At 50.4% G+C, this 57,671-nt stretch carries 41 protein-coding genes (2 of these 41 cut by a window edge); 39 read left to right on the top strand and 2 right to left on the bottom strand.

The genetic code is table 11. From position 1 onward, the window contains the following. The 7 genes from ACSR9A_RS28440 to ACSR9A_RS28410 all read left to right on the top strand — a co-directional run. Positions 1–2,248, top strand: the 3' portion of a protein-coding gene (locus tag ACSR9A_RS28440; protein WP_473761568.1) for an NHL repeat-containing protein. Its footprint begins 1,664 nt before the window's first position; 2,248 of the gene's 3,912 nt are visible here — the last part of the coding sequence; its start codon lies beyond the left edge, outside the window; the stop codon is at positions 2,246–2,248. 141 nt (positions 2,249–2,389) lie between these two features. Next, entirely contained in the window at positions 2,390–2,950 is a 561-nt protein-coding gene (locus tag ACSR9A_RS28435; protein WP_473761567.1) for a hypothetical protein, read from the top strand. Between the two features lie 34 nt (positions 2,951–2,984). Continuing rightward, entirely contained in the window at positions 2,985–4,241 is a 1,257-nt protein-coding gene (locus tag ACSR9A_RS28430) for a hypothetical protein (RefSeq protein WP_473761566.1), read from the top strand. A 33-nt stretch (positions 4,242–4,274) separates the two neighbouring features. Beyond that, positions 4,275–4,994, top strand: a complete 720-nt coding sequence (locus ACSR9A_RS28425) for a hypothetical protein (RefSeq protein WP_473761565.1) — start codon at positions 4,275–4,277, stop codon at positions 4,992–4,994. 25 nt (positions 4,995–5,019) lie between these two features. Further along, entirely contained in the window at positions 5,020–7,539 is a 2,520-nt protein-coding gene (locus tag ACSR9A_RS28420) for a pentapeptide repeat-containing protein (protein WP_473761564.1), read from the top strand. 26 nt (positions 7,540–7,565) lie between these two features. Continuing rightward, entirely contained in the window at positions 7,566–10,109 is a 2,544-nt protein-coding gene (locus ACSR9A_RS28415) for an NHL repeat-containing protein (protein WP_473761562.1), read from the top strand. Between the two features lie 23 nt (positions 10,110–10,132). Further along, positions 10,133–15,871 (top strand): type I polyketide synthase, encoded by a 5,739-nt coding sequence (locus tag ACSR9A_RS28410; RefSeq protein WP_473761560.1) that lies wholly within the window; start codon positions 10,133–10,135, stop codon positions 15,869–15,871. Positions 15,872–16,049: 178 nt separating this feature from the next. Here ACSR9A_RS28410 and thyA read toward each other — a convergent pair whose 3' ends face one another. Both thyA and ACSR9A_RS28400 read right to left on the bottom strand, forming a co-directional pair. Continuing rightward, a complete protein-coding gene (gene thyA / locus ACSR9A_RS28405) occupies positions 16,050–16,883 on the bottom strand; it encodes a thymidylate synthase (protein WP_473761558.1) in 834 nt (277 codons plus the stop codon). Positions 16,884–17,177: 294 nt separating this feature from the next. Continuing rightward, positions 17,178–17,600 (bottom strand): VOC family protein, encoded by a 423-nt coding sequence (locus ACSR9A_RS28400; protein WP_473761556.1) that lies wholly within the window; start codon positions 17,598–17,600, stop codon positions 17,178–17,180. A gap of 398 nt (positions 17,601–17,998) precedes the next feature. Between ACSR9A_RS28400 and ACSR9A_RS28395 the strand changes: the two genes are divergently transcribed. From ACSR9A_RS28395 to ACSR9A_RS28240, 32 genes are all read left to right on the top strand, one after another. After that, the gene (locus ACSR9A_RS28395) at positions 17,999–19,669 is read left to right on the top strand and encodes a DUF6138 family protein (RefSeq protein ID WP_473761554.1); all 1,671 of its coding nucleotides are present in this window, start codon (positions 17,999–18,001) and stop codon (positions 19,667–19,669) included. An 82-nt stretch (positions 19,670–19,751) separates the two neighbouring features. Beyond that, a complete protein-coding gene (locus ACSR9A_RS28390; RefSeq protein WP_473761552.1) occupies positions 19,752–20,483 on the top strand; it encodes a hypothetical protein in 732 nt (243 codons plus the stop codon). 19 nt (positions 20,484–20,502) lie between these two features. After that, positions 20,503–21,480, top strand: a complete 978-nt coding sequence (locus ACSR9A_RS28385; RefSeq protein WP_473761550.1) for a hypothetical protein — start codon at positions 20,503–20,505, stop codon at positions 21,478–21,480. Positions 21,481–21,497: 17 nt separating this feature from the next. Then, entirely contained in the window at positions 21,498–22,103 is a 606-nt protein-coding gene (locus tag ACSR9A_RS28380; RefSeq protein ID WP_473761548.1) for a DUF6630 family protein, read from the top strand. Between the two features lie 181 nt (positions 22,104–22,284). Further along, positions 22,285–23,736: an alpha-ketoglutaric semialdehyde dehydrogenase GucD gene (gene gucD, locus ACSR9A_RS28375; RefSeq protein WP_473761547.1), complete on the top strand. Its 1,452-nt coding sequence runs from the start codon at positions 22,285–22,287 to the stop codon at positions 23,734–23,736. Between the two features lie 40 nt (positions 23,737–23,776). Beyond that, complete coding sequence (locus tag ACSR9A_RS28370; RefSeq protein WP_473761545.1) at positions 23,777–24,469, top strand: GntR family transcriptional regulator; 693 nt, start codon at positions 23,777–23,779, stop codon at positions 24,467–24,469. A 109-nt stretch (positions 24,470–24,578) separates the two neighbouring features. Next, a complete protein-coding gene (locus ACSR9A_RS28365) occupies positions 24,579–25,484 on the top strand; it encodes a dihydrodipicolinate synthase family protein (protein WP_473761543.1) in 906 nt (301 codons plus the stop codon). A 159-nt stretch (positions 25,485–25,643) separates the two neighbouring features. Next, complete coding sequence (locus ACSR9A_RS28360) at positions 25,644–26,726, top strand: glycoside hydrolase family 88/105 protein (protein WP_473761541.1); 1,083 nt, start codon at positions 25,644–25,646, stop codon at positions 26,724–26,726. A 93-nt stretch (positions 26,727–26,819) separates the two neighbouring features. Beyond that, the gene (locus ACSR9A_RS28355; RefSeq protein ID WP_473761539.1) at positions 26,820–27,989 is read left to right on the top strand and encodes a mandelate racemase/muconate lactonizing enzyme family protein; all 1,170 of its coding nucleotides are present in this window, start codon (positions 26,820–26,822) and stop codon (positions 27,987–27,989) included. Positions 27,990–28,073: 84 nt separating this feature from the next. Continuing rightward, the gene (locus ACSR9A_RS28350; protein WP_473761537.1) at positions 28,074–29,630 is read left to right on the top strand and encodes an extracellular solute-binding protein; all 1,557 of its coding nucleotides are present in this window, start codon (positions 28,074–28,076) and stop codon (positions 29,628–29,630) included. Between the two features lie 16 nt (positions 29,631–29,646). Next, complete coding sequence (locus ACSR9A_RS28345; protein ID WP_473761535.1) at positions 29,647–30,633, top strand: ABC transporter permease; 987 nt, start codon at positions 29,647–29,649, stop codon at positions 30,631–30,633. A 29-nt stretch (positions 30,634–30,662) separates the two neighbouring features. Further along, on the top strand, positions 30,663–31,556 hold the full coding sequence (locus ACSR9A_RS28340) for a carbohydrate ABC transporter permease (RefSeq protein ID WP_056028386.1): 894 nt from the start codon (positions 30,663–30,665) through the stop codon (positions 31,554–31,556). A 357-nt stretch (positions 31,557–31,913) separates the two neighbouring features. After that, complete coding sequence (locus tag ACSR9A_RS28335; protein WP_473761533.1) at positions 31,914–33,440, top strand: response regulator transcription factor; 1,527 nt, start codon at positions 31,914–31,916, stop codon at positions 33,438–33,440. Positions 33,441–33,460: 20 nt separating this feature from the next. Beyond that, complete coding sequence (locus tag ACSR9A_RS28330; RefSeq protein ID WP_473761531.1) at positions 33,461–35,263, top strand: sensor histidine kinase; 1,803 nt, start codon at positions 33,461–33,463, stop codon at positions 35,261–35,263. 109 nt (positions 35,264–35,372) lie between these two features. Beyond that, on the top strand, positions 35,373–36,749 hold the full coding sequence (locus ACSR9A_RS28325; protein WP_473761530.1) for an ABC transporter substrate-binding protein: 1,377 nt from the start codon (positions 35,373–35,375) through the stop codon (positions 36,747–36,749). 127 nt (positions 36,750–36,876) lie between these two features. Further along, a complete protein-coding gene (locus tag ACSR9A_RS28320) occupies positions 36,877–37,680 on the top strand; it encodes a carbohydrate ABC transporter permease (protein ID WP_473761582.1) in 804 nt (267 codons plus the stop codon). 5 nt (positions 37,681–37,685) lie between these two features. Beyond that, complete coding sequence (locus ACSR9A_RS28315) at positions 37,686–38,516, top strand: carbohydrate ABC transporter permease (protein WP_473761529.1); 831 nt, start codon at positions 37,686–37,688, stop codon at positions 38,514–38,516. A gap of 8 nt (positions 38,517–38,524) precedes the next feature. Continuing rightward, positions 38,525–40,840 carry a beta-L-arabinofuranosidase domain-containing protein gene (locus tag ACSR9A_RS28310; protein WP_473761527.1) on the top strand — a complete coding sequence of 772 codons (2,316 nt, stop codon included), beginning with the start codon at positions 38,525–38,527 and terminating at the stop codon, positions 40,838–40,840. Positions 40,841–40,923: 83 nt separating this feature from the next. Then, entirely contained in the window at positions 40,924–41,994 is a 1,071-nt protein-coding gene (locus ACSR9A_RS28305) for a M24 family metallopeptidase (protein ID WP_473761580.1), read from the top strand. Between the two features lie 23 nt (positions 41,995–42,017). Next, positions 42,018–43,214, top strand: a complete 1,197-nt coding sequence (locus ACSR9A_RS28300) for an NAD(P)/FAD-dependent oxidoreductase (RefSeq protein WP_473761525.1) — start codon at positions 42,018–42,020, stop codon at positions 43,212–43,214. After that, positions 43,211–44,212 (top strand): proline racemase family protein, encoded by a 1,002-nt coding sequence (locus tag ACSR9A_RS28295; protein WP_473761523.1) that lies wholly within the window; start codon positions 43,211–43,213, stop codon positions 44,210–44,212. The genes ACSR9A_RS28300 and ACSR9A_RS28295 overlap by 4 nt, the downstream gene beginning before the upstream one ends. A gap of 35 nt (positions 44,213–44,247) precedes the next feature. Further along, complete coding sequence (locus ACSR9A_RS28290; RefSeq protein ID WP_473761522.1) at positions 44,248–45,249, top strand: proline racemase family protein; 1,002 nt, start codon at positions 44,248–44,250, stop codon at positions 45,247–45,249. Between the two features lie 535 nt (positions 45,250–45,784). Beyond that, entirely contained in the window at positions 45,785–46,672 is an 888-nt protein-coding gene (locus tag ACSR9A_RS28285; protein ID WP_473761520.1) for a dihydrodipicolinate synthase family protein, read from the top strand. Positions 46,673–46,721: 49 nt separating this feature from the next. Further along, positions 46,722–48,161 (top strand): aldehyde dehydrogenase family protein, encoded by a 1,440-nt coding sequence (locus tag ACSR9A_RS28280; protein ID WP_473761518.1) that lies wholly within the window; start codon positions 46,722–46,724, stop codon positions 48,159–48,161. 204 nt (positions 48,162–48,365) lie between these two features. Then, positions 48,366–48,641, top strand: coding sequence for a (2Fe-2S)-binding protein (locus tag ACSR9A_RS28275; RefSeq protein ID WP_473761517.1), 276 nt, complete (start codon positions 48,366–48,368; stop codon positions 48,639–48,641). After that, positions 48,641–48,973, top strand: a complete 333-nt coding sequence (locus ACSR9A_RS28270; protein WP_473761515.1) for a (2Fe-2S)-binding protein — start codon at positions 48,641–48,643, stop codon at positions 48,971–48,973. Before ACSR9A_RS28275 ends, ACSR9A_RS28270 begins: the two co-directional genes overlap by 1 nt. After that, positions 48,970–50,205: an NAD(P)/FAD-dependent oxidoreductase gene (locus tag ACSR9A_RS28265; RefSeq protein ID WP_473761513.1), complete on the top strand. Its 1,236-nt coding sequence runs from the start codon at positions 48,970–48,972 to the stop codon at positions 50,203–50,205. Before ACSR9A_RS28270 ends, ACSR9A_RS28265 begins: the two co-directional genes overlap by 4 nt. Continuing rightward, positions 50,192–52,189, top strand: coding sequence for a glycoside hydrolase family 127 protein (locus ACSR9A_RS28260; RefSeq protein WP_473761511.1), 1,998 nt, complete (start codon positions 50,192–50,194; stop codon positions 52,187–52,189). The genes ACSR9A_RS28265 and ACSR9A_RS28260 overlap by 14 nt, the downstream gene beginning before the upstream one ends. A 14-nt stretch (positions 52,190–52,203) precedes the next feature. Then, positions 52,204–54,873, top strand: coding sequence for a LamG-like jellyroll fold domain-containing protein (locus ACSR9A_RS28255; protein ID WP_473761509.1), 2,670 nt, complete (start codon positions 52,204–52,206; stop codon positions 54,871–54,873). Positions 54,874–54,917: 44 nt separating this feature from the next. Further along, on the top strand, positions 54,918–56,576 hold the full coding sequence (locus ACSR9A_RS28250; protein ID WP_473761507.1) for an Ig domain-containing protein: 1,659 nt from the start codon (positions 54,918–54,920) through the stop codon (positions 56,574–56,576). Continuing rightward, on the top strand, positions 56,542–57,117 hold the full coding sequence (locus ACSR9A_RS28245; RefSeq protein ID WP_473761505.1) for a LamG domain-containing protein: 576 nt from the start codon (positions 56,542–56,544) through the stop codon (positions 57,115–57,117). Before ACSR9A_RS28250 ends, ACSR9A_RS28245 begins: the two co-directional genes overlap by 35 nt. Positions 57,118–57,417: 300 nt before the next feature. Next, positions 57,418–57,671, top strand: partial view of a hypothetical protein gene (locus ACSR9A_RS28240; RefSeq protein ID WP_473761503.1) — the 5' portion only. The gene runs 367 nt beyond the window's last position; the window shows 254 of its 621 coding nt (coding positions 1–254); the start codon lies at positions 57,418–57,420; its stop codon lies off the right edge, out of view.

Here is a 57,671-nt window from a genome sequence, read left to right as displayed (position 1 = left end):
GGCGCTTCGGGCGGCCAACATGGCGATCGACTTTGCGGAAATGGCGGTTACGACTGGAGAAGTTCTGTCCTCGCCAGCTACGCTTTCCATTGACATTTGCCGTACGATGGATCTGAATTTTAAGCTGCATCCAGATCCAGCCCATGGCGAGCCGGGAAATCTAGAAACAGCGGTTTGGCCTGCCGTGTCTGACCATTATCAGGTGACGGTGCAGTACAAAGGGGGCACGAACTTCGTGCTTAGCGGCAAGATGCCTGCTACAACATCAAACACGCCGCTGCTGCTGACCTTCGCAGATCTGCCTGTCGGCGGGAGCATCCAGATTACTGCTGGCATCTACTCAGCCAACGGCTGGCTATGCGGCAAATACCAGAGCGATTGGATGGACGCCTTCCCAAGCAGCGGCTCCTCTTCACTTTCACTCGATGAGAATATTACAGAAATTCTAGTGCCGCTTACTCAGGATACACAGTACAACTACAAAGAGAAAATCGTATACGACCAAAACTCGGGCAAGCATGTGTGGCATGCCGGTGATCTGCCGACGGCCACACTATCCAGTCTGGACTGCAGCAGCGGTGGCCATTATATTTGCAAACCGGTCGATATTACGCTGAATGACCAAGCTTACCAGATTGGCTATGTATGGAGCGCCTCGGGTCAGAGTTATATGGCTCAGAACGTCTCTGTGCTGGCTGATCCGCAGTCACGCTACAAGTCGTCCGAGGTTCAACTTACGGTGCAGCCTTATATCGCCTATGACCAATTCGGCCTTCAGCCAGATGGTAGCGGGCAGGATACTGTTAGCCTGAACAACTTCATTCTCGATACCCGGAACAGCCAAATGAATTTGCGCCAGGTTAACCTGATGGACGGCCAAAGCGGATTTGGCTTGAATGACCCGAATTTGAAGAGCTGGGGACGGTTTAACCTCTCTAATATCGACGCGATGGTTGTTCATCCGGATGGAGCGGTCATTGCCGTCAGCTGGAAAGACAGCAAGATGGAAATTCTTCAAATTCCAGACGCGCCGAGCGACGATGCGCATGCGCCTGACGCTCAGATGGTATCCGGGCTTGGGGTTCGCCAAGGGCTGCTTCAAGGGCCGAAATCTATCTCTGTAACGCCAGACGGCCGCGTGCTTATTCTGGAAACGCTTAATAAGCGGATCCAAGCTTTCGATACGAAAGGCAATCCGGTTTCCAGCTTCCTTGGTGATCAGCTGTTCACGCTTGAGGCTTCGGTCTATGCGACAGACCTGGATAATGGCATATTCTCAGATGCGCTGCAGCTTCAGTTTCAGAATAACGGCCTGACGCATATTTTTGATCTGGATGAATCGCTGATTGAAAGTCTGAATCAAAGCCAGCTCACAGACAGCATCATTAATGCCTTTGCTGTCCAAGGTGTGTTCCTGACCTACGAAAGCGATCAAATGAGCAATCATGCGGTCAGCACATACATCACCGTCATAACATCTGGCGAGGCTTGGACGATCACCGACCCGAACAAGAACGCAGTCTACAACATTAAGAAAAACGACCTGGTTCTCAACGTATTCGATGTGCTGAACAATGTAACCGTTGATGTCCGCGCGAAGGGCAGCATCTGGGTGGTAGAGGATTGGAACGGTGCGCAATCGTACTACATCTCCACCGATGCGGCGAGCAGCCAGACTCTTAATGTCAGCCGCTATTTGTCCTTCATGCTGCTTTATAATCCTGAAAACCGCACCGACATCACGTATTTGGACGTAGCGGTCGAAGCGAAAGGCTATCTCTACGTGCTTTCTTATGTAGCTGGAGGCAAGGAGCCAAGCGATTACTTTTTGGACATCTATAACCCGGACGGCACGTTCCTTGTCCGTACACCGGATTCGAAATTACAGCCGACGAGTCCGCAGTTTATCAGCGCAGCGAAGCTTGTCGTTGACGTATGGCGCAATGTCTATACGCTGAACTACGAGCCAATTATAGGCCCGAACAACATGACGGAACCATCGATCAGTCATTGGATTCCGACTCCGCCGCTGTTCGATTTGCCGCTCAGCGACCAGCCGAACTTCGATAATGCCAATGTTGCGGCGGTTCAGGCTGCTTTCTCAGCTAACGGTATTACGCTGGCGAACCCGACTACGATCAAAACGATAAATTCAAGCGGCTACTGGAAGGTATCCGATTCGACACAGACGTATGATGTCATCCGCAGCGGTGCGAATCTGGAGGTCTATTCCATTCCAGTGACTTAAGGAGCAGCCTTCGAATCAATAGCAGCCATGAAGTAATACAAGAGTATGTGATGCAGCTTAAGCGTCATACAAACCTACACCCTGTAGCTGTATGGCGCTGGAACTGCAAACCGGTCAGATAGAGGAAACGGAGGAACGAACATGGGCGATCTATTCAGCCAAACGCTGCAGCTTCTCGGGTTGACCGAAGCGGATGCAAGCAAAGATACACTGACTACAGGGAATAAGTCAGGGCCAACCTATTTATCTACTCGGCCGGAATTTGAATCCGCGCTGGCAGCCAAGAAGATTACGGTTAAAAGTTTAGAGCAGCTGCAGTCGATAATCGGAACCAACGATTCAAGCAGCAGTGAGCTTGACATTCCTGAGCCGTGGCCGGCAAGCAAATCCGGCTTGAAGACCCAGGATCTTACCGAGCTGGATGAGCGGCAGCTTTATGACGCGCTTCGCGCCTGCCTGGCTGGCCGGCAAAACGAGGTGCAGAGCTACAGCGAAATTTTAAATGCACGGTACTTTCCAATGAATCTAAGCGTGTTCACTGCTCAGAATATTGTTGTTTCCGCTGGAAGCCCGCTTATTATTTCCCCTCAAGGACATGATCCAGTGTCGGTCACATGCGATACGCTGACGCTTGAGCAAGGTGGTCAAATTATTTGCGAAGCACCGGTTATTCTCACCTGCAATACGTTCATTAAAAACTAACGGGCACCCCCGATAACCTAGGAGGAACTATACAATGCTGACTGCACAAGATATCCGCAATCAATTTATGGCGAAATTTAATTTGACCGATGAGATTATTCAAAAAGGAACGCTTACAACGAGCGGAGGCGGCACATATATTTCGGCTAATCCAAGCCATGACACCGCGATTAAGCCTTTATATGTAACGATTGAATCGATTGATGATTTCAAGTCATTTGGTGGGAACTCCGACGAGCATTATGCGAGCAATCTGCTTCAAGAGCATCATGAAGCGCTCGCTGAATGGGATGCAAGCAACAACCATAAGACTTACTCGGAGCTGTCTGTACTGGAAAAATCAGCCGTCTGCAATGCCTATCAGACTTATATCTACGGCAACTCGAAAAACGTCCAATCTTATAAAGAGGTGCTGCAAAAGCATTTCTTCCCGGCACAGCTTGCTGTCTGCGCAGGTCAAGATATTGTTGTCACACCAGGCAATCCACTTATTCTAGCTGGCGATGGCGACAATCCAATTACCTATAGCTTTAACACCATTACGATTCAGCCGGGCGGGCAAATTATTAACCAAGCAAATGCCACTTTGCTTGTCGATACGCTTATTCAGGAAGAGGGCGGCGCCATGCTTGCGGATGCACCGCCGACTAACAACTTTGTAAGCATCGGAGCTGACGGACAAAGCGGGGCTCCAGGCGGCAACGCTGGCAACGGAAATCCTGGTAGTCAGGGCAGTGCAGGCTCTGACGGTAAAAATTCCTGTGACACACAAGCAGGACAAGGCGGCACCGGTGGAACGGGCAATCCGGGCACGCAAGGCGGCAACGGCTCTCGCGGCTCTGACTCTCAAGTCGTTAAAGCTACTCTAACTGTTGTGCAAGGGCCGATCTTGCTCATGTCTTGCGGCGGGAATGGCGGTGCTGGCGGCGTAGGCGGCAATGCTGGCGCTGGCGGTGTAGGCGGTAATGGTGGCAGCTCGACCTCTCATTGCTCAGCTGGCGCGCAAGGTAAAGGAGGTCAAGGCGGTAACGGTGCTAACGGCGGTAGCGGCGGTGATTCGGGCAATGGCCAAAATATTTATTGTACGTATCAATCGCTAGGACCTAATGGCTCTATCTCCCTTGGCGTTCCGACGAAAGGGCAAGGCGGCCAAGGCGGAGCAGCAGGAAACGGCGGCAACGGTGGACAAGGTAATCCGAACGGCGGCGGCGGTACAGCGGGATCACCAGGGGCAAATGGCAAAAACGGCACGAGCGGAACGGTCTATATCAACAACGTCCCTCAGCAATAATCGCTACTTATTATAGAAGGAGGTCAGCAGATCATGAGCGCAAGCTACGATATTGTCATTCAAGGCGCAACCGGAATTAATGGAGCGAATGGCACGCAGGGCGAGAGTGCCGCCACAAGCGGCAGCAACGGCATGAACGGGACGTATAACAAAAAGGATACACCGCATTGTACCAGTGCTACGAATGGTCAGCAAGGCCAGAATGCGGTATCCTCGGGTCAAAATGGCGAGCAGGGCAGCGCAGGCGCCTCAGCCTCCGCTTTCTTTTTGAAGTGCCAATCCATTGTTTCTCAGAGCCCGATTACGATCTTTAGCGCAGGTGGTGCAGGCGGTAATGGCGGTAGTGGTGGCAACGGCGGCAATGGCAGCAATGGCGGCAACGCCGGCCAGCAGAATGCGAAATGCTCCAGCTCCATCCCCCCAGCAATGGGTGGAAATGGCGGCAACGGCAGCAATGGCGGAAGCGGGGGGAATGGCGGAAATGGCGGCAGCGGCGGCGATATTACCGTCACTTATGTGAGCGCCTCACTTAACGTGCCCTTTATCGCCCAATCAAACGGTGCTATTGGCGGGCAAGGAGGCAGTGCGGGCTTTGCAGGCGTTGGGGGCGTAGGAGGAGTGAATGGCACGGCACCGGGGCAAAACCCGTCCAATGCGGTTAATGGTGCTTCCGGAACGAACGGAGCACCTGGCGTGAACGGGAATTCAGGAATTAACGGCAGCGTCTCCATCAAGGAAGCCAGTCAAATTTAATTAACAATCGGCGGGGGGAATACGAATGTCCTCGACCATGATGACATTTATCGGAAAATGGATATTCAGCGATACAGCTGGAAGCACATATATTAGCCTGGATGGCTCTACCTCTCAACTGGTGGCCGTCCAGGCTTCCGCCGTCTCTCCTGACCAGCGCTTCAACGCTTATGGGGATATCGGCACCGGATTTTGGCTCCAGGCCAATAATGGCAAATATGTTGTCTATGCTGGAAGCAGCTATGCGGCAACAGAGGATCGGAGCGGGGCTCCTGCACGGTTTACATTAGTTTCAAGCGGCGATGCTGTCTTGCTAGTCGAGCAAGTATCGGGCACACAGTATGACGTCAATATGAGCGGAGGCACGATTAGCAGAGTAGCGGTCGACAATCCGCCAGCGACGGCTTTATTCCATCAGCAGTCAATCACACCGGGGTTGGTGCAAATTCAGCAGGCCTCGGTTATTCATTCGGCCGATTTGTCATGGGCTTATTTAGCTAAAGCTGACCTCAGCCAAATTGATTTTTCCGGCTCCAATCTTAGCGGTGCAAATTTAGACTCCTGCAACTTGTTTGAAGCGACATTCCAAGGACCAGATACGATTATTTCGAACTCGAGCTTTGCGAGCGCGTCAATGAGCTACGCCATTCTGGATAAATGTACGGCTCTGAACGTCGATTTCAGCAACGCCACTATGAAATTTGTGTCGCTTTCCGATGCGAGCCTGGCTGGCTGTGATTTTACATCTACCAACCTGTCTAGTGCTTCTGTAGACGGTGTTGACCTGACAGGAGCATGCTTGGCAGGTGCAAACCTTTATGGTACGGTGCTCATTCATTCTAACCTGACGAAAGCCGACCTGACCGGTGCCAATCTGCTGCTGGCGAATCTGGACAGCATTCAAATTCCCGGTGCTACGTTGACGAATTCGACACTAAACAACCAGGATTTGACGACAGCGATCATCGATTCCCAAACGAACTTTACGGGGGCTAGCATGCAAAAGGTTCGCCTCAACAATTGTTCTTTAAAGAACGTAACCTTCACGCATGCGGATTTGACGGGTGCGCTGCTGGATGGCAGCAATCTGATTGGCGCTGATCTCAGCTTCGCGACACTGACCAATGCTTCCCTGAAAAATGGAGTCGCCCTGTTCAGCGCTTCCTTATCCAATGCAACGCTGACTGGCGCAAACTTGACGGGTGCGCAGCTTGGAGCCAAGCAGGAAGCGTTTACGCTAAGCACCTCGCTCATCTCCGATTTGAACGGCGGCGCTGTCACATCTGCGATCAGTCAGGCTTTTCAGAATGCAGGGTATCCGCTTTCGAACGCCGCAACCATCACGGTCCGCATTCCGAGCCAGAATTGGGTCATCACCGATAACAATACGGTATATACCATTACGAACGGCGGAGCTGTGCTGAACGTATGGCTGTATGTATCAAGCAATGATGCTGCCGTTCTAGCGGGGGCCTATATGCCTAATGCCATTTTTACCGATGCGAATCTGTATGCGGTCAATATGTCAGGCGTCAATTGGTACGGAAACTCGGCAAAAGCGGATAACGCCGATCTGGAGGAAGCTGATCTCGCCAATGCCAATCTCGGCAGCATGGATTTCTCGCAGGCCCGGATGTACGGCTGCAATCTCGATTCAGCCAATCTAATTGGAACGACGATGAACGGCACGTATTTGACGCCGTCGATTAACAAGAAGCAGGCTTCGCTTGCTTTTGCCAATATTCAAGGGGCAATCTTCCAGCAGGCACAGCTGCAGAATGCAGTATTAACGAATGCAGCGGTATCGCTAAACGAAGGTCCGTTCTTTACGCTGCCTTCATCGTATGCTGTCGATCTGGACAACCAGACGATATCTGCTGCGCTGCGCAGCCAGTTCCAAACTAACCATTATCCGCTGGATCCGGCGGCAACTGTAACAGCTGTAACGCTGGGCAGCAACTGGACGATTAAAAATGCCTCAAATCCGATTTATCCAATCTATTCAATTATCAAAATAGACGCGCAGTTATACGTATCCGGCGGTCCGATTGGTGTTCATTTGTTTAATTTGCCACAGTCCATGAGCAAAGAGCTTGATTTGAAAAATCTAGCCTCTGACATTCAGAACGCTTTCAGCAGCGCGGGATATCCGCTCGTCTCCACTGCAAGCATCGACCAAGTCATCATCCCGGGCAGCAAATGGCATTTGAGCAATATCAGCACGGGTACTTCTCAATTACAGCAGGGCTATGTGGAATTTTATATTATTGCAAACGCTGATCAAACGCTGCATGTATATGGGTCGGTGCTGATGGTGATTCGTTCTGATGACACCCATACGATGGAACAGGTTCGAATCGTGCTCGCTGCGACACAGATGACTCAGGATGTTATGGACGGTACGACGACATGTCCTAATGGGCAAAAGCTGAAGCAGTATTTGAACCAGCAGCCTCCACAGCACATTACATGGGAGCAGATGATGACGGCTGCTGCGCCGCCTAAGCCGCCGGCCTGTGTGCCGGACCCGTTTCATTGGTGCTGATAAACCTATATCAAGGAGGTTATTAAATGGCAAGTCAGGTCGATCCATCACCAATGGATTATGCAGTTCTGCTTGCGGGGGCGCATCCGGAGCTGTCTTCGCCGGATCCGGCAGTTCAATCCGAGGTCAACAGCCATATCAACAGCCAAACCAATTTGCTTTATGAACTTGCAACAGCGTTCAGCAAACAAGGTCCAGCTTCTCCTAACGGAGGCTGGGCCACAATCGAGCAGATCGGAAAGCTCGGCACGGAACCCGTTTATCAATATACTCTGTCATCTGCAACTGCCGCGGCAACGGGTTCAATCATTGAAGGAACGCTTGTACTCGTCAAGCAGGACGCCAGTTTGCTAAATAAGCTATGGTCGGTTCAGCAGGGCGTCGCCGGTTCTTATCAGCCTGTTATTCCGCCAGCTGCTGGTTTTCAGTGGACGGCGGACAATTTTCAACCGCAATGCGGCATTACGGTACAGGCAGTCAGCGCAGACCCTCAATCGAATCAGTTCCAAATTGTGCTGCAAAATAGCTATCCGGCATTCTACAGTCTTTATGCGGAATTTCTCGATGCTTCCGGTGCAGTCATAGCGTCTGGCTCAGGGGAATGGACATCAAGGCTTCAGTCAGGCTCGCGCTTTGAAACTGCGACGAAGAAGTTTATTGGACTAGTGCCGCCCACACTCGGAATTGAAGGTATGCCTGCCACTGCCAAGCAGACGACGCAGTCATTTCACATTCCGCAAGCAGCAGTAACTGTCCGGCTTACCTTTGGAACATTGGGCGCGCTTGGGTGGAACAGCGTTACGAATCCGCTGCCATTTTTTTTCTCGGCCGTGCTCGGCTACGCTGTCCCTTGGATCATGAAGTCCGCTGGTGAGTATACTTCGGCGACAGCCGCATGGTATTACGAGTTGTTTAGCGACAGCGGAATTAGAATAGAATTGGAAAAGAACGCGGGGCTGCTGGCATCTGCCGCTTCAACGTCGGATGCAATCAATCTGCTCTGTGCACAGACAGGAAAGCTGCTCTTTGGCGGCTCTCTGCCTAAGCTGCTCGCCGCATTGCGTCTCAAATACAAAGACGATGTGCTTATTCAGGCAGCGCAAAGCACATATTGGCCGCTAGCGGGCATGTTGTCTTCTCTGCAGAGCGGTGTAGTAAGCGGTGTGGTAGAGACGCTGTCTGTTCCTGCAACGTTTACGCAGGCTTATAGCATAAATATGATCGCAGCTTCAACGGTTGAGGTATATCCGGACCCCGTCCACGGCGCTTGGCCGCTTTCGGCTGCTTCCTATACGATTAAGTGGGCAGGAAATGGCGATGTGCAAACTGGCAGCGGATCGATGAACGGCATATGGAGTGATCCGCTGTTGAAGTCGTCGTTTGCCAATGTACCGCATAATGCTGCCATATCCGCGACGGCGTACATTTACGATGCTTCTGGAAATGTAGTTGGCCAGGGCGAAGCAAGCGGAATGGCATCCTCCATCCTCAGCATCGTTATTCAAGAAAATGTCCCGGCGGCGGCAGCGAAGGGCTACCAGCAAGCGCTGGCGCTGGCCTTTAGCGATGAGGCAGGTTTCAATTGGCAGCCGGCAGCTGAGGCAGATTCCTCGACGATTGCAAGTCTGGACTGCAGCAATGTCGGAACCAATCTATGCCAACTGACAGGCCTATCATTTAATGCTGCTGCTTCGGCGCTTGTGTATGGCTGGCGGGCATCAGGCACGGCGTGCGCGCCATGCAGCGGCGGCGGGGCAGGGGCGCAAATGTACAGGCTTCAATCTATTTCAATTTCGTCATCGCCTGCCCGTTCGCTCAAGCCTGCATCCTGCGGTTTCTATACGATGACGACCATTGCAAATGGCCACAATTGCGATGATAATCTGTTTTTTGATACACGTACGACGCCGTATGCGCTCAGGAACATCACACTCGGAGATGCTGGCGTTTTTCAGTTTCCTACGGAAACAAGCCGAGGTTATTTGACGCTTAGTACGGTGGATGATTTGACCGCTCATCCAGCTGGATTTGCGGCTGCAGTCAGCGCAGCCGCAAACATGCTGCAGATTGTGCAGCTAAGCGCACAGCCGGTTGCGGATAGCGCGGCACCGGGACCTTATTCGGTAGGTGGAATGGGGACACGACCCGGACTGCTGCAGCAGCCCGTAGCAGTTGCAGCTGCGCCTGACGGTACCCTCATCGTACTGGAGGCAGGGAACAAGCGGCTGCAGGCCTTCGACGTGTTCGGCAACAGCCAGAATTATTTCGCAATGTCCCCAATTTTGCAGCTTCGCCAGACGTCCGGTATTTCGTACATTGATCTGGATATCGATAGGGATGGCAATATGTATGTACTGTCCTATTCCGGAAGCGGCAATCAGGCAAGTCAGTATTTGCTTGACGTGTACAGCCCGCAGGGAGCGCTGCTTTCTTCAACGGAGGGTGTAAATGCAGCGGGAATTGCCGTAGATGAATGGCGGAATATATATGCACTCGACTATAGCCTATTGCAAGGGCCGCAGGGAGATACAAGTCCTGCCATTCGGGTATGGACGCCGATAACGACTTGAGGTTGGAAAGGAAGGCTATCACGATGTCTAAGCAAAAGCATCAGCAGTTCGCGAAGGAGCAGACGCACACGAATGAGGAAGCCATTGCAATTATCGGCATGGGCTGTCGTTTTCCCGGCGGGGTGAATAGTCCAGAGGAGTTTTGGGAGCTGCTCAAAAATGGTACAGACGCGATCGTGGAGGTTCCGCCAGAGCGATGGAAGAACACGGATTTCTATCATCCCGACCGCGACAAGCCGGGTAAAATGGTAACGAGGCACGGCGGATTTATCGACGCCATCGACCGGTTTGATCCAGAATTTTTCGGTATTTCCCCGCATGAAGCGCATCATATGGACCCACAGCAGCGTCATTTGCTGGAGGTTACATGGGAAGCGCTGGAGGATGGCGGGCAGCGCCCCGAGCTTCTTCGCGGCCGGGAGGTTGGTGTGTTCGTAGGGGCATTCGCGCTTGATTACCACGCGCTGCAATTCGGCGATCCATTTCAGCGGGACGCCGGGCCGTATACCGCCGCAAGCAGCATGACCACGATGATTTCAAACCGGATTTCATACATTTATGATTTTTGCGGCCCGTCCATGACCATTGATACAGCCTGCTCGTCTTCACTTGTTTCGCTGCATTTGGCTTGCGAAAGCCTGCGTAAGGGCGAGAGTGAACTTGCGGTTGCTGGTGGTGTTGTGCTGATTTTCACCCCGCAATACACGTTGGTAGAAAGCAGAGGCGGTTTTCTGTCGCCGGAAGGCCGATGCAAAACGTTTGACACCACTGCGGACGGCTATGTCCGGGGCGAAGGCGTTGGCATGCTGGTGCTGAAACGACTGGAGAATGCTATAGCAGATGGCGATCCGATTCAGGCGGTTATTATGGCAAGCAGCGTCAACCAGGATGGGCATACACCTAGCATTACCGTGCCCAGCTCCGCGGCGCAGGAGCGGCTGATTCGAAAAACGCTGGGCAAGGCGGGCATTTCTGCAGCAGACGTGCAATATGTTGAAGCGCATGGAACAGGCACGCCGGTAGGCGATCCAATCGAGGCGCGAGCCATTGCCGCAGCCTATGGAGAAGGGCGGGCGGAATCGGAGAAGCTGTTCATCGGTTCTTGTAAAACGAATATAGGCCATACCGAGGCAGCGGCAGGTGTAGCTGGCCTGATTAAAACAGTGCTTTGCCTCAAGCATAAGCAAATTCCACCGAACCTGCACTTTCATAATCCGAACCCAGCCATTCGATTTGATGAATGGGGCATCCGCGTGCCCGTCAAGCTTGAGCCGTGGCCTCCGCATGACGGCGAAGCCATTGCGGCGGTCAATTCATTCGGTTTTGGCGGCACGAATGCACATGTGATCGTCCGGGAATTGTCGATTAACGAGAAGAGCATTTTGCTGCAAGAAGAGGAATACATGCTTGCCGCTCAAGTAGGCAGTCACCACGGTGGAATGCTGCAAGCATCAGCAACAGTCGACACAATTGTAATAGCGAATCAAGCAGCTGTCATGGAGCAGAAAAGCTTTGCAAGCCAGGGTTCGGGACTGGACTTTCCTCCTATTTCTTCTCAGCGCTCGTACCTGCTGCCGTTATCCACACGACGAGCGGCAGGGCTGCAGCAGCTAAGCAAGAGCTACACACGGCTGCTAAGCGATTCCAGCTTAGCGCTTGATGATCTGTGCTGGAGCGCTGGTGAACGCCGCGAGCATCATCATCACCGTCAGGCGTGCATTGCCAAAGACAGCAATAGCCTGGCAGAGCTTCTGACTGCGGCTGTTGAAGGTAAAGCGGCTAAAGGTGTCATCACCGGTATCAACCTGCCAGGAGTGAGGCCTAAGCTTGTTTGGACATTTTCGGGCATGGGCCCGCAGTGGTATGGCATGGGACGGCAGCTGCTGCAGATTGAGCCTGTGTTTCGAGAGACGATGGAGCAGTGCGACCGCTTGTTTGCACAAATTGCCGGGTGGTCTATGCTTGCCGAGCTAGCGAAGGACGAAGTGGATAGTCTAATGGACGAGACGGAAATTTCAATGCCGATCAGTTGTGCCCTCCAGATATCTCTGGCCGCACTATGGCGTTCGTGGGGAATTGTGCCGGATGCTATCGTGGGGCACAGCGCAGGCGAAGTTGCCGCATTTTACGAGGCAGGCGTCTATACCTTAGAGCATGCCCTCCAGATCGTTTATCACCGCAGCCGTCTATTGCAGCGTTTAAGCGGGATGGGCGGGATGGTGGCCCTCGGCGCCAGCGAGGAGGAAGCGAAGAAGCTATTGGAAGGCTTTGAAGAAACGGTAAGCATCGCTGCGATCAACAGCCCTTCATCGGTCACGCTTGCAGGGACGCTTCAATCGTTGGATGATGTTATGTCCTTGGCTACAAAGCGGAATTTATTTAATCGAAAATTGAAGGTGCAAGCACCTTTCCATAGCCATTTCATGAAGGCGATTAAACAAGAGCTGTTGGACAGTCTGCAGGGCATCCCGTCACAAGCCGTGTCCGTTCCACTTTATTCCAGCGTTACAGCTGGACTTGTTGACGGTGAAACAGTAGATGCCAATTATTGGTGGCGCAATGTTCGTGAACCGGTACGCTTTGCACCCGCCATTGAACAAATACTGCAGAGTGGCTGTACGGTTTTTGTGGAAATCGGGGCGCATCCTGTTCTTACCGGTGCGCTAAATGAATGCTTTAGCGCACACCGTGCCTTGGCGGTTTCATCGATCCGCCGTAAGGAAGACGAGCATGAAGCGATGCTGCTGTCGCTTGCCGAGCTTTACGTTTGGGGATTTGAGCCGAACTGGAACACACTTTATCCGCAAGCGCAGTGGACAGAGCTCCCGGCCTATCCATGGCGGAGGGAGGCCTATTGGCATGAGCCGGAGGTCATCCGGCTGATTCGTCTTGGGCTGCGCGACCATCCGCTGCTTGGCCGTCCATTGCTTGGTGCAGCAGCAGCTTGGGAGGGGGAAATCTCCCTCATTCGTTTTCCTTATTTGCGCGATCATCGGGTGCTGGATCAGACGGTTTTCCCGGCAGCTGCGTACATTGAAGCAGCAATGGCGGCTGCTCAGCATACATTGGGCGGAACGGGCTATGCGCTTGAGCAAATTGAACTGCACCGCAGTCTTACGCTGCCACAGCCCTCCACTGTCATGCTTACCCAGCATTATCTTGACGTGGAGAACGGTACGTTCCAAATTTATTCGGCGGCGGATACGTCAGGAAGTCCGTATACGCTTCACGCATCCGGCCGTGTAAGGCAGCTTCAGCCGGTAGCACCAATGGCGCAGCTGAATCCGAAGCTCGCGAGCCAAACGATGCACCGCACCGTGCAGCATGAACAGGCATACCGCATTTTGAATCGTATGGGCTTCGATTATGGAGCCATGTTCCAAGGCTTGCAACAAGCCTATATTGGGATTGATGAGGCCTGGGCAGAGATAAATCTGGAGCTATCGGCAGCGGAGGCAGAGGATTACATCTTCCATCCTCAGTTGATGGACTCCTGTTTCCAGGCGCTGCTTGCCGCAGAATTCCCGCTTGAAGGCGAGACGCCAAAGGAAGCAAGAGATGAGTTTCGTCTGCCGGTGCGTATTGGGGAAATTCGCTTTTACCGAAAGGTAAAGGGGAAATTATGGGCGCACAGCCGATTGACGGAGCGAAACGATAAGATAACAAAGGGAGACCTTCGCATCTATGATGGAGATGGACGCTTGGTTGCCGAGTTCCTCGGCTTCGTCAAACAGGCGGTGGATGCAGGTGTAGGAAAGATTAGCAGCGCACAATTAAAGCGCTGGTTCTATGAGCCGCAGTGGCAGCCTGCTCCTGAGCTGAACGACCCGCCGCTGCGCATGACAAAGAAGGATGTCTGGCTGTTTCTCGCCGATCACAGCGGTGTGGCAGAGGCAGCAAGCACACTACTGCGGCAACAGGATTTTGAGGCGGTTATCGTAAGGCCCGCTGTCGAAGGTGAATATCATTTTGTACCTGCTTTAAATGGGAGCAGAATACACCCTGGTACGAAGCAGCATTACGACAAAATGGTGAAAGACGCCCTACAGGCGTTTGGCAGCCGTCTTCGCGGCATTGTGCATGCCTGGAATTTAGATCTTCCTGAACCGGAGAGCATACATTTGCATGCAGATAAAATGGAGGATGGGCAAGGAAACAGGCTCTGGAGCAGTCCATGGATGGAAGGGAATGACAACTATGCCCAGTATAAATCGTTATCCCTCTACTCTGTGCTTTATGCGGTGCAGAGCATATCCATGCAAACGGCGAAGATCCGTCTCTGGACGCTGACACGCGGTGCACAACTCGTCCATCGTCTGGATGAGTTCACAGGGGAAAAACCGCCAGCAGTCTTTCAATCCGCAGTATGGGGGCTTGGAAGATCGATCGCACAGGAGTTTGGCAATTACTGGGGCGGCATTTGCGATATTGATCCTGATGCCACTGCGGCAGAAGCGGCGCAGCTTTTCGTTCGGGAGCTTGTCAGTGAAGAAGCCGGCCGCGAGGACCAGCTGGCCTTTCGGAATGGAGAACGCCATGTGCTTCGCCTCAACCAGGCGGCACGCATTCCGGGAGCGGCACTTCCTCTGCGCTGTCGCGAGGACGGCGCCTATCTCATTACTGGTGCATTTGGTTCGCTCGGTCAGCATGCTGCGCGGCTGCTTGTCAAGCGGGGCGCCAGAAGACTGATTCTGATTGGACGGAACCCGCTGCCGGATCGGCACGAATGGAAAGCGTATTTGAGGGATAATTTCGATGATGCGACACGGGCTGTTCAAGCGGAGCGAATCGCTTTTGTGCTTGAACTGGAAGCTGCTGGCGTTTATGTGCATACCATTTGCATCGATATTACAGACAAGCAGAGCCTGGGAGCCTTTATGGAGAATTATATCGGCAGTGGCCATCCTCCAATCCGAGGCGTCATCCATAGTGCAGGAGCCATTCGAGATATGCTGCTGAGACAAATGCCGGCAAAGGTTTTCGATGAAGCCTATGAACCGAAGGTCAAAGGGGCATGGAACCTGCATGAAGCGACACTCGCCGAGCCGCTGGAATTTTTCGTTATGTTCTCCTCCATTGCCTCGCTGCTGCCGCCAGCCGGACAGGGGAATTATGCCGCAGGCAATGCGTTTATGGACGGACTGGCCCACTATCGTCTCAGCCAGGGGCTGCCGGCGATGAGCATTAACTGGGGACCGTGGCTGTCCGGTATGGTCACCAGACAGAACTTGGCAGCCCATTTTCAAGAAAATGGGCTAGATTGCATACTTGATGGGGAAGGAGAGCGCCTGCTGGAGCATTTGCTCGGTCAACCACTTGCCCAAGTTGCTGTACTTTCCGCAGAATGGAAGTCCGTCCGTACGCTATATCCTGACACGGCGCTGCTCAATCTGCTTGATCAGAAGGCGCGTAGCGAGGGGCAACAGATCGAAGAAGCCATTAACTGGTCAGAGAAATTGTCGGCGCTTGAGCCAGCAGTAAGAGCGTCTGCGGTATTGGTGAAGCTGACGGCCATTATCGCTGAGCTGCTCCACTATGATCAAGAATTTCTCGACACGACGCGCAGCCTTCCGGAGCTCGGGCTTGACTCTATGATGGCCATTAAACTCCGCAATCGAATTACTGGCGAATTTGGCTGCGCGCCAATGGTGGGCGATCTTCTCAGCGGAAACACGGTTGAAATGCTAGCAGATGTGTTAGTCAGCTTATTGGAAGAGGAACGAGAGGCTGAAGAACATCATTTAGAAGCGAGTATGCTATAAACGTGCTAACAAGAAAAACAAGAAAATCCGCCATTTTGGCGGATTTTCTTGTTTTAATCATTTTAATAGCGATAACGCTCTGAGGGGATAGCTAAAATATCTTGATTGTGAATGTTCAGCAACGAGCACGCTGTTAGGCGACCGAATTGTAACCTTTAGCTCCATCTCTTTTGAAGAACTAGATGGCAATCTCCATTTTAACTGATGGGTGATATTTATAATTGATTAACTCGAAATCATTAATAGTAAAATCATCGATTTTTTTTATTTCTGGATTGATCCAAAGTTCAGGTGCAGGATATGTCTCTCGTTGAATCTGTTCTTTCAAAGGATCAATGTGTCGCTCATAAATATGAGCATCATTAATATTTAGCGTAAGCGTTCCTAATTTGTATCCTGTAACTTGAGCGATCATTCGCTGTAAAACGGAATATTGGAATACATTAAATGGGTTTCCTAAACCAATATCATTTGATCTTGCGTTGACAATTAGATGAAGGATTCCTTGTTTTATTAGCCATTGGTTATTCCAAACACAAGGATACAGCTCCATTTGATCAAGATCATCAATATTCCAAAGGGATATTACATGTCTTCTTGAAGCAGGATTATTAATTAGTTGATCAATTAGATTATGAACTTGGTTTGTAATCTTACCTTTGAGCATTATTGGCTTGCCCAACTGATAGCCATATGCTTTACCTATATTGTTGCTAGCATTTGTCCACTCTTTCCAAATTTTCACGTTGCTATCATCTAGATAAGAGCAATCACTTGTTCTTTTGACATAAAACCATAGTAATTCGTGAATTGCCGATTTCCATGGAACTCTTTTTGTTGTAAGTATAGGAATTTCAGAATTATCAAATTTCAACTGCTTTGAAATTAAACTTTTTGTGTAGGCTGGGGTGCCATCCGACCAAGTTGTTCTAACGTCGTGGTCTTTGTCCCAATCTCCATCTTCAAGAATTTCATTTACTAATTGACTGTATATCCTATCAGCCTTCGCCATCTAATGTACCTCCAAATCATACATGAGCATTGCTTTATAAGATTCGCGGGAAATGACAAATTTCCCTTTTTTCATTTATATCCTATTGCTTAGTTCAACATAACTAGCTTGCTACCACGACGCTAACCTGCCCGTTAACTCAATCCTGTCGCTTCTCAAGCTTAAACTTTTCATAACGCTGAACCTTTATCAATACTTCTCAACCGATTCAAAAACACCCGCTTGCCGCTGCTTGGACGAACTCCAAACAGGGCAGGCGGGTATTTATATGCAAGCCTTATGGATGAGGCTCGATTAAATTTCTTCGTCGGATTGGTTGATGAGCCATTGAATGCCAAATTTGTCCTTCAGGCTGCCGTACCCTTTAGACCAGAAGGTTTCCTGCAATTCCATCTCGACGGTGCCGCCTTCTTTGAGCTTGTTGAAGACTGACTGCAGTTCTTCAAGCTCCTTGCTGACGATGGAGAGGCTGATGTTCGTACCTTCAACGAAAGGCATATCTGGAAACACATCGGAAAACATAACTAAACTGCCCATAATTTTCAGCCGTGTATGCATGACCAAAGGTTTCACTGCTTCTGGCATCTCAAAATCCGGATTTGGAGGAGAATCCCCGAATGTCATAATTTCAGGCTTGTCCGTTCCGAAAACCTCTGCATAAAACAATACCGCTTCACGACAGTTGCCATTAAAATTCAAATACGCCTGAACAGCCACTTACGTCACTCCTTCATAGGGTTGAGTTGGGGTTAAGCATGGTCATTTACGCTCCTATTGTATCATTAAACGGAGCTTGTTCAAACCTGCGATTTGAGAGGTGCTGTCGAGGGCTTTTTTACCAAGGATTAGGAATTAAACCGTCCATAAGACTTATTGTTCTCAGCACCCACCACGGATAAAATAAGAGGACAGGCTTCGTCTTTAGTCGACACTGGAAGCTTGCAGCCTGAAGCGTTTCATAGCTTACTTCAAAGCCGGGCACCCATCGCGGGTGCCCTTTCATTTTTTTCTTCAAAGCTGATGTGTTCAGGTTTAATGAAATTGGGTATTAAATTGTTGGTATACATAACGGTTTTTGCTTAATTTTTAAAAAGGAAAGTGGAAGGTGAGTATAGATGATGGAAGCAGCACAACGAGCGGAAATAGATGAGATGAAACGAGAGATTCACCAGTGGTTCGACCAATTGGAAAAGCAGGATGGAGCAGACGTGATCAAGCGCACCAAGCTGCAAGTAGGGGTTTTTGATTATGCACAAATAGACTGTACAGCTCAAAAGATCGACATTACCGACCATGATCTGGGCATCGGCTGGCCGGATGAAAAGGATGAAAAGCCTGACCCGCATGCGCTGTTTACAGTGGAGCAGATCGAGACGCTTGTTAAGCCGGAGCTTGCGGAGGAGATCGAGGAGCGCCTGAAATTGCTGGCGGCGTCAACCGTTACGGATTACCGCTTTACTTTTTGCGCGAAATTCCGGGCCGTGGAAAGCGTCATAGAGCTCCCGCTTGTGGAATATGTGAATGAGGCGAAAAAGCAGGAGCTGCTGGGACATATACAAGCTTATGTGACGCAAAAGCTAGATTCGGGCAAGTTTCCGACAAAGCCGCTGGAGACATTTTTTCTGGCACGGCACTTGCTCAGTGAGCTGCTTTTTCCAGAGCTGGACGGCGAATGGATCATTGCCAAATTCGAGAAAATTTTAGAGCTCAATAAATCTCGTAGAGAAGCGCTGCAGGAGCATCGCAGCAACATCATTATCATGCTGAAAGCCTGGGTGGAAAACCAATTGCTGCCGCCGTTTTTTACCATAGAGGAGGGCGAGGATGGACGGAAGCAGTATAAATTGAAGTCCGGGGCTGCTGCCGGGTCTGTACAGCCGGGGCTAATTACGCTGCTGCTTTATACGGCTGTCGCTATTCTTCGTTTCGAGCCTAGCTACAGCAAGCAGAGGGGACTTATCTTTATTGATTGTGCCCGGCAGCTCGGAAGCGACAAAGCAGCACAGCTGCTTGAAGAAGGCAGCGGCGCCTATCCGAAGGAAGATAGCAACTATAGCGATGCTTATGTGCATTGCAAGGCGAATGATGTATTTTCGACGATAACGATCGTCATCAAACAGGAGGAACAGCAGAGCTACGGACAGGCGGTGGCGTTCATCATTCGGTTACTTCAGCAGGGTTTCCCTAAAAGCTATAAGATCAAGCTTAAATCGAGCGTTAAGCAATATTTGCCGCTGAAAGGGCTGGCCAAATCGGATACGCACCGCTTCTTTGCGAATGTGCTTGCCTTTGAAGAGCTGCATCCGCTGCTGGAGCAATATGCACGCGTGGCGATGGAGGAATTTGAATGGTATGGTGATGCAGAGGATGAGAAGAGCTGCATGCCGGGCAGCTACGCTGTTTTCGGCCTAGGCATTGCCGATTCCCGTTATTTTCAGCTTGCTCAGCAATATATGAAGCTAGTAGATGTGGAGCATCAATCCGTGCAAAATAAATTTACCGCCGAGTTCGCGGCACGCTATGGCGTTAATGCCGATTCTATCGCAACGCTCGTTGTTTGCATGCTGCATAGCACGGAAGAGCTGAAGCTCAAAATCAAGCCGACTTTCGAAGAGGAAGGCAATCTGGCGCTGCTGCTGGAGCAAGTGAAGGGGCGGCAGGATTATGAAGTGGAGCATCTCATATATTTGATCTGGGGCGGGACAGACAAGCTGAAGGCAGCAGCTCGCAAAACAAAAGACGCGCGCCAGCCCCTAATGGAGCTGCTGCTGCAAGCCGCCTATTAATATAGCTTGAGCATGAGCACAAGCGGGAGCAAATGAGCAATAAGCAGAGCGAAGCGCTTTTTATAAAAGGAGGGGCCTGCCCATGTATATCGTATCGCCTAATGGTTCGCCTATACCGGCCGAAAAGCTGCATCAGCTGGAACAAGAGCAGCAGCTGACGCTGCCTGAAGCGTATGTCCGCTTCTTGGTTCTTCACGGCCCAGGCACTTATCGCGGCTGGTTTAATATTGAAGTACCTGATCCCGGTGTGCTGAAGCCGTTCGCGGAGGAGGAGTTGTGGGAGCATGATGCTGCCAGCCCCATTACGCAGCAGCAAATCGTCGAATGTGTATCGATTGGCACGACGATTGACGGCGACTTTCTCGCGGTGCATCCGGCTGTCAAGGGCATCATCTGGCTGCCGCGGCATTCGGAGATCATCGAGCTGTATACCGAGGGTGCGATTGAGCATGCCGACTATACGGAATTTCTTAATCAGATATATGGCGAAAAGCTAGCTCAGGAAGCGGTGGTTCCGGCTTATTTTGAGCCGTGGACGCAAACGCGGCAGCATCAATTTTTTCATTTTGCCCCGGATAAGGCTGGATATGAGCTGCCTGAGCTGGCGCGCCAGTGCAAGGAAAGCTTTGAGCCGGATTTGCAGATTGAAAATGCCTATACATGCCTATTGTTTTTGCAAGGGCTGGGCGGGTATATCCGTTTCAATTATGCCTATAGGCTGGAGGTTGCCGTTTTCTATGAGGAGGGGCAGGAGCCGCTCTTGCAACAAATAACCGCTTTTTTGAAAAATCATAATTGCATATCGTTAACTTAATCGAAAAGGTGGGAGCGAAATGGAAACATTAAATCGATTCGTCTGGAACAGTCTGCCGAGCCAAGAGAAGGAAATTGTATTGAAAATGCTGCTGGATAAGCTTCCGGAAGGGTTTGAATATCAAGGGCTGAAAGCGTTCCAGCGTTATGGCAGCGGACTCGAAACGGGTGTTTATGACTATGAGGGCTATAAGTTCGTTTATGTGCCGGGAGACAAGGTAACGCTGGGCTGGGAGCGTTGGGAGCAAGGCTTGGATGCCGCAACAGCTGAAGATTTTCAAGAGACGATGAACGAATATGGTGTTGAGGATCGGGATGCGTTTATCCGCGATCAAATGTCGCCGGTCCGCGAGGCGGAAATTGGCGCTTTGCTCGTGGAATGCGAGACGCATTCGCTAGGCTGGTACGAGGTAGAGCTCGATGACGAGGATTTGGCCGAGGATGAGGATTTTCAGGAGGAATTGGCAAAATTCAAGCTCAGCACCTATTCAGAATACGAGCGTCATCAAAATTTTCGCTTCGTACGCGAAGGGGAGGACATCCTCGCTTATTTGTTTAATGATGAGCTGGACGCGGATATCGTCGCTGAGCAAATCGAGCAATCCGGCTTTAGCCTGCCTACGGAGGATGAGTGGGAATATGTTTACGGCGGCGGCTGCCGGACGTTGTATCCTTGGGGCGACAGCTTTGATTATGGGCTGAAGCTCAGGCATTTTGAGGAGCTGGCCGAAGGCGAGAGAAGACCTTACGATTTGGAGCTGCCGAATGCGTTCGGTATTTGCTTCTCGGGTGACCCTTACCAGTATGAAATGACGCTGAAGGATGGGGAGTTTTTTCCGAAGGGCGGAGATGGCGGCAGCTTGGTATGCGGAGGAACAGGACCGGTTGTAGGCTATTTGCCAGCGACAGCGGTCTACTATCGCGATCCTAATGTATTTGAGCTGGATTTCGAGGATATAGTCGGCAATTTGCGCTTTAGACGGATAATCCGGTTGTAAGAGGGAGGGCGAGCAGCGTGGGGTGGTTCGGATTCGGATTTAAGCGAAAAAGAGGATCGAAGCAGCTTCGGCAGCAGCAGGGTGCTTCGGCCGAAAAGGATGACCCGCAGCTTAGAAGCACAGCGCTGCTGGAGCTGAGCAGACGACTTGCCTTCGGGCAGTCGCAGATCGTGGACGAAGTAACTGAGGCTATGCTGCATGAAGAGGATTATTTTGTGCGCTGGTTCGATCGGCTGGATGAGCGGGGAATTAGCTGTCCGATTCCGGAGCTGCCATGGTTTGCGCTGGTCGATTCGCTGCAAGCAGAGGGGCTGGCATGTGAAATCGACTGGAAAGAGGACAGCTATGAGGTGGCCAGCTTCATTGAGAATTTGCTTGCCCGAAAGCAGCTGCTGCCAGAAGTGGAGTGGAATTTGAAGCATGAAGCAGATGAAATACTCCCAACCTACGATTTTTTGGTGAAAATGTTTAAGCTGCTGCAAGCTCATTCGATCGCGCTCGCTTGCATGGATATTAATAGCGACAGCTATGTGCTGATTACCGTCCGTACGGAGGAATTTAGCGAGCTGCGGGCGCTGGCGAGACGGGCTGGCTATCGTATTGATGGTTTTGAACAAGGATAGCAGGTGTACGAGCATCGGTAAGTAGATCTAGATAAGCTTGAATAAAAGGATAAGAAGCTCCTGCCATTTTGCTGGCGGGAGCTTTTTTCGTGAAAAGGGTTGACGATTTAAGATATTCAATATAATATCTGATATATCAGATATCAAATATAAAGTTGCAGAGGTGAGGCGATTGGAAACCATGTCTATGCATACTGCTTTCAATTACATTGGCGGCGAGTGGGTAGCTTCCTCGTCCGGTGAAGTAGAAGCCAGCTTGAATCCTTCTACCAGAGGCGAAGTTGTCGGCTGGGTGCAAAGCTCTGGCACCCATGATTTGAATGCTGCAGCGCAGGCTGCGAAGGAAGCTCAGCCTATATGGCGCAAGCTGTCTGCTCCGGCAAGAGGCGAATATTTGTTTAAGGCAGCAGCAGCGCTTGAGCGAAGGCTTGATGAAATTGCCGAAACGATGGCACGCGAGATGGGCAAGACGCTGCCGGAGGCAAAGGGCGAGACGGCAAGAGGCGTGGCCATATTGCGGTATTACGCTGGCGAGGGCATGCGTAAGACAGGCGATGTCATTCCTTCAACAGACAGTGAAGCGCTAATGCTGACTACCCGGGTTCCACTTGGCGTCGTGGGCGTCATTACGCCGTGGAACTTTCCGGTGGCCATACCGCTCTGGAAGATGGCTCCCGCCCTTATTTACGGCAACACGGTTGTGCTTAAGCCAGCTACGGAAACTGCTGTAACCGCTGTCAAACTGATGGAATGCTTGGCAGAAGCGGGTTTTCCAGCCGGGACAGTCAATCTCGTAACAGGCAAAGGCTCCGTCGTTGGTCAAGCGATGGCCGAGCATCCGTTCATCCAAGGAATTACGTTCACCGGCTCAAACCAGACGGGAAAACGGATAGGGATGGCGGCACTTGCCCGGGGAGCGAAATATCAGCTGGAGATGGGCGGCAAAAATCCGCTGATCGTTGCCGCTGATGCTGACCTCGACCAGGCGGTGGAAGCGGCGGTAAACGGCGGCTTTCGCTCAACAGGTCAGAAATGCACGGCTACGAGCCGGGTGATTATCGCAAATGAAGTGTTCGAGCCGTTTGTGGCGAAGCTGCTGGTCCGAACGAAGGAGCTTAAAGTCGGCAGCGCTCTGGCGCCCGATACATGGATGGGGCCATGCGCCAGCGAGCAGCAATATAATAATGTCGCTTCCTATATTCGCCAAGGCGTTGAGGAAGGAGCGGTGCTGCTGCATGGTGGCAGGCAGCCGGCAGGGCTTGAGCAGGATGGTTATTATATCGAGCCAGCGATTTTCGACCAGGTGGATGCAAATATGGCCATAGCGCGTGAGGAAATTTTTGGCCCGGTGCTGGCGCTCCTCCGATTTGATACGATAGAGGAAGCATTATCGATAGCAAATGATACGGAATTTGGCTTAAGCGCTTCCATTTTTACGCAAAATATCGCTCATATGCTATCCTTTATTCAGGACATGGATGCGGGCCTTATTCGAATCAATTCCGAGAGCGCAGGTGTGGAGCTACAAGCGCCGTTTGGCGGCATGAAGCAGTCCAGCTCGCATTCGCGGGAACAAGGGCAGGCAGCGATAGAATTTTTCACCTCTATCAAAACCGTATTTATAAAATCCTGAGAAACAGGCGCAAGGCCTGCTGCACAACGAGGGGGCGGTAATGATGAGCATACATGGTCAAGACGAAGATATAGCTTTGCAGACGCGCTCGATTCGCGACGTTATATACGAGAAGCTGAAGGAAGCGATTTTGTCCGAGCAATATAAGGCGGGCCATCATTTGAAGGAACGGGAGCTGGCCAAGCAGTTCGGCATCAGCACAACGCCGCTGAAGGAAGCGCTGCGGAGGCTGGAGCAGGAGGGGCTGGTTACAACTAGCGCCAGACGGGGAACGTTCGTCTCCAGCGACATTATGAACTCGGTTGAAGAAATCAACTGGGCGCGATCGGCTCTGGAGGGTGTAGCCGCACGAATGGCGGCGCTCAAAATAACGGATGAGGAAGCCAGCGTCCTAACGGAAACAACGGAGCAAATGCGCAAACATACCGAAGCGAAGGACACGGAGCAACTGATCGCGCTTAATGGTCATTTTCATAAATTGATCCGAACCTATGCGAAAAATAATTATATTTTTCAACAGATTGAAGCGATTCATTCCTTTGACCGTTCCTTCCGCAAAAAAGCGCTGTCGCATGAGGATGAGCTGGAGCGGGGATTTCAGGAGCATTATGTCATCTATAAGGCTATCGTGGCAAAAGATGCTGATCTTGCCGAGAAGCTGATGATTGGACATATTCGTAGGACGATTGAGTTTGTGAAGGAAAGCAAGGCAGCGGCGAAAGCGCAGAGCTAGCATACTAGCTTCGGCAGCGGGCGGGATGAAAACAAGGGCTGACCTTCATTCCGCAGGCAAACCGCTTGGGCAAACATTAGAGGATTGAGAGAAAGGAGATGCTGAAACGATGTATGAAGACTTGAAAGCGAAGCTAAGAGGCATTAACGCGATCAATGTGACACCGTTTGATGGACAGCTCGGCATCGATTGGACATCGCTGCAAGGCAACATTCGCTATTTGCTCGATCAAGGCATTCAAGCGATCTATCCATGCGGCAACACAGGCGAGTTTTATGCGCTGAGCGTGGAGGAGGCCAAGGAGGTTACGCGGTTCGTGACAAATACCGTAAACAACCAAAGCTTGGTCATTGCAGGAGTGGGCTATGATGCGAGTACAGCTTCCGAGTTAGCCCTTCATGCGGAAAAATGCGGCGCCGACGGCATTATGGTGCATCAGCCGGTTCATCCTTATTTGCTGGCGCAGGGTGTAGTCGATTATTACAAGCAAATCTCCGCAGCGACCTCGCTGCCCATGGTCCTATATATTCGCAGTGAGCAAATTACGCATGAGGCGATTGTGCAGGCAGCAGCTATCCCGAATGTCGTGGGCATTAAATATGCGATTAATCATCCGCCATCCTTTAGCCGCGCTGTACAGGCTGTGGAGGACGACATCGTGTGGATATGCGGAACGGCTGAAATGTGGGCACCGACATTTTACGCGGCCGGGGCGAAGGGCTTTACGTCGGGAATGGTAAATGTCGATACCCAAAGATCGTTTGCCATGCTGGAGGCGCTGAATGCAGGAAGCTACGAGCGGGCAATGGAAATTTGGCGCGAGGTGCTTCCCTTCGAGCAGCTGCGGGAAAGCCATCGAAACGGCAATAATGTAAGCGTAGTCAAGGAAGCGATGTACCAGCTGGGGCTGATTGCCACGAGAGCCGTTCGCCCGCCGATCAGCACATTAACGAGCAAGGAATGTGAAGAGGTAGCAGGCATGCTGAAGGAATGGGGCTTGCTGCAGCCCGTATAGGGGCAATTCCTTTTATAAAAATATAGGGAGTATATGATTTTCCCATCTCCTCTCTATATTTCTCGGAATGAAACGCGCCGGGCCACCAAAAGACGGCGACAGCCGTTTCATCTTATGTAAGCGCATTATATGTATTTTAAACAAAAAGGAGGAAGTTAAATGGTGGAGCAAAACAGACCAGAACGGCAGTTGCTGCTAAGTCGAACCGCGGATCGGACGCTGGCGCTGAGCCATACCTTTTCGGATGAGCCCGGTGGCATTCGCTGGCGGCGCTGGGATTGGAGCATCGGGGTAGCCTTCTATGGGATAGTGAAAGCGGGAGAAGCGGTGGGAGATGCCCCCTATGACCTGATGCTGAAAGGCTGGATTGATGGCCGAATAAAATCGCATTTTGAAAAAGTGTGCGTGAACTCCAATTCGCTGCTGCTGACGCTGCTGTATTTGCGTAATCAGGACGACGAAGGCCACTATGCGAGACTGTTTCAGACGTTTGACGATTATTTGCTCAACAGTGGGCCGCGCACCGATTCCGGCGCCCTTGAGCATACGGTGCTGGACAATGATTGGTCGGATCAGGTATGGGCGGACACGCTGTTTATGAGCTTGCTTTATATGGCGCAGCGGGGAATGCTCCTAAATGATGAGCGGTTTAGGCTGGAAGCTGGAAGACAGCTCGCTCTGCATTGCAAGCTGCTGTTCGACCCTGATGAAAAGCTGTTTTATCATGGCTGGAACGATAAGCAGAAAAAATGGATCGGCGTTCATTGGGGCAGAGGCAATGCGTGGATGACGGCGGGCATTGTTGATATTTTGGAGCTGCTTCCGTCCGAGTTTGAAGGCCGGGAGGCGATTTTGGAAACGCTCCATGCGCAAGTAAAGAGGCTGGCTGGGCTGCAAGAGGCTTCAGGGCTGTGGAGAACGGTGCTGAACCGGGAGGACACTTATACGGAAACGTCTGCTACCGCTGGCATTGCATATGGCTTGCTGAAAGGCATCAGGCTCGGCCTCATTTCGGAGCAATACCGCGAGGTGGGAGAGCGTGCGCTTGATGCAGTAGCGGAGAGTATTGATGAAGAGGGCTATGTAACAGGGGGCTCCTCAGGTACCCCGGTGAAAGCGGATGCCGCGGCCTATAACGAAATTCCTTATGAAATTACGCCTTTCACCCAAGGACTCGCGCTGCTTGCTCTACATGAAAGCTTACAGCCTAACAAGCATAAACGGCCGAAAGCCGTCCTCTAGCGGTAAAGCTAACGTTTCGCGGTGAAATAGAAGCGGAGTATAAATGTGAAACTTATATATTCTTATATTTTCAAAAAGGGAGTGCACCTATCCATGAAATTGTCTGATTTGCGTTTAACCGTCGTTGGCGTGCCGCGTTCTACCGGCTTTGTCAGCAAGCATGTCATTGTGGAGCTGATGACCGATGAGGGCTTGACCGGCATCGGCGAAATGTCGGATTTTTCCCATCTTCCTTATTATTCGATTGATCTAAATGATCTGGCGACTGTGCTCAAGGGCATTCTAATTGGACAAAATCCCTTCCAGCTGTCGCGCATCAATATGGAGCTGAAAAGCCATTTTCCCGAAGCGAACTTTTATTATGAGAAGGGCAATTTTATCCGCAATGGCATTGATGCCGCACTGCATGACTTGTGTGCGAAGGCACTGAATATGTCGGTATCCGAATTTATGGGTGGGGCTATTCAGCACAAAATCAAAGTATGCTTTCCGATCTTCCGTCACCGGTTTATGGAGGAGGTTGAGGAAAATATCGCCGTCGTCCGCGAGCGGCTGGCACAGGGTTTTGACGTATTCCGGCTGTATGTCGGAAAAAATCTCGATGCGGATGAAGCGTTTCTGGACGGGGTACAGCGCGAGTTTGGCTCACGGGTGAAAATCAAATCGCTTGATTTCAGCCATTTGCTGGACTGGAAAGCATCGCTCAAGGCGATACGCCGCTTATCTGCTTATGACTTTGAAATGGTCGAGAGTCCGGCTCCGCAAAATGATTTCGAAGGGCTGCGGCAAGTCCGCATGAAATCGGATTATTCCGTGAGCGAGCATGTGTGGAGCTTCCGCCAGCAGCATGAGATGCTGCGTCAAGATAGCGTAGATATTTTTAACATTTCACCTATCTTCATTGGCGGTCTGACATCGGCGCGGAAAGCAGCGGCAGCCGCAGAAGTGGCGGGGAAGGGCTGTCTGCTGGGCACGACGCAAGAGTTGTCCATTGGCACGGCCGCAATGGCACATCTCGGCAGTACGCTCGTCAATCTGAATTATACGTCAGACCCGACGGGGCCGGAGCTTTACGTAGGCGATGTGGTCAAGGAGTCGGTTCGTTATGAGGAGGGTTATCTGATCGTGCCAGGCGCTGACAAACCAGGTCTTGGGATGGAGCTGGACCCGGCTAAAATGGAACAGTACCGCGTGCCGGATTTAAGCTGGGGAGCGATATCCGTCCATCAGCTGCAGGACCGTACGTCACAAACGAAGCAGTAACTGGTTGTAAAGTACAGCAGAGAACAGCAGAGGCAAGCCATGGCAAGCCATGGCAAGCATTCCTATAAAAAGGGGAGACGACTCATGAAAAGCAAGCCGATTCAGCCTTTTACAAGCAGCAGCAAGCGGTGGGTGAACCTCATCTGCACCGGAATATTGACGGTGGGGCTCGCCGCGGGCTGTGCAGGAACGGGAGAGAAAGCAGGCAGCAGCGGAGAAAACAACGGGGAGAATGCAGGTGCGGGCAAGCCCTATAAGCTGTCGATTGCGCTGCGGCAGGTCGGAGATATTCCGGCAAAGGGCAATGAGGTGGAGCAGGCGCTTGAAAAATACACGAATACGGAGCTTGCGATTCAGTGGATTCCGCAGGCGGCGTTTGATGATAAAATCAACGTCATGATTGCCTCCAATGAGCTTCCGCAAATTTTAAAGGTCAACTATGTGCCCAACGTAATGAATGCAGCGCGCAATGGCTTGTTCTGGGAGCTGGGGCCATATTTGAAGGATTATCCTAATCTGGTGGCGCAGGATCAGCGCTATTATGACAATATAAAAATTGACGGCAAGCTGTATGGCATCCCGAACTACCGCGACATTGGCCGGGCAGCGGTCGTTTACCGCAAAGATTGGTTTGATCAAGCGGGACTGAACTTGCCCGTCACGATGGATGATTGGTACAACGTTATGAAAGCGTTCTCTGAAAAAGATCCCGACGGCAATGGCAAAGCCGATTCCTACGGCACAATGCTGTTCAAAAACTACAACGCCGGAACGCAGCCTGTCATTACAAGGCTCGCAGTGAGCATTGGCGGCGTCAATCGCTGGGGAGAGGACAATGGCAAATTCACGCCGGAGTTTAAGACACAGCCGTATATGGATGTGCTCCAGCTGTTCCGCAGGCTGTATGCAGACAAGCTGATTAATCAGGATTTTGCCGTCTATGATGTGACGGAGCTGGATAAGGCGATGTATGACGGCAGGGTCGGCATGCGTTTAAATGTTTCAGCGCAAAATGTTCAGAGCTATTCCGTCGCCATGAAGGATACGATTCCGACGGCAGAATGGGATATTGCACCGTTTGCTGGACCAGATGGTCCGCGCATAGCGGGGGAGCCGGGCAACTTTGGATTTTTGGCGATTCCCAAATCGGCAGTCAAGGATGAGGCGGAGCTGAAGCGCGTGCTGACCTTCCTTGACAAGCTGATGGATGAGCCGATGTCCACGCTGCAAATGCGCGGCATTGAAGGCAAGCATTATGAGGTGACGGATGGCACGAAAACCAAGTTTACGGATTTTGCCTTATTCCAGCGGGAGGTCAAGCCTTATCGTGACGGACTGCTTAACATTGAAGGCTACAATGTTCCGGAAATTGATGATACCCCGATTGCCCTCAAAGGGACAAAAATGGCGAGAGATAACGTTCAATATGCGGTGCCCAATCCTGCGCTGACGCTCAATTCGCCAACGTATAATGAACGTGGAGTAGAGCTTGATCTCATTATTCGCGATGCGGAAACGAAATATATTATGGGCCAAATTGATGATGCAGGCTTCCAGGCGGAAGTGGATAAATGGGCGAAGGCTGGCGGCGATGCAGTCGTGAAGGAATATGAGTCGTCCTTCGTAGAGCTTGGAGGCTAACAAGGGAGGGACGCGCATGAACGCACAAATCCGCACGACGGGCAGCAGCAATAGAAGGCCAGGCGGATCAACGCTTGGCAAGGAGCGGGTAAGCAGACGCAGCGAGTGGCTGCGGGAGCTCATAAAGGATAAATGGATGTATGCGATGCTGCTTCCAGGCGTGTTATTTTTCATCATATTCAAATATGTCCCGATGTACGGCGTCATTATCGCTTTTCAGGATTATCAACCCTTTCAGGGCGTGCTTGGAAGCAGCTGGGCGGGACTTAAGCATTTCGAGCGATTTTTCTCGGAGCCTCAGTTTTGGCAGCTGTTTCGCAATACGCTGCTGCTGGCGATATACAACATTGTCTTTTTCTTTCCGCTGCCGATCGTGCTTGCTTTAATGCTCAATGAGGTGCGGGTCGAGCGGTTCAAGCGGTTTGTGCAGACGATGATCTATATTCCCCATTTCGTCTCCTGGGTCGTCGTCGTTGGTGTATTCTACATTATTCTGACGACGGAAGGCGGCATTATCAATGAAATGCTGTTTGCGTTGACCGGGCATAAAATCGCCTTTTTGCTGGAGCCGAGCTGGTTCCGAACGATTATTATTTCACAGTCGATCTGGAAGGAAGTAGGCTGGGGCACGATTATTTTTCTCGCGGCGCTGTCGGGCGTTGATGTGCAGCTGTATGAAGCGGCGCGAATTGACGGAGCCAATCGGTTAAGACAACTGTGGCATATTACACTGCCGGCCATTCGCAGCACAATCGTCATTTTGCTTATATTGCGTCTGGGCACGTTTCTCGATTCCGGGTTCGAGCACATCTTCCTCATGCTTGCCCCAACCAATCGCGACGTCGGTGAAGTATTCGACACGTATGTGTACGTGAAAGGCTTGACCCAGGCCCAGTACAGCTATAGTGCGGCAGTCGGCCTGTTCAAATCCTTTATCGGCCTCATTCTGGTGCTGGGAGCGAACTGGATGGCCAAGAAGTTTGGGCAGGAAGGGGTTTACTAGAGCCATTATGAGAGCAGGAGGAGAGGGTTATGAGCCAAGACCAGTCTTATGTTCGCGTGGACAATACGCTGGGTAACAAATTGTTTGACGGCGCCAATTTCATCGTGCTGACGATTATTGCTTTGGTGACGGTACTGCCGTTCATTTATATTTTGGCTGTATCTTTTACGAGTCCGGAGGAGGCGGCAAAAGGGGGCTTTATTCTTTTTCCGAAATCGTTCTCGCTGTCGGCTTATCAATATATTTTCTCGACTGATACGCTGATGCGCAGCTTGCTCGTATCGATTTATGTGACGACGCTCGGCACGGCTATCAATCTGCTGTTGACCTGCCTGATGGCCTATCCGCTTGCAAAGCAGACGCTGCGCGGACGTCAGCCGATTTTAATGGCCGTGCTGTTTACGATGCTGTTCAGCGGCGGACTCATTCCGACTTATTTTGTCGTAAGCGGCATGGGGCTGACGAATACGCTGTGGTCGCTGATGATCCCGAATGCCATAAGCGCATTTAATCTGATTGTGCTGAAAAACTTTTTTCAGCAAATTCCCGATGGGCTGGAGGATTCTGCGCGAATCGACGGCTGTACGGATGTCGGCGTGCTGTTCCGAATCGTCATTCCATTATCCATGCCTGCCATTGCAACCTTTGGCATGTTTTATGCGGTATCGCATTGGAACCAGTTTTTCAGCGCTATAATTTACATTAACGACAGCGATAAATGGCCGGTACAGGTGCTGCTGCGGGAAATTGTCATTTTGGCGCAAAGCCGCATAGGCGATACTGGATTCGATGAAACGGCAATTCAGCCGCAAACGATTCGGATGGCGGTCATCGTATTTGCTACGATTCCGATTCTGCTCGTGTATCCGTTTTTGCAAAAGCATTTTGCCAAGGGCGTTATGCTCGGTTCGGTTAAAGGATAAGAGTTACGTCCTAAGGGTAGGGGAGGAAGGAAGGATGCAAGCAGGATAGGCGTTCATTAAATTAGGTGAATAAGTTTATAAGTAAATGAGTAAATGAGCTAAAGCAGCGGCAAGTCAGCCGCATCTTCGTCCCGCCGAGTGGGATAAGGTGCGCAGCCTTGCCGCTGCTTGCTGTTTGCATAACCGGGCAAAGGAATGCTAATAAACGCAATTGGTTGAAAAAATGAAAGTATTGCTTCTGAATCTTGATTGTAATTATTAAGATTGTATATAGAATAGGACGTGTAAACGATAACAGCTAGAATCATCCCATTGATATCGCTATAGAAAAAGCTATTGAAATAAGGGGGATGGAAGATGTTGAACGTTTTAGTTGTGGATGATGAACCGAAGCACAGAAGAGGCCTATCCCGGATGCTTAAAATTTTGCGGCCGGAATATACCATTTATGATGCAATGGATGGCGCTGATGCCCTGCAAAGCATGAGCATTCATCCGATTGATTTGGTGTTCACAGATATTCAGATGCCAATTATGGATGGCCTCGAATTTATGGAGCGTCTCATTGAGCGCGGGGGAAGCGAAAGCATTATTATAATGAGCGCTTATTCGGACTTTGAATACGCACAGCGCGCCTTGCAATTAGGGGCTAACGATTATTTGCTGAAGCCAGTTGAAGAACAAAAAATCATTCAGCTGCTTGCAAAAACGGAGCATAAAATGCGCGCCGTACGCCTTGCTTCCGTGGAAGCTTCCCTTGCCGAATTGTTTGAAGGCTCACCGGGTGCATATGATTATCAGCGGCTTGAAAGATCCTTTCCAACTGTTAAGCAGGGGATGGTGATGGCTGCGGTACTGAACTTGAATATAGGGAAAGGCGATCTGAAATCGCTGTTGAGCGAGCTCAAAGCGATGCTCGGAGCAGCCTTGAAGACGCAAGGATTTTCCTTTGCATTCTATCAGTCTGATAAGGTGCTTCACACCATGATGATTAGCGGGGAAAACGCACCAACCTTCACCCCCGAATGGGAAGGAACGCTTCGGATGATGATTCGCCACTTCTCGGCTCAGCATGGAGCCGAATTAACCTTTGGAATGGGGAGCGGCTTCACCAGTTGGGAGAATGAAGCCAGGGAATCTTTTAAACAAGCTAAACTCGCCTTGCAAACACGATTTTACAAAGGCGGAGGCATGGTACTCGGAGCTGAGCAAATAAATGACAGCGGACATCAGGCGCTGCTAAAGCTTGATGTGCGTTTTTTGACAGACGCCGTTGTTGCGGGCGATAAGGCTGGCATTCAAGCTTATCTGGATGCCACGATGAATCAGGCGACCGCAAGCGGCTTCCCGCAGCCTGAAAAGCTGGTATATGCCGTCGCTGCCGCTATTCATCATTTAACTTCCTGCTTAATGGAAAAAGGGCTGCTTTCTATGAATAGTGCTGCATTTGAGGAAGCGCTGCTGCAATGCCAAACCATCGGGCAATTAAAAAATGAGGCTCAAGCATGGATTTTCGAATTGGCCGATGGTTGGGATAATCGAACAGCATCCTGTCGAAACGAAGCAATTATTGACGCCTGCAAAGCCTACATTGAAAACCACTATGACGAAGAATTATCCCTCAGTACGATCGCTGCGAAATTTCATTTTAACGCTTCTTATTTTTGTTTGTTATTCAAGACGCATACCCATACGACCATTAACCAATACGTTATGCAAACGAGAATGAAGGCTGCAGCCGGGCAATTATTGCAAACCTCGCAAAAGGTATACCAAATTGCCGAAAACGTTGGCTATAAGGATGTAAAATATTTCATACGGCTGTTCCGCAAGGAATATGGCAGCAGCCCAGAGGAATACCGTCATTTATCTGCTACTCGCTAAAGGAGGGGCTTAGCCTGCGGATGCCTTATTTTTTACATCGCTTTCAAAAGCATTTTAGCTTGCGCTCCAAGCTTTTGCTGACCTATGCCTTAATCGTTACGCTGCCGCTCGTCGTATTAAGCTCAAAATATTTTTATTCCAGCAGGGAATTTGTTGCGGATTTTGCCCGGCAAAACCTCTATTCCATCGTGAAGCAAAACAATGAAATCATTGATGAAGAGCTCTCGCGGGTGGAAGAAAGCAGTCTTGCCATGTTCGCCGATCAGGTGCTGTATGAGCAATACTTGCATGCGGACCCTACGGACGAATACAGCATGATTACGATGGAGAAAAAAGTGAATCAAGTCATCAGCAAATATTTCCTCGACCTAAATCAAATCTACTCGATTCATTTGATTACGAGTTTCGCTAATATTGGCACGTCAACTTTTATTCCCTATCAGGATTTTAATAAGACCGCTTTATATCAAAGGGCATGGACAGGAAATGGGGGGATGGCCTGGGTGCCGACGTTTTCGTTTGATCGCATGTTTGATCGGAAAACGAGCCAAGTGAGGCCGCCGGAATATGCCCACCTGCTGTCTGGGGTACGCCTGCTCAAATTGTTTCAAATCAATAATAGCGAAGTGATAGAGCTGCAAGGAAAAGCTGAGATGCCGGTGTTGGTAGTTACCTATAATCCGGAAATGTACGGCTCCCACTTGTCGGGCGCACTTCCAGCGGGTGGCGCTTCTTATTTTATTATGAGTGCAGAGGGCGAGCTCATATCAGGCACGGACATGCTTAAAGAAGCCCGCCTCGGCAAGCCCGCATGGCTCGATGAAATTGCAGCAATGAAAAGCGGCACAATTACCGTGATGCAGGATGGAAAGCCGTTAATTGTGTGCTTTGATACCTCTAAAGTAACGGGCTGGATATCGGGCATTACGATTTCTCCCGGAAAGCTGATGGCCTCATTTTTGCCGGAAATTAAATCCTATACGCTCTACTTGGCTGTATTTCTCCTTATCGTTTCGCTCCTGCTGGCTTATATATTCGCGAGCTCCATTACGAAGCCTATCCATCAGCTGCTGAAAGCGATAAAAAAGACCGGTGAGGGCGAATTCGATACGCGAATTCCCGTCGAGTCCTACAACGAAATGGGCTATCTGATCCATAAATACAATCAAATGAATGTGAAAATTAATAGATTAATCGAAGAGAATTACATCGTCAAGCTAAGAGAGAAAGAAACGCAAATTATGTCGCTGAATATACAGCTTAACCCTCATTTTTTGTATAACACCTTAAACATTATGAATTGGACCGCTCTGGAAAACAATCAAAAGGAATTAAGCAGCATGATTGTCAGCTTATCCGCCATGCTTCAGTACACATCCGCAAACAGCCAGGACATTGGTGATTTCAATGACGATTTAAATTGGCTCAAGCATTATATTTTCATCACGGATCAGCGCTTTGAAGGAAAGTTTACCGTCACCTATGACATTGCCCCTGAGCTTTATACATACACCGTGCCCAAGCTTTTTTTACAGCCGTTTGTTGAAAATGCCATTGTGCATGGCTTTGCCCACATTCATCGCGGCGGTCTCATTCAAATTCGCGGCTGGCTGGAGGACAAGCAGCGCTGCTTCACGGTTGAAGATAATGGCATCGGCATTCCAGAAAGCCAAATCGCGTCCTTGACAGAAACGGAGAGCAGCTCAATCGGCATTCAAAATGTCGACAAACGAATCAAGCTCATTTACGGAGATTCCTATGGCGTTACGATAGATTCTCAGCCCCAAAAGGGGACGGTGGTGAAAATTCATTTGCCCCTATAGAAAAAGCGAAGATCCTCCACCAATACAAAAATGTTCGAATTCTTTTTATAGCAGCTCTTATTTACAATAATACTATAAACCATTTGTAAATAAGATGGAGGGCGAGCCAATGAAAAAAGCTAAACGTTTAACCGCATTAGCTTTGTCGGCAGTTTTTTCGATGACAGTCCTACTTACAGCCTGCTCCAGCAACGAAGAGTCTCCTGAAAATCAAACCGGTGCAAAACCTCCTAAAGGAGGCGAGCAGGTTACGCTTAAATTTTCTTTCTGGGGCGACACCATCGAGAAGAAGACGGTCACGGAGGCACTTAAGCGTTTTGAGCAAGAAACGGGCATCATCGTTGAGCCTATGCATGTGCCATCGGATTATTTGACGAAGCTGACGACGATGGTAGCCGGCAATGTGGCACCCGATCTCGGTTATTTGTCCTCTGGCGCAGCACTCAGCTGGGCAGAGGATGGCAAGCTGCTCAATCTTACCCCGCTCATTGAAAGCGATCCCGATTTTAAAAAGGAAGATTATTTAGATCAAATTTGGTACGACTACGCGCCCGGCAAGACGATTGGAATGAGCACCGCAGTAGAAGGCTATGGACTCATGTACAACAAGGATATGCTGCTGGATGCTGGTGTTGAGCTGCCTCCGACCGAAGCAGGCAAGGCATGGGACTGGGATACCTTTATCGAATATTCAAAAAAACTAACGCTGGATGACACGGGGAAAAATGCGCTGGACCCGGCGTTTAATCCGAATAAAATCAAACAGTACGGCTTCCAATATGATCCGTACAACATGATGGCAGCGGTTGTCTCCAATGGCGGCAACTTTTTAACCGAAGACGGTACGGGCTTTGGCTTAGTGGAGCCGGAAGCGATCGAAGCGATTCAAAAGCTTGCTGACCTGATGTATGTTCACCATGTTTCACCGACCCCGCTTCAAACGAAAAGCCTGCCCGATATGGCGCTGCAAACGAAAAAAGTCGCCATGACCGTATCTGGAAACTGGGCTCTGCAAGCATTTGCCGAACAGGAATTTAATCTAGGTGTAGGCGTTCTTCCCAAATTAAAAGAAAGCAATACGCTGCTGGATGGCGCGCCGACGGTTATTTTCAGCTCGACCAAACATCCTGCGGAAGCCTGGCTGCTTTATAAATATATGGCTGATCCGGAATCGGTGCTGCCGCTAATTGCAGGAGGATTGTGGATGCCGCTCAAAAAAGCTTGGTATACCGATCCAGAGCTGATCAGCAAATGGGCTTCAGGAAACAAAGCCCACCCAGAGGGCTATACCGAATCGTTCATGAAGCAAACGCTTGAGAATGGCATACGGACGCCGGGCTTTGAGGTGAAAAATCTAGCTAAAATCAATGCGCTTGTCACGCCTGCACTTGATTTGGTATGGACGGGCAAAGAAACAGCCGAGCAAGCGTTAAAAGGGGTTGAGCCTAAAGTGGAGCCGCTCATTCAGGGCTATTACGGAAAATAAGCTAGGGGGATCGCCATTCGCCTGGAGAGGAGGTGTTTTTATCACTCGTAAACGCCGTATTGCGCTTGCTGGCATCCTATTTGCCTTGCCCAGCATTCTAGGCCTGCTCATTTTCACTATATTGCCGATGTTATCCAGTTTATTGCTCAGCTTCACGGATTATCGCATTGTGAATACGCCGAAATTTATTGGGCTGGACAATTACACGCGGCTGTTTGATGGAACGGATCAATATTTTTACAACTCTTTAGCGGTTACGTTTAAATACGTGATTTTAAGAGTTCCTCTCGGGCTCGTGTTTTCATTTATCGTCGCCTTTTTGCTTAATATGGAGTTTATTCGCGGCAAGTCGATTTTTCGAACGATCTTTTATTTGCCGGTTATTGTGCCCGCTGTAGCTTCCTCGATGATTTGGATTTGGTTGTTCAGTCCTGACTTGGGCCTATTCAACAGCTTTCTGGAAGCTCTCAATCTCCCAACCCTAAACTGGCTTTATGCAGAGGAAACGGTCGTTCCTTCAATTGTTCTCATGAGTCTTTGGGGGATGGGGAGCACCATCATCATTTTTCTGGCGGGCTTGCAAGGTGTGCCGAGAACGTTATACGAGGCGGCTATCGTCGATGGTGCAGGTGCCATGCGCAAATTTCTGCACATTACGATACCGATGATGACGCCGATCATTTTCTTTAATCTGATTATGGGCTCGATTGGCGCCTTTCAGGTATTCACCGAAGCGCTCATTATGACACAGGGCGGGCCGAACAATGCCAGCTTGTTCTATAACTATTACATTTACCGCGAGGCCTTTTTATTTGGAGAAATGGGGCATGCCTCGGCAATTGCCTGGATTCTCTTTATGATTATCCTGCTTGTGACGGCGATTTTTTTCCGGACTTCGAAATCATGGGTATTTTATGAAAGTGAGGTGTAGCCCAGATGCTGAGAAGTCGCCGAATCTCGCAAATAACCGTCTATTTTTTCCTTTTCGTAGGAGCCGCTTTTTGCCTGCTGCCGCTATTCTGGCTTATACGAAGCTCGCTCATGACGTCGATTCAAATTTTTGAAATGCCGCCCAAGTGGATTCCTGCTCCCTTTCAATTTCAGAACTATGTAGAAGCTCTAACATCGATCGATTTCTTCCGCTTTTTCCGCAATACGCTGACCATTACGATTAGCTGCTTGGCAGGAGCGCTGATCAGCAGCTCGCTTGGCGCGTATAGCTACGCCAGGCTGAACTGGCCGGGGAGAAATATTTTTTTCTCTCTGCTGTTAGCCAGCATGATGCTGCCTAGTGCGGTCACCTTGATTCCTACCTTTATTGGCTGGCGATTGGTAGATCTCATCAATACGTATTTCCCGCTTATTATGCCGGTCTGGTTTGGCTCAGCGTTTGATATTTTTCTGCTCAGACAGTTTTATTCGAGCATTCCTAAAGATTTGGATGAAGCGGCCTATGTCGATGGAGCGGGCCCCTGGACTATTTTTTACCGGATCATAATCCCTTTGTCTAAGCCGGCTTTAATCGTCATTGGACTGTTTTCGTTTATGAATTCCTGGAATGATTTTATGGGGCCGCTCGTTTATTTGAATGAGGAAAGCAAATTTACGATGGCGCTCGGCCTCCAAATGTTTCAGTCGCTGCACAGTGCGCAGTGGCATTTGCTAATGGCTGCGTCCACCTTCGTCATTATGCCTGTCATCATCGTGTTTTTTATAGGGCAGCGTTATTTTATTGAAGGTATTACGTTAACTGGAATGAAAGGGTGAGATCCGAAATGAAAGCAAGCATGAGGATAAAACAAGCGGCGCAAGCCTTCGCATTAGGCGAGGTTAAGCTGCTGGAGGGGCCATTTAAGCATGCGATGGAAACGAATCGCCGTTATCTTCTGGAGCTTGAGCCAGACAGATTGCTGGCTAGATTTAGAGAATATGCAGGGCTTGAGCCACGAGCGCCGCAATATGGGGGCTGGGAAGCGGAGAGCCTGTCGGGGCATACGTTAGGGCATTATTTATCCGCTTGCTCGATGATGTTTAGCTCTTTAGCAGAGGCGGAATTCAAGGAAAGAGTCGATTATATAACGGATGAGCTGGAGCTTTGCCAAAATAAGCATGGAGATGGTTATGTTTCTGGCATTCCGCGCGGCAAGGAGGTTTTCCACGAGGTCTCTTCCGGCCATATTCAATCGAAGGGATTTGACTTGAATGGGGCATGGGCTCCCTTGTACACGCTGCATAAATTGTTTGCGGGACTGAGGGATGCTTACCGGCTAACCGGCAATGAGAAAGCGCTCGTTGTCGAAAGGAAGCTTGCCGACTGGGTCGAGGGCATTCTCGCACCGCTGTCTACAGAGCAGATGGAAGAAATGATGATTTGCGAGTATGGCGGCATGAACGAGGTTTTAGCGGATCTTTATGCCGATACGAATGAATACAAATATTTAACATTAGCTGAGAAATTTTGGCATAAGCTGATCCTTGATCCGCTCGCTGAGCATGTGGACTGCTTGCCCGGAAAGCATGCGAATACCCAAATTCCCAAGCTGATTGGGCTAGCGAAGGAATATGAATGGACTAGCGACGAGAAGCGCCGGGACACAGCTGAGTTTTTCTGGAACAGCGTCGTTCACCACCATTCCTATGCGAATGGCGGCAATAGCTTTGGCGAATATTTTGGCGATGCGGATTCGTTTAATGACAGGCTGGGACCGCAAACGACGGAGACGTGCAACACCTACAATATGCTGAAGCTGACGAAGCATTTGTTTGAGTGGAAAGCGTCCGCTGCGGAAGCCGACTATTATGAGCGGGCTCTCTTTAATCATATCCTCGCGTCCCAAAATCCGGAGTCTGGGGGCATGACGTACTTTTTGTCGCTGGCAATGGGCGGGCATAAAATTTTTGATGACAAATTCGACGATTTCACCTGCTGCATCGGCACAGGGATGGAAAGCCAGGCCAGCTATGGAAGCGCGATTTATTTTAAAGGGGAAGACAAACTTTTTGTGAACCAGTTCATCCATTCTGAGCTGGCATGGACGGAAAAGGGCGTTACACTGCTGCAGGAAACGGAGTATCCTTTGGACGATGTGATACGGCTCAAGCTATCATGCGCGAAACCTGTGCGGTTCAGTCTCAACCTCCGCTATCCGGGCTGGGCGGAGCAAGGGGTTTCTATTGAAATCAATGGTGAAAAAGTAGAGGTTGACCAGTCTCCCGGCTCCTTTATCGCAATCAACCGCTTGTGGATCGACGGGGACGTGCTTCGGGTCGTTGTTCCGATGTCGCTGAGGCTGGAGGCTATGGCGGACAATGCGGATCGCGCAGCGATTTTTTATGGGCCTGTGCTGCTTGCGGGTGATCTGGGCAGCCATGATGATCCTCATGCTTCTGATTACCTTTATGCGCCTGTATGGCTTGCGAAAGGGAAACCGCTGGATACATGGCTGGAAGCAGTGCCGGGGAACAGCTTAGCTTTTCGAAGCAAAATGGTCGGTTATCCCCGCAATGTGGAGCTAACGCCATTGTACCAAATGGTTGACCGTTCCTATACCGTGTACTGGGATCTGTTCACGCCGGAAGGCTGGGCGGTGGCGGAAGCGGATTACAGAAAAGTGATGGAGAAGATGCAAAGGCTGGAGCAGTGTACGATTGATTATGCGCAGCCAGGAGAAATGCAGCCGGAGCGCGATCATGATTTTCAAGGCGACAGCTCGACTCGCGTTGGCATGTTAAACCGCAGGCCATTCCGTATGGCAGGTCAAGGCGGCTGGTTCTCGTTTGACTTGAAGGTGAAGCCCGAAAGCAAAATGATGCTAGTCGTCACTTATACGTCGGCTCAAGAGATGCCTAATTGCGAGTTTGATGTCTGTTTAAATGGCGAGCCGCTGACAGAGGTTCAGGAAGGTTTTATGGAAGACGATAAGTTCTATAATGTGAACTTCCCGCTCTCATCTACAGCGCTTGCTGACGCCGAGAAGGTTACCGTTACCTTCCAAGGCAAAGAAGGGAAACGCATTCGCCGCGTATTTGGCCTTCGGATAGTGGACAGCGAGCAATATAAACAGCTAGGCGTGCAAAGCGACTCTATTTAAAAGCATGGTGAACAGGCCGGTTCTTCATGCCATGCAGTCCTTTTTCACCATCCATTTAATTTGGCGAAGGGAGCGTGAAGCAAATGGAAGCCCAGCGGCTCAAGAGGATTAGGGAACAGCTGGAAAGCGAGCAGCTAGATGGGATAGTCATTGCAAGTCCATTCAATCGAAGATATATGACCGGATTTACAGGAACAGCGGGATTTGTGGCGATTACGAAGGATCAGGCGCTGCTTGTCACTGATTTTCGCTATACGCGTCAAGCGACGGAGCAGGCGAGAGAATACGAGGTCATTCAGTATACAGGCAAGCCATTCGAGCTTATACGGGAGAAGCTCGACGCTGCCGGAGTCAGAACGCTCGGGTTTGAGAAAACTCATGTGACATTGGCAGGCTATGAAGCCTACGAGGAGTCTTTTAACGGACTCGAGCTTGTCCCGACCCAAAACATCGTTGAAAAGCTGCGCGGCATTAAAGATGAGCGGGAGCAAGGCAATATACGAAAGGCGATCGACATTACGGAAAAAGCGTTTGACCATATTTTAGGCGTCATGAAGCCTGGCATATCTGAGAAGGACGTATCAGCCGAGCTCGAATATTTTATGCGCAAAAATGGGGCGACCTCATCGGCCTACGCTACGATTGTAGCCTCTGGCTTGCGCTCGGCATTGCCGCATGGGCTCGCTAGCGACAAGCTGCTGGGAACGAACGAATTCGTTACCCTTGATTTTGGAGCGAGCTATGAAGGCTATTGCTCCGACTTGACCCGGACCGTGTTTATTGGCAAGCCGGAAGAGCGGCATAAAGAAATTTATAAGATTGTACTGGAAGCGAATGAGACTACCTTAAACGGACTAAAGCCGGGCATGACGGGCAAGGAAGGTGATTCGCTGGGCAGGGACTGCATTGCCGGCTATGGTTATGGGGAGTATTTTGGTCATGGGCTCGGTCATGCCTTCGGTTTGGAAATTCATGAATGGATGGGCTTTTCCCAGAGGTCGGATGATGTGCTGGCTCCCGGCATGATTTTGACAGTGGAGCCTGGTATTTATATCCCAGATTTTGGTGGCGTCCGTATCGAGGATGACATTTTGATCACAGACACAGGCATTGAAGTGCTGACGAAGTCGAACAAGGAATTAATCGTTTTGTAATACAGAAGGAGGTGGCCTCGTCCATGCATGCTGAATCTGCGGAAGTCGTCATCATTGGCGGAGGCATCATTGGGATGGCCATCGCCTATTATACGGCCAAATTAGGGATGGACGTTCTCGTCGTCGAGCGCGGGGAGATTGCGGGGGGAACCTCCTCCAAATGCGACGGCAATATTTTAGCCATTGATAAAGACCCTGGCTTTGACAGCCAAATGTCTTTGAAATCCCAGCAATTAGTCGCCGAGCTGGTGTGGGAGCTTGATGAGGAGTTTGAGTATCGGGCACCGGGGAGCATTCTCGTCTGCGAGACGGAGGAAGAGATGCTCGCTGCTGAGCGTTGGGTTTCCCGGCAAAAGCAGGCAGGGCTCCCATTCCGTATGCTCGATCAGAAGGACCTGCGAGATGAATGGCCCTATTTGGCCGAGGATTTATTAGGCGGGTTAGAGTGTGCTACAGATTCAACGGTTAATCCCGTATTGCTAACCTACTCCTTAGCCGAAACCGCTCGCCGTTATGGCGCACGTTTTCGAACGCACACCGCGGTTACGGCGATTTTGCTCGACGAGAAGCGGAGAATTCGAGGAGTAGAGACAGCGGAAGGCACGATTAAAGCGAAAATCGTCATTAATGCGGCTGGCGTATGGTCGAAGCTTATTGGACAAATGGTAGGTATCGATATTCCAATTGAGCCGCGAAAAGGCCATATACTCGTCGCTTCTCGCTCAGCCAACATTGGGAAACGGAAGGTGATGGAATTCGGCTATTTGATCAGCAAGTTTGGCGGGAAGCGCCAAGTAGATCCCAAGTTCGAAGCGTATGGCATCGCCCTCGTATTCGAACCTACCGCTGCTCAAAACTTTTTAATCGGTTCGAGCCGCCAATTTGCTGGTATGGATACCCGTGTGGACCAGAAGGTTATTCGGCTTATTGCAGAGAGAGCGATTCGCTTCTTTCCGGTCATCGAGCATATTCCGATGCTTCGAACGTACGCTGGCCTAAGGCCATGGACAGCCGATCATTTGCCCATCGTTTCACCTATTGACGAAATACCGGGCTTTTATGTAGCAGCCGGCCATGAAGGGGATGGAATCAGCCTCGCGGCGGTTACGGGGAAAGTCATTAGTGAAATGATAAGCGGAGCCGAAACCTGCATTCCGATTGAGCCGCTGCGCTATGACCGCTTCCGTCGTGGCGGCGTAGATCAGGAGGTAGTCCTATGAAGCTTTCCAAACTGGTGACCACCATCGATACCCATACAGGAGGCAACCCGACCCGAACGGTTACAAGCGGAGCGCCGGAGCTAATCGGAAACACGATGACCGAGAAGATGGTTTACATGTCCGAGCATTTTGACGATTTTCGCAAAGCGTTGATGTTTGAGCCTCGGGGCCATGAAGTGATGTCCGGTTGTATTTTGACTCCTCCGTGCGACGAAACGGCCGATATCGGCGTTGTTTTTATTGAGACGGGCGGCTATTTGCCGATGTGCGGGCATGATACGATTGGCCTTTGCACGGCGCTAATTGAGGGCGGGATCTACCCTGAGAGCAAAAACGTCATTCGGCTGGATACGCCAGCAGGGCTTGTGGAAGCCCAACTTGACATTGCCCATGGAAAAGTCAAAGAAGTGACGTTCACGAACATTGCTTCTTTTTTGTACAAAAAGGATGTCCGGCTCCAGGTCGAGGGGATTGGTGAGTTTTCCGTTGATATTGCGTATGGCGGCAATTTTTACGGCCTGGTTGATGCGCGTCCGCTGCAGTTGCCTCTGGTGCCAAATCGGGCTTCGGAAATCGTACGCTTGGCGATCAAAATTCGGGAGGCGATTAACGAAGCCATTGAAGTGGTGCATCCCGAAATTCCGGTCATTCGCGGGCTGACCCATATTGAGTTTTACAGTGATCCCGTATCGCCTGCTGCCCATTGCCGCAATACGGTCGTCGTGCCTCCGGGAGGAATCGACCGTTCGCCCTGCGGGACAGGAACCTCGGCGAAGGTAGCTGTGCTGCATGCCAAGGGCGAGCTTGCCAAGGATCAGGAGTTTGTCCATGAAAGCATTGTAGGCTCCGTGTTCCGGGCCAAAATCTTGGAGGAGACAACGGTAGGCGGCTTGGCGGCCGTCATCCCGCAAATATCAGGGTCAGCCTGGGTAACAGGCTTTCACCAGTTTGTTTTTCAAGATCAGGATGAGCTGCGGAGTGGATTTTTCTTACTCTAATATTACTCAAATGCTGGTTTGACGGAGGCTTGGATATGGAAATCAACAAATGGTATGCAGCGATTGATACGCATTCCGGCGGAGAGCCTCTTCGCATCCTAACAGGCGGGCTGCCGCAACTTGCTGGTGCCTCTCAGCAGGCCAAATCGTTATTTTTCAAGCAGCATTATGATTCAGTAAGGAAGCTGCTTATGGCTGAACCTCGCGGACATTACGGCATGACAGGGGCCATCGTTACAGCTCCTGTATCAGAGGAAGCTCAATTCGGCTTATTGTTTCTGAATCAGGAAGGGCTTGCCGCTATAAGCGGGCATGGAATCTTCGCGGTCGTAACGGCATGGATTGCGACGGGGCAGCTGGATGCGGCTATTGCAGCGGTCGGCATCTTAATCGACTGCCCGGCGGGCAAGGTGAAAGCCACTGCTAGCTGCGAAGGGCAGGAAGTACGAACGGTCTCCTTCCATAATGTTCCGAGTTATGTATATGCGGAATCCCTTACACTGAGCCTCCAAGACATTGAGATATGTGTCGATATTGCTTTCAGCGGGGAGTTTTATGCGGTTGTCGATGCTGCCGGACTTGGCGATAGACGGTCAATCCCTGAGCTCCAAGCATGCGGAGGGTTAATCCGCAAAGCCATCGAAGCACAGCTGGAGGTTAAGCATCCGGTGCTGGAGGGGCTTGCTGGCATTCATGGCGTATTTTTTTACGAAAAGGTGGAGGGCGATCCGACTAATTCGGTCTATCGCAGCTGGTCCATATTTGCGGGCGAACAGCTTGACCGCTCGCCGGGAGGAGCGGGAGCTTGTGCCCATATGACGGTTTTAAACTATAAGGGGCTGCTTAAGCGCGGGCAGCAGGTTGTTTATGAAGGCGTTGCTGGCACGCGTGCAGTTGGCAGCGTGGAGGAGGAAATATGTGCGTTCGGGCAAAAAGCCGTCATTCCACAGCTAACAGGAAGCGCTTATGTGCTGGGCTTTATGAATTTTGTGCTTGATTCTAGCGATCCGCTGGCTGATGGATTCGTGCTGTACTAGAAGGTGTATGTAAACGTGAGCCTGTGCTGCTGCTCCTTGCTTAATGCCTATTAGATGCCAATTTCTTCTGACCATTCAAGGCTTAAGGTACCACAGTATCCGATTGTCGCTTATAACACAGTTGCAGAGAGCATAGTTGCAGGGAACACTGCGGCTGAAAAAACGCCGTTTTGGAAGCTAATTCCTTTTTTCGCGGACTGAGGCTCCGCTATTCTGGCTTTTAATCCTATTTCAGGCCTTAGGCGGACAGGAGATCCGCTATTGCCTTCATTATCCTCTGAAAAAGACGATGGGCAGCACATTAGCTGCTCCTGAGTCCGCAGCCGGTGCCAATACCAGTGATTCGGTTGAATTAGCGGCTGCTGTGTCCTCTAAGCTGTGTCCACGAAGTCTATCTTATCTTTGTGTTTTGGTATCTTCGTATCTTCGAGCAGGGAGGAATCCCTGAAACGAGCAGCATGACGTTGCTTTTTGCATACAGGAATTAAAATGTCAAAAATCTAAACGATTAACATTCGAGAGGAGCAATTTTGATATGGAAAAATTTGAAGGTGTCTATGTAGCTATTGTTACCCCTTTTACTTCTACCTACGAAGTCGACTATAAGCGATTGACGGAGCATTGCGACTGGCTAATCGCAAGTGGCATAAGCGGGCTTGTTCCTACCGGATCTCTTGGCGAATATGCAACGATGAGCAATGAGGAACGTGCAAAGGTAGTGGAGACGGTCATAGAAGCTGCAGCAGGGCGGGTACCGGTCGTTGTTGGCTCAGCAGCGCCTTCTACGAAGCAGGCGGTTGCATGGGTACAGCATGCCAAAGATTCAGGTGCGGCTGGGGTTATGGCGCTGCCTCCTATCAATTATAAGCCGCTCGAGCATGAGGTTATTGCTCATTACGAGGCGCTGAATGAGGTAGGCCTCCCGATTGTAGCGTACAACAATCCTCATGATTACAAAGTGGATTTGACGCCGCAGCTGCTTGCGAAGCTTTCCAGATTCGACAATATCGTTGCGGTAAAAGAGTTTTCCGGAGACATCCGCCGCGTGCATGATATTTTGGCCTACACCGATCTTGAAGTCATGATCGGCGTAGATGATTTAGCGATGGAAGGCCCGCTGTTTGGCGCAACAGGCTGGATTTCCGGTGTGCCTAATGCGCTGCCGAAGGAGGGCGTGGAGCTGTTCAACCTTGCAAGACAAGGGAAAACTCAAGAGGCAAGCGCGCTTTATCGCCGTCTGCTGCCTTTGTTCCATATGGATGCCAGCCCTCAGCTTGTTCAATCGATCAAATATATGATGGAGCTGGCGGGATTCCCGGTCGGTCCTACACGTCCGCCTCGCCTGCCTTTGCCAGAAGCGGATTACCAGCTCATTAGAGAAGCTTTTGAATACGCGGTTAGACCTAATCAGCCAGCAAACTAAAGGAACGTTGAGATTAAAGCAGCCTAGTCTGAAGAGGAGGGATCGCAAAATGGCGAGCAGTCGGAATTGGATCGGAGGCGAGTGGATTACGCCAGCAGCAGGCGAATCTGTCGTTATAAATCCATCGAATATTAAAGAGGAGGTTGGCGTTCTCCATCTATCTGACCAGTCCCACGTCATACAGGCGGAGCAGGCGGCGCGTAAAGCGTTTGAAGCATGGTCTTGTCTAACAGGTGCTGCTCGAGCAGAGCATTTGTATAAACTTGCTGCCGCACTGGAGTCCAAGCTGGCTGAGGTAGCGAATCTCGCAAGCTTGGAAATGGGCAAACCGATTACGGAAATGCGCGGTGAAGTGATGCGTGGAGTGAATTTGCTCCGTTATTACGCGGCGGAAGGGGTACGAGCCAATGGGGTTGTCATTCCTTCAAGTGAGCCCAGCGTTTTGCAGTATACGAAAAAGGTTCCACTGGGCGTTGTGGGCATTATTACCCCATGGAATTTCCCGGTTGCCATACCTATTTGGAAAATCGCGCCTGCGCTTATTTGCGGCAACACCGTTATTTGGAAGCCTGCGGAATTTGCCTCCTTAACGGCAACGAAGCTCATTGAGATTTTTGCAGAAACAGGGCTTCCTGCAGGCGTCATTAATCTCGTCATTGGCAAGGGCAGCAAAATCGGAGATGTATTGCTGGAGCAAATTTCGCTCGATGCGGTAAGCTTTACCGGCTCTACATCAACAGGCACTCATATTGCCCAGCTTTGCGCCAAGCGAAATATTAAATATCAGACGGAAATGGGCGGAAAAAATGCTGCTGTTGTTTTAAACGACGCTGATCTTGAAAAGACGATTCCGCTCATTGTCAGCGGCGCCTTCCGTTCGGCAGGGCAGAAATGTACAGCAACGAGCCGAATTATCGTCGAATCAGGCATTTATGCTTCGTTTACGAAAGTGCTCGGTACAGCGGTTTCGCAGCTCAAGCTGGCACAAGCTCTAGATCCTACCGCTTATTTAGGCCCCGTTGCTTCCGCAAGCCAATATGAAACGGTCATGTCTTATGTCCATATGGCCCAGCAGCAGGCGGATATTGTTGCCCAAGGTCCGGCTGCTGCTGAAATAAACGAGGGGTATTATATTCAGCCGATCGTGGCAGCAGGCTTGGATGCAGGGCATCCCCTTATTCAGGAAGAGGTTTTTGGGCCAGTTGCAGCGCTGCTTCAGGCATCTGATTTCGAGGAGGCCATCGCTTTATGCAATCAATCGATTTTTGGGCTAAGCGCTTCGCTGTTTACGCAAAGCTTGTCCTATGCCCATCGGTTTTTGGATGAAGCGCAGGCAGGCATGGTTCGCGTGAATCAGGAAACAGCGGGCGTCGAATATCAGTCCCCATTCGGCGGGATGAAGCTTTCCAGCTCGCATTCGCGCGAGCAAGGGCAAGCGGCTTTGGATTTCTATACGGAATTAAAAACATGCGCAATCCGTTATTTTTAAAATATAGAAAAGTATATGATTTTTCTATTCCTTCTCTATATTTCTCGGAATGAAACGCGCCGCGCCGCCAAAGGACGGCAACAGCTGTTTCACCTTGAAATATAGGAAAGGATATCCTAATGTCATCCTTTCTCTATATTTCATCGCGAAACGGTGCTTTGCCGCAAGAGGACGTCGAAAGCCGTTTACGCCTGGGAGGCTTATATGATGAAGCATCCATCCTTAGTCATTTGCCGCTGCGAAGAAGTGACCATGGGACAATTGGAAGAAGCTTATGCGTCTGGAAGCTGCACTTCACGCCAGCTGAAGATGAAAACAAGGGCTACGATGGGCGCTTGTCAGGGACGGGTTTGCCGAGCCCTTGTAGAAACATGGATTCATGTGAAAAATCCAGAGGATCCTCGCGACGCTGAATTATTATCGTACCGTCCGCCTATTCGGCCTATAACGTTTGGCCAGCTAGCAAAGGATGAAGCGTAATGGAAAGGATTGAGAACCATCCGATACTTGGCCGTTGGCAGACGCCGCGTGAACCTGTTGCTTTTTCCTTTAATGGGATGCCAATGACAGGGCTAAAGGGAGAACCAATAGCGGCGGCGCTGCTCGCAGCCGGTGTTCGGACGCTGCGCAGGCATGAGGAATCGGGGCATGCTCGCGGGCTTTATTGTGCCATTGGCCATTGCATGGAATGCCGCCTGAGCGTAGCAGGAAAAGGATTGGTACGTTCCTGTCTTACTCCGCTTGAAGCAGGAATGTGTATAGCTGAGGGGCAGCAGCTTCCAAACGAAATAACAGGGAGGAAGCTGCTATGACGAAGGAGATCCAGCCTGATCTCATTATTGTTGGTGCTGGGCCGGCTGGCTTGTCGGCAGCTGTTGTAGCTGCCGAACACGGCCTAGCCGTCACCATATTGGATGAATTTCCCGAACCGGGCGGACGCATGCTCGGCCAGTTTCATGAAGAGAAGGGCCGCTGGTGGGTAGGAAAACAGGTCGCCCATCATCTCATCGAGCAGTGCTGCACGCTAGGTGTTCATATCCGCTGCGGCGTATCCGTTCACGGTATGTGGCAAAACGATCAGCATTGGGTGATTAGAACGTCAGACGGTTCCATCACGGCAGCTAACGTATTGCTGGCAACGGGCGGTGCCGAGATTCCGCAGCCGTCTCCCGGATGGACACTGCCGGGCGTCATGTCGATTGGCGCAGCGCAAGTGATGACAAATGTACATTTCGTTAAACCCGGGCGCCGCGGCCTCATTATCGGAGTTAACGTGCTAGCGATGGCAATCGCTCGTGAGCTATCGGTAAGCGGGGTATCCATCGCATCCATCGTACTGCCTACGCAAAGTCCGCTTTCTGGAACAGACGCTTTGCCTAAAGAAAATGTAGAAAAGCTGCTCGGATTAGCCCATTTAGCACCGTCGGCATTTATGAGAATGGGTGGTAAAGTAGCCCATTCTCTAAAAATGGCGGGAGTGGTATCCCATTTTTTCCCGAAAGGTGGCATCAAGCTATGGGATATTCCATTAAAGCTTCGGACAACGGCTGTAGCTATCAATGGCAAGAACCATGTGGAGTCGGTGACGCTTGCCGACGTAAATGGACGCGGCGAAACGATTGCTGGAAGCGAGCGGGAGGAAGCGGTTGATTTCGTCGCTCTTGCGGGTGGACTATATCCATTAGCTGAGTTAGCTTCGGTTGCCGGCTGTCCCTTTGTTTATATGAAAGAGCTCGGCGGCCATATTCCGCTTCATAGCGAAGCGATGCAGACTCCAGTGGCTGGGCTGTATGTAGCCGGCAATATAACCGGTGTTGAAAGTGCTCTTGTAGCCATGGCGCAGGGGCGGCTTGCAGCCACTTCCATTTGCAGAGATGTGGGGCTGCTTGGCAGGCAAAGCGATGCAAAACTAGCGGAGGCGCTGCAAAAGGTTCAGCAAGTGCGTGCTTCCGCTTTAATCCAGTTTCATCCGGGCATTCCAAAGGCGAGAGAGCAAGTCTACCAAATGTGGGCGAAAGGCTGTGGCAACGTTGAAAATAACTGAAAGCAATGAAAAATGGCGAAAGGTTTCGTATAAGTCCGTTAAGATTCATGACCCTTTTTGGTCCCATTATAGAAGTCTCGTTCGTGATGAGGTCATTCCCTATCAATGGGAGGCCATTAATGACCGGGTTGAAGGCGCTTCCCCCAGCCATGCGCTGCAAAATTACCGCATAGCGGCTGGCGAAGCGAAAGGAGCGTTTTACGGCTATGTTTTTCAAGATAGCGATGTAACCAAGTGGCTGGAGGCTGTCGCATACAGCTTGCAGGCCGATCCCAATACGGAGCTGGAAAAGCTTGCGGATGAAACGATAGATTTGCTGGCGAAAGCCCAGCAGCCGGATGGTTATCTTAATACTTATTTTACGATACAAAATCAGGACCAGCGCTGGACGAATGAACGCGATAATCATGAAACCTATTGCGCGGGCCATTTGATAGAAGCAGCCGTTGCTTATTATGAAACGACGGGCAAGTGCAAGCTGCTGGATATCGCCTGCAAGCTCGCGGATCATATCGATTCGGTATATGGCGCAGAGCAGGGCAAGCTGCGAGGTTATCCCGGGCATCAGGAAATAGAGCTGGCTCTTATGAAGCTTTATAGTGCAACGGGCCAGGAGCGCTATTTGAAGCTATGCCAGTTTTTTATTGATGAGCGCGGCCAAGAGCCTCATTATTTCAAGGCGGAAGCAGAGAAGCGTGCTGAGAAACGGGGACGAGAATCGCTGAAGCGTGAAGGCTACTATTCATTATACAAAAACAATTACGAATACAATCAAGCCCATTTGCCTGTTCGGGAGCAGCTGGTGGCGACAGGGCACGCCGTGCGGGCGGTATATATGTATACCGGCATGGCGGATTTGGCTGGAGCGACGAATGATACAGCGCTGCTCGAAAGCTGTAAAAGGCTATGGGAAAACGTGACGCAAAAGCAGATGTATGTAACAGGAGGCATTGGCTCGAATCACGATGGGGAAGCTTTCTCCTTCGACTATGATTTGCCTAACGATACCGCTTATACCGAGACCTGCGCTTCTATCGGCCTTGTTTTCTGGGCGCAGAGCATGCTCCATCTTGATCCGGACAGCAAATATGCAGACGTCATTGAGCGTGCTTTATACAACGGAACCATTAGCGGCATGGGGCTGGATGGCAAAAGCTTTTTCTATGTCAATCCGCTGGAAGTATGGCCCGCCGCCTGCAAACGTCCGGATACACGGCATGTGAAGCCCTCCCGGCAAAAATGGTTCGGCTGTGCTTGCTGCCCGCCCAATCTTGCACGACTTATCGCATCACTCGGCTCTTATATTTATTCCCAAAACGAGTTTGCGGTTTATATCCATCAATATATTGGCAGCGAGACTACGCTGAAGGTGGCGGGGCAAAACGTAAGCCTTTCCCTGCAAGCCCATTTTCCCTGGGAAGAAACGGTCGCCATTCACGTGACGCCTGAGCGTGCTGAAGCGTTTACGATCGCCCTTCGCATACCAGACTGGTGCGACGATGCAGCGATTAACGTAAATGGTCAAGCGATACCGCCAGATTCGCTGCAAATCCACAAAGGTTATGCTGCGATAAACCGCATCTGGCATGCGGGAGATCATATTGCGCTAAAATTCCCCATGGCAATCAAGCGCCTATATGCGCATCCCGATGTTCGGGCGAACGCAGCCAAGGTGGCCTTGCAGCGGGGGCCTGTCGTTTATTGCTTGGAGGAAGCGGATAATGGGGCGACCTTATCACAAATTGCGTTGTCTGAGCAAGCTACGCTTGCCGCGCATTTTAAGCCTGATTTGCTCGGCGGTATCGTCGTCATTGAAGGGCAGGCCGTGCGGGGCGAACAGCCGGGCAGCAGCCAAAGGCTATATGAATCCCGCAGGCGAGGGCAGCATTCCTGCACCATTCGGGCGATCCCTTATTATGCTTGGGCGAATCGTGGTGAAGGAGAAATGGCGGTGTGGATTCGGGAAAGCGAATACGCGGATTAGAGGGAGGCTTGATGATGAAAAAAGGGATTTCATTCGTCATTTGTTGTATGTTATTCATTTCGCTTTTTGCTATGCCCGCTGCTGCAAAGCCTAAGCCTGCTCAGCCGGAAGTAACGAGCGGCGAAGCAAAGCTTGAAGATATTTTTGGAAGAACCGTTAATCATTACGGCGTTGAGCTGGTTGACTGGCAAGGCTATATTGCCAATCCCTATGTTAAGTTGAACGTCATTCCGCCTGCCAATGCCGCTTATCCGCTCACCATAGACATTAAAGCTAAAGGCACCTCCCGCTTGATGATGGACCGGCCAAGTACACTCAGCGCGACAGGTGCCCAAAAAACGCTGGCCTTTGATACTGCTGGCGAGCGCAAACCGTTCCTGCTGGAAATTCATCCGGATCGGATAGGCGGCAACGGCGAAATCGAGCATTATACGCTTGAGCTGACAATAACCGATGCGTTAGGAGCTGTTCGTTCGCAGACAACGCCTATTCGTGTATGGGATCAGGATGACGAGAAGGAGCCCGAGCTTCCTTTAAAATTTGATTACCGATTCGATACGATACAGCCTTATTTTAGTGATCCTGCAATTCGCGAGGCGGGCGAGCAGGCCATTAAGGATTGGTTTTATTTTTTTGATATGGAGCCATTTGATACGGTTCCTGCAAACTCCGAAGTAAGCATGCTTCCCGAGGATAACTTTGATGGCCACATTGAAGTAACGAATGATGAGGCCTTCAACGGGATGTGGATTTTTCTAAGAGGGCTGAATGGCCCTTATTCAACAGGTGCTCCGACGGACAATGGAAAATATCATAAGCGCGGCGGCATTACGATTCCGGATAAGCTTCATCGTTCATTAATGACGATTCTTGATTTTTACGATACGGCGACGCCATTTACCTCTTTGAATGACGAGGAATGGTACCTCACGGAAATGTCAAATACGTCTACGGATGTATACGGCCTCATTATGCATGAGTTTGGCCATGCGCTCGTATTTTCCGGTAACTGGAAAGGGGTAGCTGCTTATAAGCGAAGCGGGGGCACGGCAGACAATATTGTCGCCTATCAAGGCGGGCCCGTTCCGCTCGACGGCACCTATCATATTCCGGGAGAGGAGCCCTATTGGGATCGGATCAGCGGTCAAAATGGCGGACGGACGCATCTTTTTCACAATAAGCGCTGGATGCTGACGAAGCTAACCTTGCTAATTGCGGAAAAAGCAGGCTGGAAGCTGAACGATAAGCTGACTCCGTTCCTGAGTCCATCCATTAAAAACATGCCGATTCCAAATGCGAAGCAGGGGAAAAATTACGAGCTGCAGCTGCAAGCGGAGGGCGGGGTTCCTTTTTACGATTGGACGATTGCAGATGGTTCGCTGCCACAAGGGCTGACCTTGGATCGCTTCACCGGCAAAATCGCTGGAAAAGTGTCTGGGCAAGCAGAGGGCAGCTATTCGTTTACGGTACAGCTTCGCGATTACGATGAGCTTGGAACCCCCGTTCAAAGGACATTCACATTAAATGTGGATCAAGGCGAGCTTTTAGGAAGCTATTTGTTTGATGAAGCAGACGGGGCGATCTCCCTAGATTATTCGGGAGCGGGGTACGATATCTCGATCTTGCATGCAAGCAGAACAGATGGGGCGAGAGGGGGTGGGATAGCCTTTAATGGGGCTTCCAATTATGTTGAACTGCCACGTGACATGCTGAAAAAAGCAAAAGCGTTCTCATTCTCTTCATGGGTGAATGTGACGGATAGTGTCTATTCTCCAAGCTCAGTTGGCGTGACGAATTCGGTCTATGACACGAGCTCGCGAATTTTTGATTTTGGCACATCGGATTCTAAGTATATGGCACTATCCCCAGATTCCCAAGGCGGCTTAAGCTTTACGATTTCGAGAAAAGGGGGTAAGGAGGAAGCAACCATCTCAGGGGGCAGCATAACCTCTGGAAAATGGCAGCATGTGGCGGTGACGGCAACGGGTAATACGGCTGTCCTTTATGTGAATGGTACGGAAGTGGCGAGAACCTCTAATTTGACCATGGGAGCGATCGAATCCATTTTAAAGGGCGAGCACCATTATGTTGGAAAGTCTCAACGCGATGATCGTTATTGGAATGGCATTTTGGATGAGATCAAGCTTTATAATCGAGCTTTGTCTACCGCCGAGATTGCCAGTCTTGCAGCAGATCAGCCATTGCCTCCAGTTGTTGAGCCGCCAGCGCCAGTAAATCCTAATGTGGCGATTGAGGGAAGCATTACGACTTCCTACGTCTCGCCTTGGGAGAGCTTGGTAGGGCTGAATGACGAGTACGAACCGGAGAGCTCTGCAGACCGAGGCCATCCGGTGTATGGCAATTGGGACTCGCACGGAACCGAGCAATGGGTGCAATATGATTTTGACCAGCCTTTTACAATATCGTCAAGTGAAGTGTATTGGTTTGATGATAATGACGGCATTGATTTGCCGGAGTCGTTCTACATCCAATATTGGGATGGGACGAATTGGGCGCATGTTTCCAATCCTTCTGCATTTGGCGTGTTGCCGGACCAGTATAATGTGACCACCTTTGATCCGGTGACGACGACCAAAATTCGGCTATCGATGAAAGCAAAGCCGATAGCTTCAACAGGCATTGAGCAGTGGAAGGTCATCCGCGTGACGGAAACAGACGAATAGAAGACCGAAGGCAGGTAATCCACAAATAAAAGGGAGGCTTGGCGATGTTGAAAAGAGGTACGAACCGCGTGGCCGTTAAAAAAATGATGTCAGCAGTTGTTTGTTTGGCCTTGCTAATAGGCGTTATAGGCACGATTCCGCAGAAATCAGTTTATGCGGCGGCCAATTTTGCGGAAGTAGTAGACATATTCGGGCGGACCGTTAATGACAACGGTATTGAATTGGTCGATTGGCAGGGTTATCTTGCGAATCCATCTGTGAAGCTCACGGTTAAGCCGCCATCTAGCGCTGTTTTCCCCGTTACGATTAACCTGCGTACACAGGGAACGACCCGGCTGATGATGAATAAGCCTAGTGCGCTATCGGCAACGGGCTCGGCGAAAACGCTCACTTTTACGAATGCATCCCAGCAGCTGGATTTTGAATTAGCGATTCACCCCGATCGAATTGGCGGGCCCAACGAAATCGAAAATTACACGCTGAGCATGCAGGTCGTTCAAAGCAATAATACACAGAGCACGCAAACGATTCCGATTCGCGTGCTGGATCAGGATGATAATGCCGAACCGTCGCTGCCTATCAACTTTGATTACCGCTTTGATACGATTACGGGCATCTTTGCAGATGCAGGAGTGAAGGCGGCTACCGAGCAGGGGGTCAAGGACTGGTTTTATTTCTTTGACGAGACGCCATATGACACAGTAGCTTCAGGCACTGAAAATATTTCAATTCCAGGCGACAACTGGCTGAATCCGATTAACGCTACCAATAATGCCGCCTATAATGGCGTATGGGTTTTTCTGCGCGGCTTAAACGATCCTTACTCAACGGGCTATCCGGCAGATAACGGCAAATACCACAAACGGGCTGGGGTTCAGGGTCCGATACACCGCTCCTATGGACTGATTTTGGACTTTTATTCCGGGTTTACACCGTTCTCCTCCTTGAATGATGAAGAGTATTATTTAGCTCAAATGCCCGGAGCTTCCTGTACCTCAAACTGCCAAACAGATGTATTAGGCTTGATCGCCCATGAGTTTGGCCACGCCGTTGCCTTCCACAGCAGCTGGAGCGGCATGGTGAACTACCATAGCGCCGGTGGCAGCAATGATGCGGAAGTTATCGCTTATCAAGGGAATGCGGTTCCGCTTGATTCCAGCTATCATATTTCGGATGCCAATTCACTCTATTGGGATCGAATCAGCGGCCAGAGTGGAGGCAGAAACCACAAGTTTCCTTCCCAGCGTTGGATGATGACGAAGCTGAGTTTATTGATCGCCGAAAATGCGGGCTGGAAAATCAATAAAAATCTGTCTCCATTCCTAGCGCCGTCCATCGTAACAACCTCGCTGCCGAGTGGAACGAAGGGCGCAGCTTATTCGCAGCAGCTCACAGCCAAGGGCGGGGTGCCTTTCTATGATTGGAATGTAACGAGCGGTTCGCTGCCACCGGGGCTGACGCTCGATCGCTTCAAAGGTACCCTTACAGGAACAATCGACAATAGTGCCCCTCAAAGCAGCTATACGTTCACTGTTCAGCTAAGGGATTACGATACGCAAAGCACGCCTGTCACCCAATCGTTTACGATTAATTTAGGCGGAGGCGGGACAGTCAGCGATGTCGTGGCCCAATATTTATTCAATGAAACAAGCGGAGCTTCGGCCGCTGATGCATCAGGCAATGGGAAAAACAGCCGCGCTTAGCGGCGGCATCACTTGGGCCGCAGGGCATGCGTCCAACGCGGTCAATTTTAACGGTACCACTGGCTACGGCAGCTTGCCAGCCGGCATCGTAAGCAGCTTGAATGATTTTACGATTGCGACTTGGGTGAAGCTGAATTCGGTATCCGATTGGACGCGAATTTTTGATTTTGGCACGGGAACAACGGCCAACATGTTCTTAACACCAAGGCCGGGCGGTGCAGGCTTAAGATTTGCCATTACGAATAGCGGCAGCGGAGGGGAACAGCGAATTTCAACGACGACGGCGTTTCCGACCGGGGTATGGAAGCATGTCGGAGTGACGCTCTCGGGGAATACGGCAAGTCTGTACGTAGATGGCGTGCTCGTAGGCACCAATACGAATATGACGCTTAAGCCATCGAGTCTTGGCAATACGACGCTTAACTATTTGGGCCGTTCGCAATATACGGGAGACCCGTATTTAAACGGTGGACTCGACGATTTCCGAATTTATAATCGGGCGCTCAGCGCAGCGGAAATGACCACACTGTTTAACAGCTAAGACGAACGCAACACTACTCAAACCAAAACCAAAACCAAAACCAAAGCCAAAATTAAAGCTCTTGTTCTTAGTGTCATTCCTGTAAGTGAAATGCCCTCTGGAAGCTCATTGCAAAGCCCTTGCGGGTCTAGCGATGAATGGTCCAGAGGGCATCATTTTTGATTCGTGTGGAAAGAAAATATAGCATTAGAGCGGAAGCCGTATTAAACTGAAGCATAGTTTACTGTAATACCTATTGGATTTTTCATCCGCAAATATACGAAGTTAAAACAACTAGAAAAAGGAGATAGGAAGCAAGCCATGATAAAAAAAGTATTTATAATAACCGCATTATCAACATTAGCATTCGCCCTTTCTGCTTGTTCTGTTTCAGAAGATATTGAACAATCAACAAGCGAACAAGATAAAGCCTACAGCAATGAATCGGCTAACCATTATCAGACGATGTTCAAAGGTAGGGGACAGACTGTTGTCTTCGCTAATGGGACATCGCTTCACTATGAAGTGGCCGAAGATCGTATAGACTCCATAGGCGGCCAAAACGACGGTGATTG

Source organism: Paenibacillus sp. R-74696 (assembly GCF_055814915.1).
The sequence above is the reverse complement of the archived record's forward strand: the minus strand, read 5'-3'. Positions and strand labels throughout refer to the sequence as shown.

What these genes read in the sequence shown, in the direction of transcription:
- ACSR9A_RS28435 (WP_473761567.1), top strand. Translation starts at nt 2,390, where the DNA reads ATGGGCGATCTATTCAGCCAAACGCTGCAGCTTCTCGGGTTGACCGAA.
- ACSR9A_RS28430 (WP_473761566.1), top strand. Translation starts at nt 2,985, where the DNA reads ATGCTGACTGCACAAGATATCCGCAATCAATTTATGGCGAAATTTAAT.
- ACSR9A_RS28425 (WP_473761565.1), top strand. Translation starts at nt 4,275, where the DNA reads ATGAGCGCAAGCTACGATATTGTCATTCAAGGCGCAACCGGAATTAAT.
- ACSR9A_RS28420 (WP_473761564.1), top strand. Translation starts at nt 5,020, where the DNA reads ATGTCCTCGACCATGATGACATTTATCGGAAAATGGATATTCAGCGAT.
- ACSR9A_RS28415 (WP_473761562.1), top strand. Translation starts at nt 7,566, where the DNA reads ATGGCAAGTCAGGTCGATCCATCACCAATGGATTATGCAGTTCTGCTT.
- ACSR9A_RS28410 (WP_473761560.1), top strand. Translation starts at nt 10,133, where the DNA reads ATGTCTAAGCAAAAGCATCAGCAGTTCGCGAAGGAGCAGACGCACACG.
- thyA (WP_473761558.1), bottom strand. Translation starts at nt 16,883, where the DNA reads ATGGCGAAGGCTGATAGGATATACAGTCAATTAGTAAATGAAATTCTT.
- ACSR9A_RS28395 (WP_473761554.1), top strand. Translation starts at nt 17,999, where the DNA reads ATGATGGAAGCAGCACAACGAGCGGAAATAGATGAGATGAAACGAGAG.
- ACSR9A_RS28390 (WP_473761552.1), top strand. Translation starts at nt 19,752, where the DNA reads ATGTATATCGTATCGCCTAATGGTTCGCCTATACCGGCCGAAAAGCTG.
- ACSR9A_RS28385 (WP_473761550.1), top strand. Translation starts at nt 20,503, where the DNA reads ATGGAAACATTAAATCGATTCGTCTGGAACAGTCTGCCGAGCCAAGAG.
- gucD (WP_473761547.1), top strand. Translation starts at nt 22,285, where the DNA reads ATGTCTATGCATACTGCTTTCAATTACATTGGCGGCGAGTGGGTAGCT.
- ACSR9A_RS28370 (WP_473761545.1), top strand. Translation starts at nt 23,777, where the DNA reads ATGATGAGCATACATGGTCAAGACGAAGATATAGCTTTGCAGACGCGC.
- ACSR9A_RS28365 (WP_473761543.1), top strand. Translation starts at nt 24,579, where the DNA reads ATGTATGAAGACTTGAAAGCGAAGCTAAGAGGCATTAACGCGATCAAT.
- ACSR9A_RS28360 (WP_473761541.1), top strand. Translation starts at nt 25,644, where the DNA reads ATGGTGGAGCAAAACAGACCAGAACGGCAGTTGCTGCTAAGTCGAACC.
- ACSR9A_RS28355 (WP_473761539.1), top strand. Translation starts at nt 26,820, where the DNA reads ATGAAATTGTCTGATTTGCGTTTAACCGTCGTTGGCGTGCCGCGTTCT.
- ACSR9A_RS28350 (WP_473761537.1), top strand. Translation starts at nt 28,074, where the DNA reads ATGAAAAGCAAGCCGATTCAGCCTTTTACAAGCAGCAGCAAGCGGTGG.
- ACSR9A_RS28345 (WP_473761535.1), top strand. Translation starts at nt 29,647, where the DNA reads ATGAACGCACAAATCCGCACGACGGGCAGCAGCAATAGAAGGCCAGGC.
- ACSR9A_RS28340 (WP_056028386.1), top strand. Translation starts at nt 30,663, where the DNA reads ATGAGCCAAGACCAGTCTTATGTTCGCGTGGACAATACGCTGGGTAAC.
- ACSR9A_RS28335 (WP_473761533.1), top strand. Translation starts at nt 31,914, where the DNA reads ATGTTGAACGTTTTAGTTGTGGATGATGAACCGAAGCACAGAAGAGGC.
- ACSR9A_RS28330 (WP_473761531.1), top strand. Translation starts at nt 33,461, where the DNA reads ATGCCTTATTTTTTACATCGCTTTCAAAAGCATTTTAGCTTGCGCTCC.
- ACSR9A_RS28325 (WP_473761530.1), top strand. Translation starts at nt 35,373, where the DNA reads ATGAAAAAAGCTAAACGTTTAACCGCATTAGCTTTGTCGGCAGTTTTT.
- ACSR9A_RS28320 (WP_473761582.1), top strand. Translation starts at nt 36,877, where the DNA reads ATGTTATCCAGTTTATTGCTCAGCTTCACGGATTATCGCATTGTGAAT.
- ACSR9A_RS28315 (WP_473761529.1), top strand. Translation starts at nt 37,686, where the DNA reads ATGCTGAGAAGTCGCCGAATCTCGCAAATAACCGTCTATTTTTTCCTT.
- ACSR9A_RS28310 (WP_473761527.1), top strand. Translation starts at nt 38,525, where the DNA reads ATGAAAGCAAGCATGAGGATAAAACAAGCGGCGCAAGCCTTCGCATTA.
- ACSR9A_RS28305 (WP_473761580.1), top strand. Translation starts at nt 40,924, where the DNA reads ATGGAAGCCCAGCGGCTCAAGAGGATTAGGGAACAGCTGGAAAGCGAG.
- ACSR9A_RS28300 (WP_473761525.1), top strand. Translation starts at nt 42,018, where the DNA reads ATGCATGCTGAATCTGCGGAAGTCGTCATCATTGGCGGAGGCATCATT.
- ACSR9A_RS28295 (WP_473761523.1), top strand. Translation starts at nt 43,211, where the DNA reads ATGAAGCTTTCCAAACTGGTGACCACCATCGATACCCATACAGGAGGC.
- ACSR9A_RS28290 (WP_473761522.1), top strand. Translation starts at nt 44,248, where the DNA reads ATGGAAATCAACAAATGGTATGCAGCGATTGATACGCATTCCGGCGGA.
- ACSR9A_RS28285 (WP_473761520.1), top strand. Translation starts at nt 45,785, where the DNA reads ATGGAAAAATTTGAAGGTGTCTATGTAGCTATTGTTACCCCTTTTACT.
- ACSR9A_RS28280 (WP_473761518.1), top strand. Translation starts at nt 46,722, where the DNA reads ATGGCGAGCAGTCGGAATTGGATCGGAGGCGAGTGGATTACGCCAGCA.
- ACSR9A_RS28275 (WP_473761517.1), top strand. Translation starts at nt 48,366, where the DNA reads ATGATGAAGCATCCATCCTTAGTCATTTGCCGCTGCGAAGAAGTGACC.
- ACSR9A_RS28270 (WP_473761515.1), top strand. Translation starts at nt 48,641, where the DNA reads ATGGAAAGGATTGAGAACCATCCGATACTTGGCCGTTGGCAGACGCCG.
- ACSR9A_RS28265 (WP_473761513.1), top strand. Translation starts at nt 48,970, where the DNA reads ATGACGAAGGAGATCCAGCCTGATCTCATTATTGTTGGTGCTGGGCCG.
- ACSR9A_RS28255 (WP_473761509.1), top strand. Translation starts at nt 52,204, where the DNA reads ATGAAAAAAGGGATTTCATTCGTCATTTGTTGTATGTTATTCATTTCG.
- ACSR9A_RS28250 (WP_473761507.1), top strand. Translation starts at nt 54,918, where the DNA reads ATGTTGAAAAGAGGTACGAACCGCGTGGCCGTTAAAAAAATGATGTCA.
- ACSR9A_RS28245 (WP_473761505.1), top strand. Translation starts at nt 56,542, where the DNA reads ATGCATCAGGCAATGGGAAAAACAGCCGCGCTTAGCGGCGGCATCACT.